52 protein-coding genes and 1 pseudogene (2 of these 53 only partly in view) are annotated in these 57132 nt (G+C 63.1%); 26 read left to right on the top strand and 27 right to left on the bottom strand.

The window, feature by feature from the left end; translation table 11 throughout:
- The 3 genes from NKK50_RS12345 to NKK50_RS12335 all read left to right on the top strand — a co-directional run.
- Positions 1-146 carry the 3' portion of an acetone carboxylase subunit gamma gene (locus tag NKK50_RS12345; RefSeq protein WP_023725869.1) on the top strand. It extends 340 nt beyond the left edge of the window, so 146 of the gene's 486 nt are visible here — the last part of the coding sequence; the start codon falls outside the window, past its left edge; the stop codon is at positions 144-146.
- A gap of 96 nt (positions 147-242) precedes the next feature.
- Positions 243-1070 (top strand): SDR family NAD(P)-dependent oxidoreductase, encoded by an 828-nt coding sequence (locus NKK50_RS12340; RefSeq protein WP_352543486.1) that lies wholly within the window; start codon positions 243-245, stop codon positions 1068-1070.
- A gap of 290 nt (positions 1071-1360) precedes the next feature.
- Entirely contained in the window at positions 1361-2644 is a 1284-nt protein-coding gene (locus NKK50_RS12335) for an O-antigen ligase family protein (protein WP_023689977.1), read from the top strand.
- A gap of 10 nt (positions 2645-2654) precedes the next feature.
- Here NKK50_RS12335 and NKK50_RS12330 read toward each other — a convergent pair whose 3' ends face one another.
- The 3 genes from NKK50_RS12330 to NKK50_RS12320 all read right to left on the bottom strand — a co-directional run bounded on the left by NKK50_RS12330 (position 2655) and on the right by NKK50_RS12320 (position 5981).
- On the bottom strand, positions 2655-3746 hold the full coding sequence (locus tag NKK50_RS12330) for an acyltransferase family protein (RefSeq protein WP_352543485.1): 1092 nt from the start codon (positions 3744-3746) through the stop codon (positions 2655-2657).
- Between the two features lie 116 nt (positions 3747-3862).
- Positions 3863-5086 carry a polysaccharide biosynthesis/export family protein gene (locus tag NKK50_RS12325; RefSeq protein WP_352543521.1) on the bottom strand — a complete coding sequence of 408 codons (1224 nt, stop codon included), beginning with the start codon at positions 5084-5086 and terminating at the stop codon, positions 3863-3865.
- A gap of 217 nt (positions 5087-5303) precedes the next feature.
- The gene (locus NKK50_RS12320; RefSeq protein ID WP_023668816.1) at positions 5304-5981 is read right to left on the bottom strand and encodes a sugar transferase; all 678 of its coding nucleotides are present in this window, start codon (positions 5979-5981) and stop codon (positions 5304-5306) included.
- A 607-nt stretch (positions 5982-6588) separates the two neighbouring features.
- Here NKK50_RS12320 and NKK50_RS12315 point away from each other — a divergent pair.
- Entirely contained in the window at positions 6589-6861 is a 273-nt protein-coding gene (locus tag NKK50_RS12315) for an exopolysaccharide production repressor protein (RefSeq protein ID WP_023711266.1), read from the top strand.
- Positions 6862-6908: 47 nt separating this feature from the next.
- Here NKK50_RS12315 and NKK50_RS12310 read toward each other — a convergent pair whose 3' ends face one another.
- The 6 genes from NKK50_RS12310 to NKK50_RS12285 all read right to left on the bottom strand — a co-directional run bounded on the left by NKK50_RS12310 (position 6909) and on the right by NKK50_RS12285 (position 12622).
- Positions 6909-8744 (bottom strand): ABC transporter ATP-binding protein, encoded by a 1836-nt coding sequence (locus NKK50_RS12310; protein ID WP_352543484.1) that lies wholly within the window; start codon positions 8742-8744, stop codon positions 6909-6911.
- A gap of 6 nt (positions 8745-8750) precedes the next feature.
- A complete protein-coding gene (locus tag NKK50_RS12305) occupies positions 8751-9719 on the bottom strand; it encodes a phosphoenolpyruvate carboxykinase (ATP) (RefSeq protein WP_023819505.1) in 969 nt (322 codons plus the stop codon).
- Positions 9719-11635: a lasso peptide isopeptide bond-forming cyclase gene (locus NKK50_RS12300; RefSeq protein WP_352543483.1), complete on the bottom strand. Its 1917-nt coding sequence runs from the start codon at positions 11633-11635 to the stop codon at positions 9719-9721. Before NKK50_RS12300 ends, NKK50_RS12305 begins: the two co-directional genes overlap by 1 nt.
- Positions 11636-11638: 3 nt before the next feature.
- Positions 11639-12013, bottom strand: coding sequence for a lasso peptide biosynthesis B2 protein (locus NKK50_RS12295; protein ID WP_245261015.1), 375 nt, complete (start codon positions 12011-12013; stop codon positions 11639-11641).
- A 25-nt stretch (positions 12014-12038) separates the two neighbouring features.
- Complete coding sequence (locus NKK50_RS12290) at positions 12039-12308, bottom strand: PqqD family protein (RefSeq protein WP_245259933.1); 270 nt, start codon at positions 12306-12308, stop codon at positions 12039-12041.
- Positions 12309-12469: 161 nt separating this feature from the next.
- A complete protein-coding gene (locus NKK50_RS12285) occupies positions 12470-12622 on the bottom strand; it encodes a lasso RiPP family leader peptide-containing protein (protein ID WP_023684233.1) in 153 nt (50 codons plus the stop codon).
- Between the two features lie 484 nt (positions 12623-13106).
- Between NKK50_RS12285 and NKK50_RS12280 the strand changes: the two genes are divergently transcribed.
- The 9 genes from NKK50_RS12280 (at position 13107) to NKK50_RS12240 (ending at position 23754) form a co-directional block, all read left to right on the top strand.
- Positions 13107-14231 (top strand): nucleotidyltransferase family protein, encoded by a 1125-nt coding sequence (locus NKK50_RS12280; protein WP_352543482.1) that lies wholly within the window; start codon positions 13107-13109, stop codon positions 14229-14231.
- A gap of 142 nt (positions 14232-14373) precedes the next feature.
- Positions 14374-15396 (top strand): glycosyltransferase family 2 protein, encoded by a 1023-nt coding sequence (locus tag NKK50_RS12275; protein WP_023668808.1) that lies wholly within the window; start codon positions 14374-14376, stop codon positions 15394-15396.
- A gap of 127 nt (positions 15397-15523) precedes the next feature.
- Positions 15524-15919: a cytochrome P450 family protein gene (locus NKK50_RS12270; RefSeq protein ID WP_023668807.1), complete on the top strand. Its 396-nt coding sequence runs from the start codon at positions 15524-15526 to the stop codon at positions 15917-15919.
- A 121-nt stretch (positions 15920-16040) separates the two neighbouring features.
- Positions 16041-16940 (top strand): endo-1,3-1,4-beta-glycanase ExoK, encoded by a 900-nt coding sequence (exoK, locus tag NKK50_RS12265; protein WP_023668806.1) that lies wholly within the window; start codon positions 16041-16043, stop codon positions 16938-16940.
- 55 nt (positions 16941-16995) lie between these two features.
- The gene (locus NKK50_RS12260) at positions 16996-18327 is read left to right on the top strand and encodes a UDP-glucose dehydrogenase family protein (protein WP_023668805.1); all 1332 of its coding nucleotides are present in this window, start codon (positions 16996-16998) and stop codon (positions 18325-18327) included.
- A gap of 31 nt (positions 18328-18358) precedes the next feature.
- Positions 18359-19438, top strand: a complete 1080-nt coding sequence (locus NKK50_RS12255; RefSeq protein ID WP_352543481.1) for a glycosyltransferase — start codon at positions 18359-18361, stop codon at positions 19436-19438.
- Positions 19439-19661: 223 nt separating this feature from the next.
- Positions 19662-20903: a glycosyltransferase gene (locus NKK50_RS12250; protein ID WP_023736210.1), complete on the top strand. Its 1242-nt coding sequence runs from the start codon at positions 19662-19664 to the stop codon at positions 20901-20903.
- Between the two features lie 221 nt (positions 20904-21124).
- Entirely contained in the window at positions 21125-22294 is a 1170-nt protein-coding gene (locus NKK50_RS12245) for a glycosyltransferase (protein ID WP_023736209.1), read from the top strand.
- Complete coding sequence (locus NKK50_RS12240) at positions 22291-23754, top strand: lipopolysaccharide biosynthesis protein (protein ID WP_023834382.1); 1464 nt, start codon at positions 22291-22293, stop codon at positions 23752-23754. The genes NKK50_RS12245 and NKK50_RS12240 overlap by 4 nt, the downstream gene beginning before the upstream one ends.
- Positions 23755-23979: 225 nt before the next feature.
- Here the strand turns inward: NKK50_RS12240 and NKK50_RS12235 are convergent.
- A pseudogene (locus NKK50_RS12235) lies at positions 23980-25029 on the bottom strand (polysaccharide pyruvyl transferase family protein); the annotation flags it as partial.
- A gap of 294 nt (positions 25030-25323) precedes the next feature.
- On the opposite strand from NKK50_RS12235, the gene NKK50_RS12230 reads away from it, so the two are divergent.
- The 6 genes from NKK50_RS12230 (at position 25324) to NKK50_RS12205 (ending at position 32958) form a co-directional block, all read left to right on the top strand.
- Entirely contained in the window at positions 25324-26496 is a 1173-nt protein-coding gene (locus NKK50_RS12230; protein WP_023684222.1) for a glycosyltransferase, read from the top strand.
- A 44-nt stretch (positions 26497-26540) separates the two neighbouring features.
- A complete protein-coding gene (locus tag NKK50_RS12225) occupies positions 26541-27536 on the top strand; it encodes a glycosyltransferase family 2 protein (protein ID WP_352543480.1) in 996 nt (331 codons plus the stop codon).
- The gene (locus tag NKK50_RS12220) at positions 27536-28480 is read left to right on the top strand and encodes a glycosyltransferase family 2 protein (RefSeq protein ID WP_196813586.1); all 945 of its coding nucleotides are present in this window, start codon (positions 27536-27538) and stop codon (positions 28478-28480) included. The genes NKK50_RS12225 and NKK50_RS12220 overlap by 1 nt, the downstream gene beginning before the upstream one ends.
- Positions 28470-29417 (top strand): glycosyltransferase family 2 protein, encoded by a 948-nt coding sequence (locus tag NKK50_RS12215; protein WP_352543479.1) that lies wholly within the window; start codon positions 28470-28472, stop codon positions 29415-29417. The genes NKK50_RS12220 and NKK50_RS12215 overlap by 11 nt, the downstream gene beginning before the upstream one ends.
- Before the next feature lie 75 nt (positions 29418-29492).
- Positions 29493-30389 (top strand): UTP--glucose-1-phosphate uridylyltransferase GalU, encoded by an 897-nt coding sequence (galU, locus tag NKK50_RS12210; protein WP_023668795.1) that lies wholly within the window; start codon positions 29493-29495, stop codon positions 30387-30389.
- Positions 30390-30579: 190 nt separating this feature from the next.
- On the top strand, positions 30580-32958 hold the full coding sequence (locus NKK50_RS12205; RefSeq protein WP_023689994.1) for a polysaccharide biosynthesis tyrosine autokinase: 2379 nt from the start codon (positions 30580-30582) through the stop codon (positions 32956-32958).
- Between the two features lie 89 nt (positions 32959-33047).
- Here NKK50_RS12205 and NKK50_RS12200 read toward each other — a convergent pair whose 3' ends face one another.
- Positions 33048-33755 (bottom strand): metallophosphoesterase family protein, encoded by a 708-nt coding sequence (locus NKK50_RS12200; protein WP_352543478.1) that lies wholly within the window; start codon positions 33753-33755, stop codon positions 33048-33050.
- Positions 33756-33820: 65 nt separating this feature from the next.
- Positions 33821-35728: a propionyl-CoA synthetase gene (locus NKK50_RS12195; protein ID WP_352543477.1), complete on the bottom strand. Its 1908-nt coding sequence runs from the start codon at positions 35726-35728 to the stop codon at positions 33821-33823.
- Positions 35729-35946: 218 nt separating this feature from the next.
- Here NKK50_RS12195 and NKK50_RS12190 point away from each other — a divergent pair, with 218 nt between their 5' ends.
- The 4 genes from NKK50_RS12190 (at position 35947) to NKK50_RS12175 (ending at position 39002) form a co-directional block, all read left to right on the top strand.
- Positions 35947-36744, top strand: a complete 798-nt coding sequence (locus NKK50_RS12190) for a DUF2259 domain-containing protein (RefSeq protein WP_245265548.1) — start codon at positions 35947-35949, stop codon at positions 36742-36744.
- A gap of 544 nt (positions 36745-37288) precedes the next feature.
- Positions 37289-37576, top strand: a complete 288-nt coding sequence (locus NKK50_RS12185) for a PqqD family protein (RefSeq protein WP_023684213.1) — start codon at positions 37289-37291, stop codon at positions 37574-37576.
- Complete coding sequence (locus tag NKK50_RS12180; protein ID WP_023668789.1) at positions 37576-38010, top strand: lasso peptide biosynthesis B2 protein; 435 nt, start codon at positions 37576-37578, stop codon at positions 38008-38010. The genes NKK50_RS12185 and NKK50_RS12180 overlap by 1 nt, the downstream gene beginning before the upstream one ends.
- Complete coding sequence (locus NKK50_RS12175; RefSeq protein ID WP_023696978.1) at positions 38007-39002, top strand: phosphoenolpyruvate carboxykinase (ATP); 996 nt, start codon at positions 38007-38009, stop codon at positions 39000-39002. Before NKK50_RS12180 ends, NKK50_RS12175 begins: the two co-directional genes overlap by 4 nt.
- Before the next feature lie 17 nt (positions 39003-39019).
- Here NKK50_RS12175 and NKK50_RS12170 read toward each other — a convergent pair whose 3' ends face one another.
- From NKK50_RS12170 to NKK50_RS12100, 15 genes are all read right to left on the bottom strand, one after another.
- Entirely contained in the window at positions 39020-40045 is a 1026-nt protein-coding gene (locus NKK50_RS12170; RefSeq protein WP_023696979.1) for a nucleotidyltransferase family protein, read from the bottom strand.
- A gap of 447 nt (positions 40046-40492) precedes the next feature.
- A complete protein-coding gene (gene dhaK, locus NKK50_RS12165) occupies positions 40493-41479 on the bottom strand; it encodes a dihydroxyacetone kinase subunit DhaK (protein ID WP_023736199.1) in 987 nt (328 codons plus the stop codon).
- Positions 41480-41501: 22 nt separating this feature from the next.
- Entirely contained in the window at positions 41502-41927 is a 426-nt protein-coding gene (locus NKK50_RS12160) for a hypothetical protein (RefSeq protein ID WP_023668784.1), read from the bottom strand.
- A 10-nt stretch (positions 41928-41937) separates the two neighbouring features.
- On the bottom strand, positions 41938-43524 hold the full coding sequence (gene ptsP / locus NKK50_RS12155) for a phosphoenolpyruvate--protein phosphotransferase (protein ID WP_023745213.1): 1587 nt from the start codon (positions 43522-43524) through the stop codon (positions 41938-41940).
- Entirely contained in the window at positions 43508-43810 is a 303-nt protein-coding gene (locus NKK50_RS12150) for an HPr family phosphocarrier protein (RefSeq protein WP_023684207.1), read from the bottom strand. The genes ptsP and NKK50_RS12150 overlap by 17 nt, the downstream gene beginning before the upstream one ends.
- Before the next feature lie 21 nt (positions 43811-43831).
- Positions 43832-44221: a dihydroxyacetone kinase phosphoryl donor subunit DhaM gene (gene dhaM, locus NKK50_RS12145; RefSeq protein WP_023690004.1), complete on the bottom strand. Its 390-nt coding sequence runs from the start codon at positions 44219-44221 to the stop codon at positions 43832-43834.
- Complete coding sequence (gene dhaL / locus NKK50_RS12140; RefSeq protein WP_352543476.1) at positions 44218-44820, bottom strand: dihydroxyacetone kinase subunit DhaL; 603 nt, start codon at positions 44818-44820, stop codon at positions 44218-44220. The genes dhaM and dhaL overlap by 4 nt, the downstream gene beginning before the upstream one ends.
- A 70-nt stretch (positions 44821-44890) precedes the next feature.
- Complete coding sequence (locus tag NKK50_RS12135; protein WP_352543475.1) at positions 44891-46534, bottom strand: dihydroxyacetone kinase subunit DhaK; 1644 nt, start codon at positions 46532-46534, stop codon at positions 44891-44893.
- A gap of 60 nt (positions 46535-46594) precedes the next feature.
- Complete coding sequence (locus tag NKK50_RS12130; RefSeq protein ID WP_352543474.1) at positions 46595-47608, bottom strand: ABC transporter ATP-binding protein; 1014 nt, start codon at positions 47606-47608, stop codon at positions 46595-46597.
- The gene (locus NKK50_RS12125; protein WP_352543473.1) at positions 47601-48713 is read right to left on the bottom strand and encodes an ABC transporter ATP-binding protein; all 1113 of its coding nucleotides are present in this window, start codon (positions 48711-48713) and stop codon (positions 47601-47603) included. Before NKK50_RS12125 ends, NKK50_RS12130 begins: the two co-directional genes overlap by 8 nt.
- A gap of 2 nt (positions 48714-48715) precedes the next feature.
- Positions 48716-48919 (bottom strand): hypothetical protein, encoded by a 204-nt coding sequence (locus tag NKK50_RS12120; protein WP_023694181.1) that lies wholly within the window; start codon positions 48917-48919, stop codon positions 48716-48718.
- A gap of 214 nt (positions 48920-49133) precedes the next feature.
- The gene (locus tag NKK50_RS12115) at positions 49134-50084 is read right to left on the bottom strand and encodes a carbohydrate ABC transporter permease (RefSeq protein WP_023711245.1); all 951 of its coding nucleotides are present in this window, start codon (positions 50082-50084) and stop codon (positions 49134-49136) included.
- Complete coding sequence (locus NKK50_RS12110) at positions 50081-51028, bottom strand: carbohydrate ABC transporter permease (RefSeq protein WP_352543520.1); 948 nt, start codon at positions 51026-51028, stop codon at positions 50081-50083. Before NKK50_RS12110 ends, NKK50_RS12115 begins: the two co-directional genes overlap by 4 nt.
- 229 nt (positions 51029-51257) lie before the next feature.
- Positions 51258-52589, bottom strand: a complete 1332-nt coding sequence (locus tag NKK50_RS12105) for an ABC transporter substrate-binding protein (protein WP_023684201.1) — start codon at positions 52587-52589, stop codon at positions 51258-51260.
- Between the two features lie 254 nt (positions 52590-52843).
- Positions 52844-53542, bottom strand: a complete 699-nt coding sequence (locus NKK50_RS12100; protein WP_352543472.1) for a PIG-L deacetylase family protein — start codon at positions 53540-53542, stop codon at positions 52844-52846.
- 26 nt (positions 53543-53568) lie between these two features.
- On the opposite strand from NKK50_RS12100, the gene NKK50_RS12095 reads away from it, so the two are divergent.
- The 3 genes in view from NKK50_RS12095 to NKK50_RS12085 are tightly spaced (at most 40 nt apart) and all read left to right on the top strand, a layout consistent with a single transcriptional unit that may run on beyond the window.
- A complete protein-coding gene (locus NKK50_RS12095; protein WP_023725843.1) occupies positions 53569-54459 on the top strand; it encodes a DMT family transporter in 891 nt (296 codons plus the stop codon).
- Between the two features lie 40 nt (positions 54460-54499).
- On the top strand, positions 54500-56962 hold the full coding sequence (gene hrpB / locus NKK50_RS12090; protein ID WP_352543471.1) for an ATP-dependent helicase HrpB: 2463 nt from the start codon (positions 54500-54502) through the stop codon (positions 56960-56962).
- Between the two features lie 32 nt (positions 56963-56994).
- Positions 56995-57132: the beginning of an ActS/PrrB/RegB family redox-sensitive histidine kinase gene (locus NKK50_RS12085; protein ID WP_023834377.1), read on the top strand. 1188 nt of this gene lie beyond the right edge of the window; 138 of the gene's 1326 nt are visible here — the first part of the coding sequence; its start codon is at positions 56995-56997; its stop codon lies off the right edge, out of view.

The raw sequence follows: 57132 nt of genomic DNA, 5'->3' as shown, positions 1-57132 counted from the left end.
AATGGATGGAAATCCGCGAATTCATCTGCCCGCAATGCGGCACCATGCACGAGGTCGAGGCGGCGGCTCCGGGCTACCCCATCGTGCACGACTTCGAACCCGATCTCGAAGGCTTCTATCGCGAGTGGCTGGGCAAACCGCTTTAACGACGTGGTGACCAGCGCTGCAGGCAAGGTAGCGCTCGTCACCGGGCTGGGTCTAAGACTATGGCATCAAACGTCGGCATCGGAGATTCACTGCCCATGACAGACCTTTCCGGCCGCAGCGCGATCGTCACCGGCGGGTTTTCCGGCATGGGCTTCGCCATTGCGACGGCGTTGGCGCAGGCCGGCGCAAATGTAGCGGTCGGCTCCTACATCGCCCCCGCCGGCGCCGACAGAACCGACGCCGCCTACTATCCCGGCGCCGATGAAATCGAGCGCGTGCGGTTGGCCCTGTCGGCACACGGCACCAGGGTTTATGCCGCCCACCTCGATGTCCGCGATAGCGAGGTGACCAACCGGTTTGCGGCTGACGCGCAGGCCGCCATCGGCCCGGGAGACATACTGGTCAATGCCGCGGGCACCACCGCCGAACAGCCGGTCTGCGGCCATTCCGACGCACTGTGGGACAAGATCGTCGACACCAATCTGAGCGGAGCGTTCCGCGTCACCCGAGCTGTGCTGCCCGGCATGATCGCGCGCGGCTGGGGCCGTATCGTCAACATCGGCTCGACAGCGGCTTCCGTCGGCTGGAAGGACAACCCGGCCTACTGCGCCTCGAAGGCCGGGCTGCTCGGCCTTACCCGCTGCGTGGCGCTGGAAGGCGCCCCGCACGGTGTCACCTGCGTCATGATCAGCCCCACCTGGGTCGAGACCGAACTGATGCGCCGCAACGTGACGCAGGTCGTCGAGCGTGAGGGCAAGGGCAGAACCGCCGAGGAAGCGATGGCCGAGATCGCCAAGGGCAATCCCCAGCAGCGCATGCTGCAGCCGCAGGAAATCGCGGCACTAGCCGTGTTCCTGTGCTCGGATCTGGCCAAGGGCATCACCATGGAAAACATTCAGGTCACCGGCGGAGCGCTGTGGTAGCGGCCACAGTTTTGAATTTTCGAACGAGCGAGCCGCATTAACGCCATTTGTCGGTTGCATGGTCGTTTTGGCCCTGCCCGCGGCAACTTTACCCCTCGCGGCAAATTTACCATTGAGTGACGGGCAATAGAGGTTATATTGCACTGCACAATGGATGCCCGTTGTGCGGGTTCCGGTAAGGGCCGTTTCGGCAGTCGCGCCTGCAGCAAGGGCGGACCTGACGCAGAAAAGCCGACCATGGGCGCTTCAGCCCAGCCGAAAGGCGGCAGCATGAGAAATCCGGTACGGATATGAAGATCCCGAAATCCATTCTGATCGATCCGGACAACAACAAGGCCTATGCCGCCTTCGCCGTTGCGGTGTCGGTGTTTGCCTTCGCCTACTCCACCAATTTCGGCCAGATCCTGATCCTCGCCTACTATTTGGTATGGCTGCCGCTGCTGTTCGTTGATTACCGGCGTTTCGCCCGCGATCTCTCCAGCGCCTGGCTGCCGCTGCTGTTTGCGGCCTATGTCTGCCTGTCGCTGTTCTGGTCGCAAGCGGCCGGCACCAGCGCGCGGGCGGGGCTGCAATATTTCTCCCACATGCTGTGCGCCTACATCGCGGCGCGCACCATCAGCACGCGCACGCTGGTGCTGGGCTCGCTGATCGGCATCTTCATCGTGCTGCTGTATTCGCTGAAGGTTGGCGCCTATGCGCTCGACACTATCGACGGCACCACCAATTTCGTCGGCGCCTTCGGCTCCAAGAACCAGATCGGCTTCTTCGCCTCGCTTGGCATCTTCTTCTGCTTCGCTTTTCTGGCCTTCTACCGGCGCAACTGGATGAGCTTCGTCTGGACCGCGCCGATCATCCTGCTGTCGGTCTATATGCTGGCGATCGCCCACTCGGCGACGTCGGTCGCTTCGCTTCCGGCGGTGATCGGTGTCGTTGCCTTGCTTGCCATGAGCAAGGTTCTGTCACGCCGCTACCGCCGCGTGCTGTTCGTCGTCGGCGCTACCGCGCTGGTCGGCGGTGTGATGGCTGCGCTGAACCTTGGCCTGCTCGATGTCGTGCTCGGCATCTTCGGCAAGGATTCGACGCTGACCGGCCGCACCTATCTCTGGGAACAGGGCTGGGCCGCCGCGCAGCAGCGTCCGGTGCTCGGTTATGGCTATGCCGCCTACTGGATCCAGGGTTTTGCCGATCCGGAACGGCTCTGGGCCGAGTTCTACATCTCCACCCGCACCGGCTTCCATTTCCACAACACCTATATCGAGACGCTGGTCGAGCTCGGCTTCATCGGCGTGACGATGCTGGCGCTGATCATCCTGCGCTCCTTCTGGGGCCATGTTTCGAAGGTGGTGTTCGGTGACTGGAGCGCCGATTCAGTGGTGCTCGCCGGCGCGGTCGGCATGATGCTGATCCGCTCCTTCTTCGAGGTCGAGATCCTCGGCCCCTATTTCATGGCCTCGTTCATCGTCTATTACGGCCTGTTCAAGCTGCGCCCGGTGCCGCTCGCCAGGGCAAGGCGGGCCTATGTTCCGGTGCCGGACGAGAACACCGCCAACGGCCGCATGCCGGCGCGCGTCTGACTTGCTTATCTCAGGCGACGGCGCGCTTGCGCAGCATCAGCCGCTGCAGGAAGCGGCGCAACGGCTCGTCATAGAGGCGCGTGGCGATGTCGGCGATGACGATGACGGAAACCGCCATGACGATGCCGAACCAGGGATGATGCGCGAACGGGTCGATCGCTGCGGCCTTGCCCGCCCCGGCGATGATCATCAGCAGCGGCGTGTGGATGATGTAGATCGGGTAGGAAATCCGCCCCAGCCAGCCATAGAGGCCTGACAGGCGCGGCGCCGTCGGCGCAATAGTGCCGACCACCACCAGCGCCGGGAAAACAAAGACGACGCAGGCGAGATCGTAGGCGACGCGCGCGCCGCCGACCGGCGCGATGGCAAAGACAACGAGCGTCAGTGCGATCGCGGCCTCTATCCACCAGCCGCGCCGCAGAAAGCCGAGCCCGCTTTGATAGCGTGTCATGGACCGGCAAAGCAGCACGCCCAGGAAGAACGAGAAACAGACGCGCGGCAGGCCGCTGATGATGGTCGAGCCGGTCATGCCGAAGTCGAGGGTGCCGGCCACGATCGAAGCGATGACCAGCAGCACCAGACTGACGGCGATGAGCGTGCTCAGCACGCGTTTCGTCAGCAGGAAGAAGACGGCGACATAGGCTATGTTGACGATCAGCTCGAAGAACAGCGACCACGACGCGGGGTTGAGCGGAAAGATCGTGTGATAGGCATCGCTGACCAGCGGGATGAAGAACATGCCGGTCGTCAGCATGGTGCCGATCTCGGAGATCGGCATGTATTCCGCCGGAATCAGCCGGTTCTTGACGACGAGATAGAAGAAACCGAGCAGCGTGCCGGCGAGGTAGAGCGGGTAGAGGCGTATCAGGCGGATCGCCACGAAGGTGCCGACGCCCATGCCGTTTTCGATCTTGCGGTCATAGGCATGCGCGATGACGAAGCCGCTGAGCAGGAAGAACAGGTCGACGGCCAAATAGCTCGACGGCAGCACCTTGCCGGCGACCAGGAACGGCGAGAAGTGGTAGAGCATGACGCTGATCGCCGCGACGCCGCGGATGGCATCGAGATTGAGGTAGACGTGGCGCGGTGCGGCGGGCTGCATGGAATGCCTTCAAGCGGTCGAAAAACGGAAGTTCCCGCCCGCACCCTGGCGCGAACGAGCCGAACTTGTTCATCCCGCCCCTCCGTCGTTCCGGTCTAGCTGAGCGAGACAGGAACTTACTGGCTGGCCGTCGGCGCCAGCTTCACCTTGATGACGTCGCCCGGCAGCACCGGTGTATCTTCCTTGGCGTCTATCTCGCTGGTCTTGCCGTCGGTCACGCGCACCAGCGAATAGATGAGCGCCGGCTCTTCATTGTTGTTTGTGATGGCGGCGGTCGTGGCCGGGTCCGATGCCTGGGCCATCAGGCCCTGTTGCATGTTGACCCTGAGTGCGGCTTCGTTGAGGTCTGCTTCGACCTGCTGCCGGTCGGCGGCAAGTCTCGAGTTCAACGTGTTCTGGGCATCGATGGCATCCTGCGTCGCCTTGCTGACCGACTGCTTGGCGGTGAGGATCGCCGTCTCATAGTCCAGGATCTTGCCCTGCAGATCGGTGACCGACTGTTGCGAGGAAAGCAGGCGTGCGTTGGCGACCAGGCCCTTTTGCGCCAGCGGACCGATACTGTCCGCCTGCTGCTGCGCCAGGTCGACCTGTTTTTGCTGGTTGACAATCTTTTTCTGCAGCGCCTCGATTTCGGACTGCAGGACCCCTTTCAGATCGTCAAGCGCCTGCAGCTTCAGCTTCAACGCTTTCTGGTCGGAGATCAGGATCTGCATTTCGTCGGCGACGATTGTCGCCAGGCGCGGGTCGCCCTCGACTTCCTTAGGCGCCTCGAAACTCTCCTTGCCGGCGAGATCGGCATCGATGCGGGCACGCTTGACGATCAATCGCACGCGCTGGTCGTCATAAATGTCGAAATTGCCCTTGGCGGTGATCAGATCCTTGCCGAGCTGGGTGCCGAAATCGGCGTTGCGCCGGATGCCGCCGGCGATGCTGATCGCCTTGAGCACGGTCAGCTCCGGCACATAGGGAAACTGGCCAGGCGTCTGGATCTCGCCCGAGATGTAGAACGGCCGGAACTGCACCATTTCCACCGAGGCTTCCGGCTTGTCCGACAAGGCAAGCTTGCGCTGCAGGGCGACGCTGATCGCGGCCGCAACCTCCGACGTGGTCTTGCCGGCGGCCGGCAGTTCGCCGACGAACGGCACCGACAAATTGCCGGCTGGACCGACCGAATATTCGCCGTTTACCGCCGACCAGTCACGGAACGTGCCTTCCACCGTCTGCCACTCGGCGACGCGGATGTTGAGCTTGTCCTGCGAGCCGAGCCGGTACTCGTCGGCCATGGCTGGAACCGCGAGCGACAGAGCGAGGCACGTGGCGACGAGCCATGCCGGCCGCATCGGGCCGGCAAGGCAAAAATGCGCTGATATGTCTGTTTTCAACTGACGTTTCCGATCCGTTTTGGCCCCATCCGCCCGATAGGCCTGCTGCCGAGTGCCTCCTTCGGAACCTGGCAGAACACTATGGCTGCAATGCGAGACCGGCCCATCGCCGAATAGCTTTGGACCGGATTGGCTTCGGGCCGTGCCGGCCCGATTGCTGACCAGTTGCGGTCGGTCAGTAGGAACCGCGCGACATCCACACCGCGGGCACGGTCTTGAGGATGATGCGAACGTCTTCGAACAGCGACCAGTTCTCGACATAGTGACGGTCGAACGCGACGCGACTGTCATAGGAGACATCGTTGCGTCCGCTGACCTGCCAGAGCCCGGTCAGGCCCGGCCGCGACTTCAAATAATAGACCGCGGCGCTGCCGTAGATCTCAAGCTCGTCGCGCACCACCGGGCGAGGCCCGACAAGGCTCATGTCGCCCTGCAGGATGTTGATGATCTGCGGCAGCTCGTCGAGGCTGAGCTTGCGCAGAACGGCGCCGACGCGGGTGACGCGCGGATCGTTCTTCAGCTTGCGGGTCGCGATCCATTCGGCGTTGGCTTCCGGATTGGCCGCGAGATAGGCGGCCAGCACACGTTCGCCGTCTTCGACCATGGTGCGGAACTTGAGGCAGGGGAAAATCCGCCCACCGCGTCCGATGCGCTTGTGGCCGTAGAAGATCGAGCCGCCGTCGGAAAGCTTGACCAGAAGGGCCACCATCAGGAACAGCGGGCTAAGCGCCACCAGGCCGACAAGTGAACCGAAAATATCGAAACTGCGCTTCAGCAGCCCGCCGATGGGTGGCGGAAAATCTACGCCGACATGCGAAAATGCCGCATTGGCCGACTTGGCAACGTCCCTCATGCAAAAGCTCCATACGTTGAACGGATGGTTTATGCCACGATACCAAAAAAATGCTGCAGCGCAACACACAATTTCCCATATGGCTGAAATAGTCACGTCAGGAATTGACTAAATAATAAACCCTCCTTGCCCAAATTTTGCCCTTTATGGCGGGTTTGTGACGAATAATTAGCAACCGTAGGAAATGTAATGCCTTTTTTCGGCGGGTTTTGGGCAAATCGTCCTTTGCCGCAGAGGGAACGGCTTTAACTGATTTTCGAATCACTGGCTTTGCTAAATTAAACAAGTAAAATACTAATTAACATTGTAGATTCTACTGTAGTATAAAGCGCATGACGATTTAGGCCACCACCCCTGCGTGTGCATCGCAGCATGGCGGAGTCCAAGCCGCCGCCAAGCCGAAAATTATTGCTGGTTGCCCTTGCCGTCAGTTTCGCGCCTTAATAGAGTCGCAAATTATTCCTGATAGAGTCTGGATGGGTTGGGAAGGCCGGAAGCAACCGGCCGAAAAAGAGCAGCTAAATAAGCTCGCATGGCGAATGGGGAGATACTCGGGTGGGTAAGTCATCGCTTTTGCATGCTCGGGCCGGTTGACGGGCCGCCGAACATGTCATTACCAAAATTCGTCATTGGAATGGTTTTCGCCCTCGCGATCGTGGTCGCGTGGTCCTATGTCGACGGCGCGACGGTCACCACAACGGTGCTTCGCGTCATCGGCTGCGCTGTCCTCATCCAAGTCGGTTATTTCCTGTTGGTGTATGTTATGATCGCCAGGAGCGCGCCGACATCGGCCGACAGGGCTCGCGACGCCGAAAGAAGCCTCGGCGCCGACAAGGCGGTTGAAGGCGAGAAGCTCTCGGCGAGGCGCAGCGTGCATTGAGCAGTCTGAAGCCGCAAGGTCGGCCTCGGATCATCTTGCTGCCGGACTCAGCCTGCTTCGGCCGGCTCGGGTTCCGATTGCTCGCCTGAAAGCATTTTCGACAGGCGGCTGCCGGCCTTCGCTTTCAACCTCTGATATTGCCCGACTTCGACGATTCGTCCGTTTTCGACTGCAACCACCCAGTCGGCGAAGGCGATCATCGATGGCCTGTGCGCAATGGTCAGGATCGTCATCGATCCGCGCAAGCCGTCGATCGACTTGGCGATCAGGGATTGGTTCTGCCAGTCGAGCGCGCTGGTCGCCTCGTCGAGAATGAGCAGCGAAGGTTTGCGCAGCAGCGCGCGCGCCAGCGCGATGCGCTGGCGTTCGCCGCCCGAGAGCCGGACGCCGCGGTCGCCGACCACCGTGTCGAGCCGCAACTCCAGCCGCTCGACGAAGTCGGCGCCATGCGCAGCGCGCAGTGCAGTCCACAGCTCCGCGTCAGTGGCTTGCGGCGCGGCAAGGCGCAGATTGGCGGCGATCGTATTGTGCAGCAGGAACACGTCTTGCGGCACATACGCCACCTGGTCGCGCCAGCGCCGGCGGTTGGCCGCGCCGATCTCGACGCCATCGGCCAGGATTTTGCCCTCGCTCGGTTCGAGCAGGCCAAGCAGCATGTCGGCAAGCGTGCTCTTGCCCGAGCCTGACGGACCGATCAGCGCCGTTACCTTGCCGGCGGGAAGGCCAAACGTCACATCGCTCACCACCGGCTTGCCGCCGGCCTCATAGGCAAAGGAGACGTTGCGGATGTTGAGCCCGACATCGAGCGACAGCTTGGCATCCGATTCGAGGTTTGCCGGCTCGCGTTCGGCATCGAAACGCGCCTGCATGTCGCGCATCGAGGCATAGGCCGGCAGGTTGATCAGCACCTGCTGCGCCTGCATCTGCATGTCCATGAAACGCGGCGCGATGCGCATGAACACCAGAAGCAGGACAACGATCTCGGCCAGCGAGAGGTTGAAGCGGACCAAAGCGACATAGATGAACAGGCTCAGACCAATGACGCTGGCGACCTGGAACAGAGCGGTGCCGATGGTGCTGTTGCGCACATAGTTGATGTTGTCGGCCTTCATCTTCTCCAGCGTCGCGCGAAGCTGCGCGTAATAGGTCGCCTCGACATTCAGGCTCTTGGCCACCTTGATGCCGCCGAGGAACTCCGAGACCGTTCGGTACTGCTCCTGGCGATTGCTGGTCAAAACCCGGCCGAAGGCGCTGGCTCGTGCCCGAAACGGCTGCAGTGCCAGGAAGGTGACGATGCCGACGACAATGGCAAACGCCGTCATTACTGTCGAAATGAACAGCGAGACAACGAGATAACCCGCCAGAAGCACGGCGATCTGCACCAGCATCAGCAGCGAGAACGCCGCCGACTGCACGCGGTCGATATCGCCGGTCAGCGCATGGTCGAGATCGGAGCTGCGCATGCGCGCGAATATCCCCCACCGCGCCTTGCCGATGCTCTCGAACAGGTTCATGCGCAGGCGATTGATGAAGTCGAGCAGCAGCCGCGCCATGTAGACGGATTTATAGCGGTTGAACGCTGCCTGCAGCGCGACAAGCCCGACCAGCAGGCAAAGCACCGTGGTCAATTGCAGCGTTCCGTCCGGAGCCAGCCAGCGCACCCAGTCGCGGTCAGGCAACCTGACCGCGAAATTCTGCTCGGGTCGCCCGACCAGATGCAGCAGCGGCACCAGAAGCAGGATCGAGATGCCTTCGGTCAGGCTTCCCAGGATCAGGAACAGCAATGCCGTGAAGGTCCTGCGCCCGCCGATCCGGGCCATGGCGGCGCCGAAGCCGGCGACATCGCGGTAAAACGAAAAGCGTAGGATCTGCGATGCGGCCATGTCAGCTCACCGCGGTCCTTTGTCGGCCGCCAGATCGTTTTCGATCAGGGCGACAGCTTCGCCGATACGGTCGAGCCCGGTCGGCACTTCGAGGCGACAGACGCCGATCTGGCTGGCCAGGGCGGCGCATTGGCGAAGATGTGTCGTGGCAAAATCGCCGACCAGGGCTGGACGGCCGAAACGCGTCACATAGGAAAATTTGATGATTGCCGGCAGGGCGCCGATGCCTGGCAGCGGCGTGATCGCTGCCTTGTCGCCGCGCTCGAGGATATAGATCCGGGTCGCCGGCACCGCGTCTGCCGCAAATCCGGCGTGCAGGCGATGCTGCATCTTGTCGATCGCCGCATGCACCTGCGGGCGTATTTCTGCCTGGCGGATGGGAAACGCGGCGGCGGCATCGGCGGCGAGCTTCAACTGCGGAAAACCCGGAACGATCATCGGCCGGTCCGTGAGATCGAGCGCCACGACATCGTCGGTCAGCAATCGATGCCCGGCACGGATCATCGCGCTCGCCGTCGTCGATTTGCCGGCGCCCTTGTCGCCCATGAAGACAGCGCTCTTGCCGCCGACCGCAATGGCGCTGGCGTGCAGGATGAGCAGGCCGCGCTGGTGCAGGAGCAGTGCCATGACCGGACCGAGCAGCGGAAACGCCAGCAGCGCATCGTCGACATCGGGCGCCGGCTCCACCTCGATGCGGCAGGCATCGGTGATCAGGAAGGCGCCGACCGTCTGCCATGCCAAATATTGCTGCCGCGGCTCGAAACGGAAAGCAGTTCCGGTCTCGGGCGAGGGTTTTGGCAGGTCGATCGGGCCGACCGTGATCAGCACATCGACGCAAGCTGGTTCGCTCGGCTCTAGCTCAGGCAGTTCGACCTGCGAAGCGATCGTCAGCCCATAGGCTTTGTAGAAGTGCTGTGCGCGAGCAGCAATTGCATGGCGGTCATCAGCGGCAAGAGGCATGTTGGCCGGCATCATCAGTGGCTCCCGCGCTGTTGCACCTGCCGCAGCCACAACGATAGCGAAATCGAACGCCATACATACTGGACATCGGGCAAGGTCGCGGCCTCGGGTTGGCTGGAAATGCGGCCATAGGCGGCGGTCACCTCAGGCAGGTTGACGTAAGGGGCAATCCGCGCCGCATCTTTCACCAGCACCTTGTCCAGGAGATCGCGGTGATTGCCCAGCATGCCTTTGACCAAATTGGAGGTGAAATCGATCTTGTCGCGCCGCCACTGCACCGCCGGGGGCAAAATTCCTTCCATGGCACGGCGCAACACCGAGCGGCCAAAGCCCTGGTTCAGCTTTTCCGCGCCGGGCAGTGCCAGGCAGAACTCAACCAGCGGCTTGTCCCAGAAGGGGTAGCGCGGCTCGACGCCGAAATTCGCCGCCGCCTTGTCGAGAACCTCGAAGGCGTGCGGCACCATGCCGTTCGACAGCAGCCAGCGATGGGTCAAGGTCTCGCTGGCGCTGACCGCGGGCGGCATATAGCCGGCCCTGCGGAACCGTTCGACGAGGTCGGTACGCATCGCCAGGTCCGGATTGATCAGGGCGCGCCAGCTCGTCGCCGGCCGCCCAGTGGGATGGCGCCGCAATTTGCCAAGCACGCGGTTCGCGAACCGCTTGATTCTCGCGATGCGCCAGGCCGGCCCGTAAAGGGTAAGGAACTGGTAGTAGAGGCCGAGCATGCCATCGCCATAGGTGTTGGAGGCGCTGCGCAGCTCGCGCCACAGCTCCATCCATTTGCCGGCATAGGCGAGTTCGTGCAGATGGCCGTGGCCCTGCGAAACCACCTCGTCGCCGCCATGGCCGTCCAGCAGCACCTTCATGCCCTTGGCGCCGGCCGTCCTGTAGATGTCGCGGGTCAGCGACAGGCCGGGGGCCAGGAACGTTTCTTCCTGCTCCTCCAGAATGCGTTCGAATTCCGCGAAGGGCGCGTAGTTGCCGACGGAAATCAAAGTGCCGTCGACCTGCTCCTGTCCAAGCACTGCCTCGATGAAAGGCCGCTCGTCCATCGGCGAACCCTTTTCGAACACCAGCGAGAAGGTCGGCAGCCTCGGCTTGCGCTGCGCGGCATTCTGAAGGCCCGCCACGCAGGCGATCGACGAGGAATCGAGGCCTCCGCTCAGCATCGCCCCGACCGCAGGCGTGCCGCGCATGCGGTTGCGGACCGATTGCGAAAACAAATGCCGGAATTCCTCGGCCGTATCCGATCGCATCGGCCTTGGCGAGGGTTCGATCTGCCAGTAGCGACGCAACACCACCTGGTTCCCGGTCACCGTCAGGCTATGGCGCGCGGGCAGGCGGAAGATATCGGCATAGGCAGTCGATTGCGGATTATCGGGCAGCCCGGCGAGGAAGCCGGAAATCTGGTGTTCGCTGATGCGCATGTCGACGCCGCCGACATCGAGGATCGGCCCGATCTCCGAGGCAAAGACGAAGCGCCGGTCGCTCGAATGATAGTAGAACGGTTTGACGCCGAAATGGTCGCGCACGCAAAACAGCTGCCGGCGCTCGCCATCCCAGATGGCAAAGGCGAAGTCGCCTTGCAGATGCTCGGGGCAGGCTTCGCCCCAGCGCAGATAGGCGCGCATCAACAGCACGGCGTCGGCAACCGAACTGTCCCTGATGCCAAGCCTGGCCAGCAATTCGTCGCGATTGTCCAGCCGGCAGTCCGCGGTGATCGCGAGCTTGCCGCCGGCCATGGTCAGCGGGCCGGGGCCGGCTTCATCGGTGGTGTTGAGCCAGGCGTGGCCAAGAACGACGCCCTCGTCCATCCACCACGAACTGCCGTCAGGCGCGCGATGTTGCATGCGGGTAAGCATGCGCTGGATGTCGGCCGCGGCGGCCTGCCTGCCTTCCTGCCTAAGCAGAATTCCGGCGACGCCGCTCATCGCTCACTGGCCGTGGTCGACGAGATGGTTAAACCTGCCAAGCGAGCCGCCGAGCACGATATGGTCGCCGCTGACCAGCCAGGCATGCGCCTTCAACTCGGTGCCGGTGTCGCGCTCGATGCCGATGCGGATTTTTGAGGCGTTGCCCTGGCGAGCAAGCAAATACTGGCCGGAAAGCGCTTGGGTCAGACAGCTTGCGCCAGGCACCAGGCGGGCAGCCGCAGCCACGCCCCAGGCGACACGCCTGAGATCGCCGATGTCGGCTGGTTCGCGCGCGTCGAGCCGGGTCACCATGCGGCGCACTTTGTTGTAGGAAAGCAGCGTCAGCCCCAGCCGCACCGCCACGACCACCGCAAGGCAGTGGGCGAGAAAGAGCATCTCCGGCCCGCTCAGTGAGAAAGCTCTAGACAAGTTCCTCATCATGGAGCCTCGCAAGCCCGGCGTCCGCCAAGCCCTTCAACAATCCATCGACATCGGCCTTGCAGCGTTCCGGATCGACATTGTAGCGATCCAGCACGGCGCTGCGGATTTCGGAAATCGGCCGCGGCTCCTGGATCAGCTCCCAGATATAGGCGCCGACGCTGTTCAGGCTGTAATAGATGTTGGACCTCATATCGAGCAGCGCCAGGCCGTTGCCGAATTCGCAGGCCACGGCATCCTTGCTCGCGCTCATCCGATCATGGTCCGTGGGGTTCCAGTCCATCCTAAACCTCGCTCACAACCAACGCTTCGACAATTCCGGACAAAGACGCGAGAGCCGGGGTTTGACCCCCGACTCTCCTTAGTGCGCTCTGTTTGCAGAGTCCGGACTTTGTCACCCCAACGAGAGAATACTCAGGAGAAGGTGAGTTCGCCGACCGGCGTATGTGCCGGAAACGAGGCGTCGAGTGCCGTAGTACCGCTACCGCCTTGCGTGATGGTCTCGATCGAGCCGTGGACCGTCAGGCTAGGGGTTTCGTACTCATGCTTTTCAACATTCTGTTCCAATTTACTCTCCACTTGTGGACTGGAAGCGGCCTGTCGATTGCCGGCAGCGAGCTATTGCTGCACCGCAATAGCTGCATGGCAGCATTTATGAGTCAAGCCTGATTTACCAGCCGTTAATCAATTCTCGGTTGCGACTCCCTTCAATGGTGATCAAAGCGCTTTGCATTTTCACATCCAGGAGAATTCAGCAGAGTGTCCGAGGCCATGAACTAAGTATCTGATTTAGTTACGTTAAATTTTCCTTCGAATGCTCCTCACTTGGGCGCTGGCGCATTCCCACAAAATTGTTGCTGACGTACCCGCCACAAGCCCCGATCAGGCGGCGCCTTGCATCTCGTTGTAGGACTGTGTTGCGAAACGTTCAGGTTGCAGGAAAATTGGCGCCAAAGGAAAAACTGGACGCGGCGCATGAATTTGGCGATGCTTTGCTTCGCACTTGCAATATAACGCGCCTGGCGAATTTTTTGCGGAGATGCTGCAGCAGATGGCCTTGCAGGAAGGGACCTTCGAAAGGTTGCGCGCCGCTGGCTGCGCCGACGAAGTGGCCTATGTGCAGGCGTGCCTGCGGCTGTTCTTCGCCTCCGGGGCGAGCCCCAGCACCGCGCCTGCACCGGCCATCTCCGTTGCCGATGTTTGCGACATCGCCAGGCTGAACAAGGTCGCCACCTTCATGCTGAAGGCGCTGTCGCGCCCACCGGCGGGCGAGACGCCGCCGGGATTGCTCGAGTGGCTCGACACTTATCGCCGGCGCACGATTGCGATGAACTCGTCCGGCATCATGGATTCGATGGCCATCGACAAGGCGCTGCGCGGCAGCGGCATCGATTTCGTGTTCCTGAAGGGGCCCCTCCAGCAGCAACTGCTCTATGGCGACCATTTCATGAAGCCGTCCGGAGATGTCGACATATTGGTGTCGCCGGCCGGCTTCTTTAGAGCTCGCGATGCGCTGCGCTCGATCGGCTACGAGGTCGCCGGCAAGTCCCGCTCCGTCTGGTGGGTGCGCTTTCTGGGCGAGCAGCACATGGTTCGCAGCCAGGGTCGGAAATTGTCCACCGTCGATCTCCATTACCGGCTCCAGCAGCCGGGATCGCCCAGCCCGCGCGATACGGAAGGGTTCCTGCGCCGCAAGCGCGCGCTTGCGATCGCCGGCTCCAGCGTGCCGTTCATCTCGGCCTCCGACACTTTGCTTCTGTCCTGCATCAGTGTCGCAAAGGCGCTGTTCAACCGCGAGCCATGCGCGGGCTATGTCTGCGATATCCGGGCCGCTGCCAGTCGGCTGAGCGAGGCCGAGCAGCAGACTGTGCTCGACTACGCGGCCGAGCAGGGGCTGGCTGACACCCTGCTGCTGGGCCTGCGCGCCGCCGATGTGCTGCTTGGTGGCGCCGGCACGCTGCTGTCGGATCGGGCCACCGGGATCCTGTCACGCATCGGCAATGAAGACCTGTTCCACATGGTCATCGCGCCGTGGCTGTCGTCGCTCAGATGGCCGCAACGGCGCACCGTTTTGTGGGAATTGTGCGGCCGCGAACCTGTCCGCTATCTGACCGAGGCCGGCTGGGCCGCGTCAGCCGACCTCAGCCGGCGGATTTTCGAGCGGGAAAGCCGGTGACGATGAGGGTCGTCATGCAGCAGGCAGATAACGTTCCGTCCCGATCCGCTGGGGATGGATCGGGGGATGGATCGGGGTCCGGCGCCGCGCGCCGGGAGGGCGAGGGGCCTCGCGACACTTTATGCAATCGAAAGGCCACCCTATGTCCATGACAGAATCCCGGGTCTGCGTGATCATCGCGGCGCGCAACGGGGCCCGGACCATTCCCGCAGCCATCGCCTCGGCGCTGCGCGAGCCGGAGGTGGCGGAAGTCGTCGTCGTCGACGACGCCTCCACCGATGACACCGCAAAGGTGGCCAGCGCTGCCGATGATGGCAGCGGCCGGCTTTCGGTCATCCGGCTCGACGCCAATCGCGGCCCGTCCTTCGCCCGCAATACCGCCATTGCCGGGTCGAAATCACCTTTCATCAGCATTCTCGACGCCGACGATTTCTTCCTTCAGGGACGGTTTCGCCAGCTGTTTGCCAGCGCCGACTGGGATTTCGCCGCCGACAACATCATGCTGATCCGTGACGATACGGCGACCGATGTCTCGAAGATCGTCGCCCCGTCCTTTTCGGCGGACCCGGAATTCCTCGACTTCGAGCGATTCATCGAGGGCAACATCTCCAGACGGCGTGTCCAGCGCGGCGAACTCGGCTTTCTCAAGCCGGTGATATCAAGAGCTTTCCTCGACAGGCATGGGCTGCGTTACGACGAGAACCTGCGTCTCGGCGAAGATTACGAACTCTACGCTCGCGCCTTTGCCCTTGGCGCACGCTTCAAGGTCATCCGTTCCTGCGGCTATGGCGCGATCGTGCGCGCCGATTCGTTGAGCGGGCGCCACAAGACACAGGATCTGAAGCGCCTCGCCGATGCGGATCTGGCACTGCTCGAGATCGACAGCCTGCCGGAAGGCTCCAAGGCCCTGCTGCGCAAGCACGAGCGGCATGTGCGTGACAAATACCGGCTGCGCAATTTCCTCGATGTGAAGGCCGAGCGCGGCATGGCGTCTGCCGCCGCCTATGCGCTGGCCAGCCAGTCGAACTTCATTCCCATCGTTGTCGGCGTGGCCGCCGACAAGCTCGATGCGTTGTTTCGCCACGCCGGTCTGTCCCCGCGGCAGCAGCCGGTGCCGCCTTTGCGCTTCCTCATGGCCGCTACCAACACGGCGGCGCAAAAGTAGGCTCCGCCAAGTCCGGGACGGCGGCCGCAAGGCTGAAAAAATTGCCTTTCTGAAACTCGGAGGTTGCCTACACGCCCCGACGATGGCACTGTATGTTGCGGTGCAGCAATTTTGGAAGGCCAACCGGATGGCTTCAATTTTCGGCTTCAGGTCCAGGGACCCAGCGCGCGACAAGCAGACCGATCTGGCGCGTTTCGACCGTCTGGCAAAGCTGTTGGATCAGATCACGGCCGAGATTGCGGCCGAGAAGACCGGGTTGGAGGCCCGCTACCGGTCGAAGTCCACCAACGCGGCCTTCCTGGTCGAGTCGATGGAGAACGGCTCGGCGTCGGCACGCAAGCTGTCGGAAGTCGGCGAGCTGACGAAGTCCATCCTGAACTGCGAACAGCGCATCGCCGAGCTGGTGCGCCAGACGAGCCGGATGAAGGAACTGCGTCATTCACTCGACGCGATCGTCGGCGAGGATGGCCAGAGTTCTGATTCGCACGGGGAATATGTCAAACCCGCAGGTCGCTTCGGCTGAACACGGTCACACGAGACACAGAAGAGAAAGTTCGGGGACGGAGGATCGGGATCGGCCCGTTAGCAATGTGGGCCAATCGGTGACTTTGGGTTGGGGCGGAACAGCACAAAGGTGAATTGATATGAACGCAGATCCGAAGACGACGCCCATGGCGGCAATCGATGCCATGATTTCGACGCGGCCAAATCGGCCAATGCGTCTTGTAAACCCAACGCGTCTTCTATCCGTTGGTGCGCTTCTGTTGGCGGCAGCCGCAGCTCTGCTCGGCGCCGCCCACCCCTCCCGCGCCCAGGACGCCTCCCCGGAGATGCAAAGCGCACCGTCCTTCGTCGACGATTTCAAGAGTTTCGATCGTTCGCGCTGGTATGTCTCCGACGGTTGGTCGAACGGCAATCACCAGAACTGCACCTGGTCGAAAAGCCTGGTAAAATTTTCCGACAACATGCTGACGCTCGGCTTCGAAAAGCGCAAACTGAAGGACCGCGAGTTCGCCTGCGCCGAGATCCAGACCAAGCAGCGCTTCGGCTATGGGACCTATGAAGCACGGATGAAGACCGACACCGGATCCGGTCTCAACGCCGCTTTCTTCACCTATATCGGCCCTGCCGACAAACAGCCCTGGTATGAGATCGACTTCGAGGTGCTGACCAAGGATACATCCAAGGTGCAGGTCAACAGCTACATCGCCGGCAAGCCCAAGAACGAGAAGCTGGCCGAGGTCGAAGGCGGCGCCGACAAGGGCTTCAACGACTATGCCTTTATCTGGGAAAAGGACCGGCTGCGCTGGTACGTCAACGGCAAGCTGGTCCAGGAAGTGACCAATCCCGAGCAATTGCCGACCCACTCGCAGAAGATATTCTTCAGCCTCTGGGGCAGCGACACGCTGAAAAACTGGATGGGCGCCTTTTCCGACCCCGGCCGCCAGGTGACGATGCAGGTGCAGCGCGTCGCCTTCACCGCGCTCGGCCAGCCGTGCCAGTTTCCGGAATCGCTGGCATGCAGTGTAAGCAGCATAAAGTAGATCTGAACCGGCCCGGCTATATAAGGCCAAAGGGCGTGAACAGGAATTAACCCGAATGAATTTGACGGTCTTTGGAATTGGCTATGTCGGTCTCGTGCAGGCCGCGGTGCTGGCGGAGGTCGGGCACCAGGTGGTGTGCGTCGATGTCGATGAAAAGAAGGTCGAGCGGCTCAACCAGGGCCTGGTGCCGATTTTCGAACCGGGACTGGAGGCACTGGTCAAGGAGAACCACGCCGCCGGCCGCATCAAGTTCACCACCGATGCCGCCGCCGGCGTCAAGCATGGCGAGATCCAGATGATTGCGGTCGGCACGCCACCCGGCGAAGATGGTTCGGCCGACCTCAAATATGTGCTGGCGGTGGCCGAGACCATCGGCCGCGAGATGGACGGTCCCAAGATCGTCGTCGGCAAGTCGACCGTGCCGGTCGGCACCTGCGAAAAGGTGAAGGCCAAAATCGCCGCGACGCTGAAGGCGCGCGGGCGCCAGGACCTGGCTTTCGACGTCGCTTCCAATCCTGAGTTCCTCAAGGAGGGTTCCGCCGTCGCCGACTGCATGAAGCCTGACCGCATCATTGTCGGCACCAACAGCGAGGGCACCGAGGCGGTGATGCGGGAGCTCTACGCGCCGTTCAACCGCAACCACGAGAAGATGATCGTGATGGACGTGCGCAGCGCCGAATTCACGAAGTACGCCGCCAACTGCATGCTGGCGACCAAGATCTCCTTCATGAACGAAATGGCCAATTTGGCCGAGCAGCTCGGCGCCGACATCGAGGAGGTACGCAAGGGCATCGGCTCGGATCCGCGCATCGGCTACCACTTCATCTATCCCGGCCTCGGCTATGGCGGTTCGTGCTTTCCCAAGGATGTCCGCGCGCTGATCAAGACCGCCGAAGGTGTCAAGTTCGACGCCAAGCTGCTGCGCGCCGTGGAGGAGCGCAACAATGCCCAGAAGTCGGTGCTGTTCGACAAGGTGCACCGTTATTTCAAGGGCAGTCTCAAGGGCAAGACCTTCGCGCTCTGGGGCCTCGCCTTCAAGCCCAACACCGACGACATGCGCGAGGCGCCGGCGCGCGTCCTGATGGAGGCGCTGTGGCAGGCCGGCGCCAATGTGCAGGCCTACGACCCCGAGGCGATGCAGGAATGCCAGGCCATCTACGGCCTGCGCGACGACCTTTTGTTGTGCGGCACCAAGGAGGCGGCACTGCGCGGCGCCGACGCGTTGCTGATCGCCACCGAATGGAAGAGTTTCCGCGCCCCGTCCTTCGACGCGGTGAAGGATGCCCTGACCACGCCGGTCATCTTCGATGGCCGTAACCTCTATGATCCCAAGGTCATCGCCCGTCACGGCATCGAGTATTTCTCGATCGGCAGGATGGCGGCGTGAAGGCAGGGCGGCACAACGCGGAGCCAGGTTCATGAAAGTTCTGTTTGCAGGCGGCACCGGCTACACGCCGCAATTCAGCGGGGGCGTCCAGTCGAGCACCCACCACCTGGTCGAGCAATTGCGCGAAAACGGTCACGAGGCATCCGTTCTGGCAGCGCTGTTCGGCGACGGCATGTTCGGCTTCAGGGCGCGCGCCAAGATGAAGCTCCTTCGTCAGCGCGCGGTCATCGACAATTTCCCGGGCTATCCGGTTGTACGGGCGTGGTTCCCCTGGGAAGCGGCCGACTTCGCCGTCAAAAAGTTGAGGCCGGATGTCGCGGTCGTGCAGTGCCACAATTCGGTGCCGATCGGCAGAGAGCTGCAGAGGCTTGGCGTGCCGCTGACCGTCTATCTGAGGAATGTCGAATTCGACGAATTGGCCGGCGATCTGCGTGAGCTCCATTCGGCGGTCTATATCGCCAACTCCGAGTTCACCGCGCGCGCCTATAAGGCAAAATTCGATATCGATTCGACGGTTATTCCGCCGACCATCAATCCCGCGTTCTACAGCACACCGACGACCGGTGAATTTGTCACGCTCATCAATCCATATGAGGAAAAAGGCTTCGATCTTGCGGTGCGCATTGCCGCCTCCTGTCCCGAGATCCCGTTCCTGTTCGTCGAAAGCTGGAAGCTCGACGACGATCATCGAGCCCGGATCGAAGCAACAATCTCTCCCCTCCAGAACGTCAAGCTGGAAAGCCGCACCAGCGACATGAAGACGGTCTACGGCCGCACGAAAATCCTGCTTGCGCCCAGCAAATGGGAAGAAGCCTGGGGCCGGGTGGCCTCGGAAGCGCATTGTAGTGGCATTCCCGTGGTCGGCTCGCGGCGCGGCGGTCTGCCGGAAGCGATCGGCGCCGGCGGCGTGGTACTGGACTACGACGCCCCGCTCGCCGACTGGGTCGCAACGATCAGGCGGCTGTGGAGCGATGAGGCCGAGTACAAGCGGCTGTCAGCGACAGCACGTCAGTTTTCGGAGCGGCGGCAGATGAACCCCGACAGCCAGTTCGCAACGTTCATGGGCGTTCTCGACCGCGCAAGACGTGTCGGTTTGGAGCGCGCAGCCTAAACGCGTCGTGTTGCATTTCAGCTGAGACGCTGCACGACCGTGGTCGCGCAAAGTTCCCGTTAGCCAGGTCCAGGCGTCGTGCGCCCGTGCGGATCACTTTTAATTGCTGCAGTGCAATATTTTGTGGCACTGCAGCAATCAACGTGTATTCTGCCTGTCTACATTAGGGCTTGTGCGATATGGACCGCTTGGTCCGAGCAAGCCCCAACCTTATGGGCGGGTCATGCGCGTGGGCTTTGTCGTCGGCGAATTCCCTCTGCTTTCGGAAACCTTCGTCGTGGACCAGATGGCTGGGCTGCTGGCGCGGGGCTTTCAGGTCGAAGTGGTCTGCGAAAAGATGCAAGGTGACCACCGAATTGACCGGCAAAGCGAGCCGATGGCGACGCTGCTCGCCAGAACCCGACATTGGTGGCGATGGGCCGCTGTAATCAGCAAATTTGTACAGCGTCTGCCGCCGCGTCTGCGATACAAGGCCTCGACCGTTCTCGACATCGCCTTTGCACGCCGCCTGAACCGCTGCGACGTGATTGTCGCCCACTTCGGACAGAACGGCGAGAGAGCAGCCGCACTGAAGAAATGGAAGGTGCTCAAACCACCGATCATAACCATCTTTCACGGCGCGGACGTGGCGATCCCGGCGCGGCAGGCAGTGCTCGCGACACAATATGCCGGGCTGACCAAGCATGGGACCCTGAACCTGCCCGTCAACGATTACTTCCGCACGATGCTGCTGGAAGCCGGCCTGTCCCAGGCGAGCACGACGGTCCACCATATGGGAATTGACACCCGCGAAATCGGCTATCGCTGGGAATCGTGGGAAGGCACCCAACTGGTCGTGACGACGGTTTGCCGCCTGGTCGAAAAGAAAGGCGTCGAGTTCGCCTTGCGAGCCCTGGCCTCCCTCAAGGCCTCCCAGCCGCAGCTAGACTGGCGTTACGACATTGTTGGCGACGGTCCTCTGCGGATGAATCTGGAGAAGCTGGCCGTAGAGCTGGGCTTGGCTGGTCGCGTAACATTCCTCGGCAGCCTCCCTCACGCAGAGGTGAAAAGACGGCTTCGCATGGCGCATCTCTTTTTGCTGCCAAGTATCACTGCCAGCGACGGGGATATGGAAGGCATTCCGGTCGCGCTCATGGAGGCCATGGCCGCCGGATTGATTGCGGTCAGCACGTATCATTCGGGAATCCCGGAGCTCATCAAGGATGGGGAGACGGGGTTGCTTGCGCCCGAGCGAGATATTTCAGCGCTTGCCGGCAAGCTTACCTGGGCCGCGGAGCACCCGACCGAATGCGAGCGTATCGCGCTTGCCGCACGCCGCAAAGTCGAGGAGGACTTCAACGCAGATGTTCTGAATGAACGTTTTGCGCAGATCGTTACCCAACTGGCCACATCGAGCCCTGCGCATGCACCCACCGGTCATGTCGGCGTTTCCGAGGGCTTGGCGGATCCTTCATCTGCCGGCTGACACTGCTCCTCTGCGTTTGATCGGCAGGCACGCCAAGCTGAGGGAAATCTTGCTACACTGCACCAAAAATGTTGCAGTGCAGCAAGACCTGTACTAACGTTCCTGCGGGTGGGCCAACAGCGGTAGAGTTCCATGCTGCATGTCTTGTGCTTCCGCCACCCTGTCTTCGGCCCGGCTTTTGTCAAAGGGACACCGGCTCCCCGGACGAGCGCATCCTGCCGATGAAGATCTGCTTTGTAGTCGACAAGTTTCCCTCATTGTCCGAAACCTTTGTTCTCGACCAGATAGCCGGATGCCTTGAGCGCGGCATGGAAGTCGGCGTCGTCTGCAACGAGACGTCCTTCGGCAGGGACAGCAACATCGATGATCCGCGCTGGCAGGCGTTGCCAGGAAAGGTCGTATGCTGGTGGGGTGGCCTGGGTCGCTATCGCCCGCTGCTCAGGAAGTGGTCCGGCAGGTTCTGGGACAAGCTCTCGACCGCCATCGACATTGCTCATGCGCGAAAACTGCAGGGCGCCGACGTCATCGTTGCCCATTTCGGCAACAACGGCATGCGCGTGGCCCGCGCGATCAAGCGCGGGAGGATTTCCGCTCCCCTGGTGACGATATTTCACGGCCGTGATGTCGGCGAACCGCTGCATGACAATACGCTCGCGCGCTACAAGATTGTGTTCGAAAAGGGCGTTCTTCAACTGCCGGTGAATGCGTTTTTCCGCGATGCCTTGATTGAGGTCGGTGCATCGCCGGAGCAGGTTGTGGTTCACCATATGGGGGTGCGGCCGAGTGACATCGACTATCGGTGGCGTTCATGGGAGCAGGCTACGCTCTCCTTCATCTCGGTCTGCCGCCTGACTGAAAAGAAGGGCATCGAATATGCGCTTCGCGCGCTTGCTGGCCTGCCGCGGCGAGACTGGATCTACTCGGTGATCGGCGGCGGAGAACTTCTCGAGCAGCTGAAGGGGATCGCCGCAGAGCTTGGCATTGCCGACAGGGTGAATTTTCTTGGGCCCCGGCCGCACAGCGAAGTCAAACAGCGTCTGCGCGATGCGCATGTGTTCCTGCTGCCCAGCGTCGGCGCCCGCGATGGCGATCTGGAAGGCATTCCGGTTTCCCTGATGGAAGCGATGGCCGCCGGCCTGACGGTGGTCAGCACGTATCATTCCGGGATCCCTGAACTGATCGATGATCACAAGACGGGTTTTCTCGTGGCTGAGCGGGACGTTGCGGCGCTGACCGGAAAGCTTGCCTGGATCGCCGAGAATCCGAAGCCGTGTGAAGAGATCGCTCTCGCAGCGCGCAAGAAGATCGAGGCCGAGTTCAACTCCGATCTGCTGAACCAACATTTCGTGGAAATCGCCATGCGGCTTGGCGAAACGAGGTCGCTTGCATGAACGCCAATCCGCCCCCCCAGTTCGGTCGTGTCGCCCTGCGCGGCGGGCTGGTAACCATCGGCGCCCAGGGCTTCAAGATGGCGATCCAGTTTCTCTCCGTCATCGTGCTGGCCCGTCTGCTCGTCCCCGAGGATTTCGGTCTGGTGGCTTCCGTCGGGCCGATCGTGGCCTTCGTCGGGCTGCTTCAGAATCTGGGCCTGCAGCAGGCTGTGGTTCAGCGCAAGGACATCAGCAACCAGCAGCTCAACCAGGTGTTCTGGATCAGCGCGCTCGTCGGGCTGGGTAGTGCCGTGGTAGTGGCCGGCCTGGCGCCTGCCATCGCCGCGTTCTATGGCGATCAACGTATGTCCGGCATCACCCTTGGCTCCGCCCTGCCGCTGCTTCTCGGCAGTCTCGCCGCAGTGCCGCTGGCGTTGATGAACCGGCACCTGCAGTTCGGCCAGCTCGCACTGAACGACGTGATAAGCGCCGCCGCCGGACTTCTGGCCGCCGCGATCGCGGCCTATGCGGGGTTGGGCTACTGGTCGCTGGTCATCGGCCCGGCGGTTTCGGCAGCTATCGCCCTGGCTGCCGCCTGGCTGGTGGCGCGTTGGACGCCTTTGCGGCCGGACCTGAAGGTCGATGCCGATATATTGTCGTTCGGCGCCAACCTGACCGGCTTCAACCTCGCCAACTTCTTCTCGCGCAATCTCGACAACATTCTCATCGGAAAATATTCCGGGGCGATCGAACTCGGCTATTACGACCGCGCCTACAAGCTCCTGTTGTTCCCGCTTCAGAACATCAACCAGCCGCTTACACGGGTCATGGTGCCGCTGCTCAGCCGCATCCACGATGACAAGGCCCGCTTTCGCGATATCTATGTGCGCACCAACTGGATGCTGGCGGCCGTTACCATGCCGGGCATCGCGGCGCTGACGCTGACCTCCAATCAGATCGTCGGACTTCTCTTCGGCGCGGGCTGGGCACCGGTCGCACCGATCTTTGCCTGGCTGGGCATCGCCAGCCTGGTCCAGTCCGTTTCAAGCACGACGGGATGGATATTCATCTGTCAGGGCAAGACGAAGACCATGTTCCATTGGGGCATCTATTCGTCGCTGACGACCGTCGCTGCCTTCGTCGTTGGCCTGCACTGGGGCGCCGTCGGCGTTGCCGCGGCCTATGCCATCAGCGGTTACGTGCTGCGCGTTCCCGTGCTGGCGCTACTGGTCCATCGCGTCGGTCCGGTGACCGCCGCCGACTTCCTGCTCATGCAGGGGCTTTTCATCGCCTCGTCCCTGCTTGCCTGGTTCCTGTACCTGTGGTTGCCGGCGTCTCTAACGGGCCGGTCAGACCTGCTCGCGGTCTTTTTGGCGCTTGCCCTCAACTACGGCATCGGTCTCGTTTTCATGCTTGCCGTCCCGCAGTCGCGACGCGCTTTGTTCACCACCCTGTCCAACGCCGCGCGCAATATCCGCTGAGCGGCCGGCGATCAGCGGCGCCAGCAGGTTTGTGGCCGACATTGCCGAAGCATGTTCTTCGAGCACGGCCTGAAGGCTTGTCTTGCGATAGCGGTCGAGATTTCCCGCAAATCGGCCGAGCTTTTCGCGCGCCTCTTCGGGCGTCACGGTGTCGATGTCGAGCAGCACATCGTCGACACCGATTCGCTTGGCCACTTCCTTGGTTTTGAACTCGTAGGCGATCGGCAGCACCGGCGTGCCGACGCAAAGCGACATGATCATCATATGCATGCGCGTCGCGACGACGAAGTCGAAGCCCTTCACCAGCGCCATCAACTGGTCCGGCGTGTGGAACGAAGCGTCCACTGTCACGTGGCTGGCGATCTCAGGATCGAGCTCGGCAACGATGGCCTGTGCGGTCTTGGAATCGTCATGGGCATATTCCGGCACGCCCTGACACGTGGAGACGAAGGTCACCTCCTTGCCAAGGTCCCTGACAAGAATTGTGGCGATCTCGCGGACCGAATCCAGATAGCGGCGCATGCCGCCCTCACCGTCGCTGACGTAGTTCCAGTGGCGGACCGAAATAGCGACGCGGCCCGTCGACGCCGGCGGCTGGCTGGAAGCGAGACGCTTGCGGATCCTGTCGGTATCGGCCAAGGCGAATACGGCATCGGCCACCACGTGGCACTTGCCGAGATCCTTCACCAAGTCCCGGATATGGGTCCGCGACCGTTCGTCGCGCAACAGGATGAGCGGACTGCGGTCAAAGATCGGGCCAAGCTCCTGGCGGTTGTAACTTTTGTCGAACGGACCGAGGGATTGCGTGAAGAAGACCGGATCTTTGCCAAATACGGCATCGAGCCTGAACTGATTGAGGCGTCGTTCGAGATTGTAGTTCTCGACGAGATAGGTTCCCCCTGTGGTGACCACCATGTCCGCGTCGGCGTAGATATCGAGACCGCGCCGGTCGCGATGGCTGAAAAAATTGCCTAGCGCGCTGCTGCCAAACCAGCGCAGGGCCTGGAGAACGAGCCGATTGTAGATCGGCTTGAACCGGTCCCTCAGCCCGCTGCCATTCTTGTATCGGAACAGGGATTCCGACAGCAGCTTATGGAATTCGAGGTCGGGATAATCCGTCTTCGGATAGAGTCGTTCCGCAACCTCGGGCTGGCTGTCGAAGACGGCAAACCGCACGTCGCCTTGCACGATCGTCTTGAGAATGTGGCGGATCGCCAGCAGAATCGCCGCATCCCCGGTATTCAGGCAGACTGTGTTTTCAACGACGATCTTCATGGGATACCTCATTTCGTCAGCAGATTCCGCGGCGTGGCCTGCGGTGCCTAGGACGGGCATGGTGACCGAAAATACCCACGCCAGGACGATCCCGATGCGGCTCGCGTCACAATCCATCGCTGCATCGGGCTGGGTGACCAGCCAGAGCGGCGCTCAAGCCCGACGGAGGGTAACGCATCAATTTTGCAGTGCAACAAAAAAGGTGCACTTATGCTACGGCGCACCAAAAATGTTGCGATGCAGCAAAAGCTGGGTTAGCATTCCCGTGGGTGGGCCAACAGCGGTCGAGTTTTCATGCTGCATGTCTTGTACCTTGTGCACGATGTTTCCGACCCGGCGGTGCGCCGGCGGATCATAATGCTCAAGGCAGGCGGCGCGCGGGTCACGTTGGCCGGCTTCCGTCGGACCACAAATGCTGTTCCCGACGTCGAGGGGCTGCAGCCGGTCGACCTCGGCGCGACGCGTGACGGCCGATTCGGCCAGCGTCTGGCGGCGGTCGCCAAGGCGGCGCTGTCGATAGGCTCAAAGCTTGCGGCGATGCCGAAGCCCGACCTCATCATCGCGCGCAATCTGGAAATGCTGGCGCTGGCCAGGCGCGCCAAGGCCGCCTTTCGCGGCGGCGTGCCGATCGTCTACGAATGCCTCGACATCCATCGCCTGGTGCTGCGCAATGACATGCTGGGCAAAGCACTGCGCACAGCGGAGCGTTATCTCGCCCGCGACGTGAAGCTTCTGGTGACGAGCTCACCGGCCTTCATCGCCAATTATTTCAAGCCGTTCGGGCAGGTCGCCGCACCGGTGGAACTGGTCGAAAACAAATACTTCGAAACCGCGCCGATCGCCTTGGATGACAGGTCAAAGGCCGAAAACCCTGCAGCACCCCCGTGGCGCATCGGCTGGTTCGGCGCGCTGCGCTGCCGCCGCTCGCTGGAGCTGCTGGCCGACTTCACGCGCCGTCAGGGCGGGCGCTTCGAGGTCGTCCTCCGGGGCCGTCCGGCACTCTCGGAATTCCCGGATTTCCACGCTTTTGTCGAGGCCGAACCCTATCTCTCCTTTCGTGGCCCCTACCGCAACCCGGAAGACATGGCCGCGATCTACGGCGAAGTGCATTTTTCCTGGGCGATCGATTTCTTCGAGGAAGGGCAGAATTCGGAATGGCTGCTGCCCAACCGCCTCTATGAGGGCTGCCGCTTCGGCGCCGTGCCGATCTCGATGGGCAATACCGAGACCGGGCGCTTTCTCGACCAGCAGGACATTGGCGTCCTGCTTTCCGATGCCACGCCCGAAATCCTGGAAACCGCGCTCGGCCGCATGGACCAGGAGCACTTCGGCAAGGCCAAGGCGCGTGTGCTGGCCCGCAACCCACGAACCTGGAGCTACGACCGCAGCGACTGCCGCGCCTTTGTCGACAGGCTGCGCGGTCTGGCGGCGGTCCCAGGTCCCTTCGTCACCGAAGCGCTGGCTTAGCGATGGCTGATGATGGGAAAAGTACAGAGCATGGGAAGGCGCCGATGACGCAAACCGAAGCGCTGCCGCCAAGCCTGATCGTCATTCCGTGCCTGAATGAGGCAGCCCATATCGGCGCGCTGCTCGAGCAGCTCAGGCCGGCAGCGCTAAGGCTCGGCGCCCGCATCGTCGTTGCCGATGGCGGCAGCACCGACGGCACTTTGGCCATTGTCGAAGCGGTTGCGGCCAAGGACCCTCAGGTCGTCCTCCTGCACAACCCAAAACGTATCCAGAGCGCGGCGATCAACCTCGCCGTTGCCTGCCTCGGTGACGGCGCCGAATATCTGATCCGCATCGATGCCCATGGCGGCTATCCCGCCGATTATTGCGACCGGCTGGTCGAGGAGGCGCTCGCCACTTCAGCCGATTCGGTCGTCGTCTCGATGCTGACCAGCGGCAGCGGCGCGGTGCAGAAAGCGGTCGCGGCGGCGCAGAATTCCAAGCTCGGCACCGGCGGCTCCAAGCACCGGCACCTTTCCGCCGGCGAATGGGTGGACCATGGCCATCACGCGCTGATCCGGATCTCGGCCTTCACCGCGGTCGGCGGCTATGACGAGACCTTCAGCCACAATGAGGATGCCGAACTCGACTACCGGCTGCGCCAGGCTGGCTACTGCATCTGGATGAGCGGCAAGACCCAGATGGTCTACTATCCGCGTTCGTCGCTGAAGGGCCTGTATTTTCAATATCTCGGCTATGGCCGCGGCCGCGCCAAGAATGTGCTCAAGCACCGCATGATCCCGAAAGCTCGGCAGATGATCCCGCTGCTGGTGGCGCCGGTCGTCCTTCTCGCGGTATTTTCCTTTATCCACTGGCTGGCGGCGGTGCCGCTGCTGGTCTGGACTTCGGTCTGTCTGGGCTACGGCGCTGTGACCGCCATCAGCCAGCGCAGTCCCAACAATGTGCTGGCGGGCATTTCGGCGATGGTCATGCATTTCGGCTGGTCGCTCGGGTTTTGGCTGCAACTGCTCGGCTCGCGATCGCAGCGCGGGGTGGCATGATGGTCGCCGACAGCCGCCGAATCGACATCTGCGTCTGCACGTTCCGGCGGCCGGAACTGGCCGACACGCTGCGGTCGCTCGCTGCCATGGATATGCCTGCCGGTTTCGGCATCGGCGTCATCGTCGCCGACAATGACGACGAGCCGACCGCCGAGCCGCTGGTGACCGCGCTGGCGAGCGAATTGAAGCTCGTGGCCCGCTACCGGCACGCTCCGGCGCGCAACATCTCGGTTGCCCGCAACGCCTGTCTTGATGCCAGCACGGCCGATTTTGTCGCCTTCATCGACGACGATGAAACCGCTTCCCGGCAATGGCTGGCCGAACTGATTGCTATCGCGGAGACAAGGGGCGCCGAGGCCGTGCTCGGTCCGGTGCGGGCGCTCTACCGCCCGGATGCGCCGGACTGGATGCGCAAGGGCGATTTCCATTCGACCTTGCCGGTCTGGGTGCAGGGCGAAATCCGCACCGGCTACACCTGCAACGTCCTTTTGAGGATGAGCGCCGACAGCTTGCGCGACCGTCGTTTCAGCCTGGCGCGCGGCCAGAGCGGCGGCGAGGACACCGAATTCTTCAACCGCATGGTCAAGGCAGGCGGTCGCATCGCCTTTGCGCCGGAGGCGTGGGTCGAGGAAGTCGTGCCGCGTTCGCGAGCCGCTTTCGACTGGCTGCGCCGCCGCCGCTTCCGCTTCGGCCAGACGCACGGCCACCTCATCGGCCATGACGCAGGCGTGATAGAGCGTGCGAAGGCTGTCGGCCTTGCCTCGGCCAAGGCCGTCTATTGCTTCGGCATGGCGGCGTTGACCGCGATTAGCCCGGTCCGCCGCAACCGCAGCGTGCTGCGCGGCATCATGCATGTCGGCGTCGTCAGCGGCCTGGTCGGTATCAGCGAAATTCGCCAATACGGACTGTCTTCCCCGCAGCAAGGAGGCAAGCGTGCAGCCTGACGTCTCCTTTGTCATCGCAGCCTACAATGCCGCGGCCACGCTCGACCGGGCGATCGCAAGCGCCATGGCCCAGCGCGATGTCAGCGTCGAAATCATCGTCGCCGATGACCAGTCGCGCGACAACACGCCCGACGTCGCAAGAGCCTATCCAAAAGATGTCGTCAAAGTGGTTGCGCTGCCGGCAAATCGTGGCCCTGGCGGCGCCAGGAATGCCGGGCTCGAACTGGCTTCCGGCCGCTGGGTCGCGGTGCTCGATTCCGACGATGCCGTCCTGCCCGGGCGGCTTTCTGCCATGATCGCGCGGGCCGAAAGCGCGGGCGCTGTGATCGCCGTCGACAACCTCCAGGTGGTGCGCGAGGACGGCATTGCCGAAGCGACGATGTTTCCCGCCGAATATCTGGAGGGCCTGCGTGAAATCACGCTCGCCGACTACATCGCTGGCAACATCGTTTTCGAATCCACGTTCAACCTTGGCTATCTCAAGCCGATCTTCCAGCGCCGTTTCCTGATCGAAAACGGGCTTCGCTATGATGAAAGTCTGAGCATAGGCGAGGATTACATCCTGCTCGCCAACGCGCTGGCCAAGGGCGGAAAATGCGTCGTCGAGCCGACGACCGGCTATATCTACCACATCCGCACGGGCTCGATCTCGCGCGTGCTCGAGCTTCACCATATCGAGGCGATGCGCAAGGCCGACGCGGTCTTCGCCGAGACCAATTCCATGGACGCTGCTGCTGCGGCCGCCTTCGCCAAACGCGCCCGCAGCCTGCGCAAGGCGGCATCGTTCCTGTCGCTGGTCCAGCACATCAAGGCGCGTTCGCCGTTGAAAGCGATACGCACCGCGCTAAGTGATCCGGCGGCTGTCAGGCACATGTCGATGCCGATCGCCGTCCGCCTCAAAAGGGTGGCGGCGCAGTTTGCTGTCGGCGCGGAGTAAGGAGGGCGAGTACATGAAGACGTTTGTTCGTGGCCTGCAACAGGCTGAAATCGATCTGCTCAGAAGGAATTTGCGATGAAGAAAATCAGGAAGGCAGTCATCCCTGTGGCGGGGCTTGGAACACGGTTCCTGCCGGCAACCAAGTCGATTCCGAAGGAGATGCTGCCCGTGGTCGACCGGCCGGTCGTCCAATATGCGGTGGACGAGGCCTTCGAAGCCGGCATCGAGCACATCGTGTTCGTCACCGGCCGCAACAAGGCTGTCATCGAGGACTACTTCGACCTGCACCCCGAACTGATTGGAACGCTCGAACAAACCGGCAAGAAGACCCAGCTGGAGGCGCTCGAAAGCATGCTGCCCGTGGCCGGCGCCACCAGCTTCATCCGCCAGCAGTCGCCACATGGTCTCGGCCATGCGGTGTGGTGCGCACGCGAAGTCATCGGCGACGAGCCCTTCGCCCTGCTGCTCCCCGATATGGTGTCGTTCGGTCGCCGAGGTTGCCTGGCTGAAACAGTCGATCTCTATCAGCAGACCGGCGGCAATGTGATCGCCGTCGAGCGCTGTGATCCCAGCGAGACCAGCAAATACGGCATCGTCGGGCGCGGCGCCGAGACAGGCAGCGGCTTCGAGGTGACGGCCATGGTCGAAAAGCCGGCGCCGGCCAATGCGCCGTCGAACTATTACATCAACGGCCGCTACATCCTGCAGCCCGAGATCTTCTCGCTGCTGGGCAACCAGCAGCGCGGCGCCGGCAACGAAATCCAGCTTACCGATGCCATGGTGCGGCTGGCGAAAAGCCAGTCTTTCTTTGCCCAGCCTTTCAATGGCCGCATGTTCGACTGCGGCTCCAAGGAAGGCTTCATAGAGGCGACCATCGCCTTCGCGCTGGCGCGCGACGACATGAAGGGACCTGTGCTGGAAATGCTGCAGGCGTTCGTGCGGTCGCATGAGCGTCAGGAAGTGGCCGCATAATGCCCATCTTTCGAGGGCATATGCGTTTGGACGATGGCGCGGCTCATGCCTGCACGCCTGGCCGCTCAGGCCCGGCGCCGGATGGCATGAAGCTTGCGTTGCATATCTTGCCCCCGATCTCCGCAGCTTCGGACGAGGTGGGACCTGACCCGTCTCGCTCCGGCGCCTGTAACCTAGAATTGGATCGAAGATGAATTATGCCAGCTTTCCTCTCGACAAGAGGATGCCATTGCCCAACCCCGATCAGGAAAAGGGTGAAGACTTCATCGACGTCGAGCGCCTGCTTGGCATGGCGGCGCGTCAGGTCAAGGTGGTGGCGGTCTGCGCCATCATCGGCCTGTTCCTGGGGTTGCTCTATCTGCAGACCACGCCCAAGCAATACATGTCGGTCGCCAGCGTGCTGATCGACGAAGGCCTGAACAAGGTCATCGACGACATCTCGGCTGCATCCGTCACCATGCAGACCGACGCCGCCCTGCTCAGCCAGATCGAAATCATCACCTCGGCGCGGCTGGCCTCGGTGGTGGTCGACAAGCTGAAACTCGACCAGAACGCAGAGTTCATGAACCCGCCGCAATCGGCGCTGGTCAAGGGCATCGGCTTCGTGCGCGGCGTGATCGGCTATTTCCGCTCAAGTTCCGCCGAGCAGATTCCCGGCATGGAAAACGTCGATGAGGCGACACGCCAGGCCATGATGCAGACGGCGCGCCACGACTATGCCGTGCTGAAGCTGCAGAGCGAGGTGCTGGCGCAGCGCAACGGCCGCTCCTATGTGCTCGCCATCGGTTACCAGTCGACCAATCCGGCGCTCGCCACCGCCATCACCAAGGCCTATGCCGACGCCTATCTCGCCGACCAGCTCAATGCCAGCTTCGACGCCACCGAGCGCGCTGCGGTCTGGCTGCAGGGCCGGCTGACCGAGCTTCGTCAGAACTCACAGGCGGCCGCTATGGCGGTCGAGAAATTCAGGGCCGAGCATGGTCTGGCCGCCAACAGCGACGGCCAGCTGATCAGCGACAAGCAGATTGCCGATCTGACCGCGCAACTGATCGTCGCGCAGGCCGATACGGCGCGCGCCAGCGCCCGCTATCAGCAATACAAGACCATCGTCGAAAGCGGCTCGGACAATGCCTTCAACGATTCCGCCATCTCAAGCGATCAGCCGGCAAGCTCCGTCATTGCAACGCTCAAGACCCGCTACCTCGCAGTGGCCAAGCGGCTGCAGGACGTGACGGCCAATTTCGGCGCCGACCATCCGCAGGCGGTGGCGCTGGCCAAGGAAAAGGCCGACCTGTCGACCCAGATTTTCGGCGAGTTGAAGCAACTGACCGAAAGCTATCGCAATGAATATGAAGTCGCGCTTTCACGCGAGACCTCACTGAGGCAGAAGATCGCCGACGCGGCCGGCAAGAGCTCCATCGACAACCAGAGCCAGGTCAAACTGCGCGAACTCGACCAGCAGGCGCAGGCGCTGACCACGCTCTACCAGACCTTCCTTAGCCGCTACGAGGAGGCCTCGCAGCAGCAATCCTTCCCGGTCGGCAAGGTCCGCATCATCTCGGATGCCTCAACGCCGCTTTCCGCCTCAAGCCCGCGCACCTCCAGGGTGCTGGCGCTGTCGCTGGTGCTTGGCGTGCTGCTTGGCGCCGGCTTCGGTGGCCTGAATGAGTTCAACGAGCGCTTCTTCAGGACCGGCGAGGACATTCGCGATCGCGTCGGCCTCAAATTCCTCGGCTATTTGCCGATGATCGGCGGCAGGCTCGGCAAGGACGCCGACGGCGGTGCGGCGGATGCCAAAGGCGCCAACACATTGTCGGCGGCCGAGAAACGGGCGCGCATGCGGGTCAGCGTCGATGCGCCGGCATCGATGTTCTCCGAAACGCTGCGCAACGCCAAGATCGCCTTCGACGTCGTCATGGAAGGGCAAGGCAGCCGGGTCATAGGCGTGGTCTCGGTCCTGCCCGGCGAGGGCAAGTCTACGGTCGCCGCCAATCTCGCCGGATTGCTGGCCGCCAACGGCTCGAAGACGCTTTTGATCGACGCCGATCTGCGCAATCCTGGCCTCAGCCGCAACCTCGGCATGGAGGCCGAGCAGGGGCTGATGGAGGCCGTGGTCAACGGCCAGACCTGGCAGTCGGTCGGCAAAGTCGACCGCCAGACCAAGCTGGCGATCATCCCGGCCGTGCTGCGTGGGCAGTTCTCGCATACCAGCGAGCTGCTGTCGTCGGCCGGCATGCGGCGCTTCATCGACAACGCCAAGGAGACGTTCGAGTACATCATCGTCGACCTGCCGCCGCTCGGCCCCGTGGTCGACGCCAAGGCGTTTGCGCCGCTGGTCGACGGCTTCGTGCTGGTTGCCGAATGGGGCCGCACGCCGCGCGCCATGGTGCGCTCGCTGCTGGAGCAGGAACCCTACGTCGCAAGCAAGGTCGTCGGCGCCGTGCTCAACAAGGTCGATCTGAAGAAGCTGCCGAAATACGGCTCGCTCGGCGGCTCGGAAAAGTTCTTCGACCGCTATTCGACCTACTATCTGGAGAAATCGGACGTGCGGGCCAAGACCGCCGCCTGAACGGAGCGCGATCCTGAAAAGGAGCGTGATCCGGAAAAGCGGATCCGGTTTTCGGAAAGGATCACGCTCAAACGAAGAAGCACGGCAGGTCAGGAAAAGATCAGCTTGCCGAATTTACCCGCGATCCTGAGCGCTGTCAGCCGTCCGCTCTGAAAGGCGCCGGTGTCGATGCCGAGCCTTCGCCCGTCAAGCCTGGGGATATCGACCGGCGTGTGCCCATGCACCACAAGGCGGTCGAGCAGATGGCCGGCGTTGAAGAACTCGTCGCGGATGTTGAGCAGATCCTGCTCATCCTGTGCGACCAGGTCGATACCCGGCCTGATACCGGCATGGACGAAGACGAATTTATCCGAGCAGAGCAAGACCGGCAGGCTGCGCAGGAAATCGATATGGCTGGCCGGGATGACTTCCTTCACGCGCCGGTCGACCGCGTCGCTTGATGCATAGAGGCTGGCAAGCCGCGCCGGATCGACGCCATAGGAAAACAGCGTCTCGCGGCCGCCGACCGCCAGCCAGCGGTCCCGCGACAGATAGCCGTCGAGATAGTTCAGCATCGCCACCTCGTGGTTTCCCGCCAAGCAGACGCGCAGGAACCCTGTTGGCGGCAGCGCCAAGAGATGGTCGAGCACGCGCGCCGATTGCGGCCCGCGATCGATATAGTCGCCGAGCATGACGATAATCTTGCGGCCGCGAAATTGCAGCGCGTCGAGCTGGATCTTCTGCTCCAGCGACAGCAATTCCTTGTAGCAGCCATGCACGTCGCCGATCGCGTAGACGACGGTGTCGTCCGAATCCATTTCCAGGCGCTCGCGCGGCGCCGGCCGGGGAGGTCTGGACCGCTGAAACAACGCCACTGGGGCCGTCAGACCCCGATGCCGCGGGCTTTGAGCGCCGCGGTGATCTCGTCAAGAATAGCGGGATCGTCGATGGTCGCCGGCATCGTCCATTCTTCCTTGTCGGCGATCTTTTGCATGGTGCCGCGCAGGATCTTGCCGGAGCGCGTCTTGGGCAGGCGCTTGATCGTCACCACCGTCTTGAAGGCGGCGACCGGGCCGATCCGTTCGCGCACCAGCCCCACCACTTCGCCTTCGATAGCAGCAGTATCGCGCGACACACCGGCATTGAGCACGACGAAGCCGAGCGGAACTTGGCCCTTCATCACATCGGCGACGCCGATGACGGCGCATTCGGCAACATCGGGATGCGCTGAAAGCACCTCCTCCATGGCCCCGGTCGACAGCCGGTGTCCGGCGACATTGATGATGTCGTCTGTGCGCGCCATGACATAGAGGTAGCCGTCCTCGTCGATCATGCCGGCATCGGCCGTCTTGTAGAAGCCGGGAAATTCCTCGAGATAGGCTTGCCGGAAACGCTCGTCGGCATTCCACAGCGTCGGCAGGCAGCCGGCCGGCAGCGGCAGTTTCACCACCACATTGCCAAGTGTGCCGCGCGGCACTTCATGGCCGGCATCGTCGAGCACGCGAATGTCGTAGCCCGGCATCGGCACGCCGGGCGAGCCGTATTTCACCGGCAGCAGGCCGAGGCCCGCCGGGTTGATGGTCATCGGCGCGCCGGTCTCGGTCTGCCACCAATGATCGACCACCGGCACGTTGAGTTTCTGCTCCGCCCATTTGATGGTTTCCGGGTCTGCGCGTTCGCCGGCCAGGAACAGAGTGCGGAATTTCGACAGATCGTATTTCGGCACGAATTCGCCCTTGGGGTCCTGCCCCTTGATGGCGCGGAAGGCCGTCGGCGCGGTGAACAGCGCGACCACGCCGTGTTCTGCGATCACCCGCCAATAGGTGCCGGCGTCGGGTGTGCCGATCGGCTTGCCCTCGAACAGCACGCTTGTCGCACCATGCAGCAGCGGTCCGTAAACGATGTAGGAATGGCCGACCACCCAGCCGACATCGGAGGCCGCCCAGAATACTTCGCCCGGTCTGACGCCGAACTCGTTTTCCATCGTCCATTTGAGCGCGACCATGTGGCCGCCATTGTCGCGCACGATGCCCTTAGGCTGGCCGGTCGTGCCGGAGGTGTAGATGATGTAGAGCGGGTCGGTGGCGAGCACCGGAACGCAATCGACGTTGGCGCCCGCGGCGCGCTCGCGGGCAACGGCGTCGGCAAAATCGATATCGTAATGCTCCCTCAGATCGCAGCGCAGCTGGTCGCGCTGCAGGATCAGGCAGGCGTCCGGCTTGTGGCGGGACATTTCGATCGCCTTGTCGAGCAGCGGCTTGTAGGCCACGACACGTCCAGGCTCCAGGCCGCAGGACGCGGAGATGACCAGCTTCGGCTTGGCGTCGTCGATGCGGGTGGCGAGCTCGTGCGAGGCAAAGCCGCCGAACACCACCGAATGCACCGCGCCGATGCGGGCACAGGCAAGCATCGCGACCGCCGCTTCGGCCACCATCGGCATGTAGATGATGACGCGGTCGCCTTTGTGAATGCCGCGGTTCTTGAGCACCGAAGTCAGCGCTACCACTTCGCGCTTCAATTCGGCATAGGTGAATTTCTTGACCGTGCCGGTGATCGCGCTGTCGTAGATAAGTGCGATCTGGTCGGCGCGGCCGCTTGCGACATGGCGATCGAGAGCGTTGAAGCAGGTGTTGCAGCTGGCGCCGTTGAACCAGCGCCCGTAAACGCCGGCCTTGGCATCGAAGACGCTGGTCCACGGCGAATACCAGTCGATCGCCTCGGCGGCAGCGGCCCAGAATTTTTCCGGGTCGCGTTTCCAGCCGTCATAGACCTCGTGGTAGCGTGACGCCATTCATCCCTCCTCGGGAAAACTCTCTATCTTGCAATAGCCTATGCGGGTTTTCCCGGCCACGTCTTTCCCCAAATGCCATGTCTTTCCCGAAATTTGGGGCTTGGCCGATCTCGCCTTGGCCATAAATTGCAGGCACCATGGCCGGGTTTGAAATCGGGGCAGGGCGCGCAATGACGGTACGATACGGGGTTGGATCTGCCGTTGGAGCAGCGCTGCTGTTGACGATCGTTTCCGCCGCCCAGGCCGGCGATGCCGCCGCGCGGCGCATCATCGGCTTTTCCCCCGACGGCAGATATTTCGCCTTCGAGCAATATGGCGAGCTCGACGCTGCCGTTTCCGGCTGGTCGCAGATCGACATCATCGACACAAGCACAGACGAGTTCGTCGGCGGCAAGCCGATCCTTGTCCTCGACGAATCGGAAGAGGCGACCACGACGGTGGAGCAGGCACGGGCGCAGGCCGCAAAGCAGGCCGCGCCAATCCTGGCTAAATACGGCATCGCCGAGCGCGGCACGCGCACGGCCTCCGACAGGTTCACCTTCCCGGACGACACGGTCGAGTACAACGACATTTCCCGCCTCGAGCAGGCCGCGCAGAAATGGCTGTCGCCGTTCTATGGCGAAACACAGATTTCGACCATCCAGCTCGATGAGATTTTGGCCGACAGCAAGGAGGATTGCTCGGCAAGCTTTGATGACGCCAAGGAAGGCGACCAGCCTCTTCAGGGGGACAAGACACTTCAAGGCGACAAGACACTTCAAGGGGACAAGACGGGCAAGGCGCGCGGCTTCCGCCTGTCGCTGCAGGGGCAGGACGGCAAGGCGTTCAAGGTGCTGCACGAGGATGAGGCCGTGCCGGGCTCGCGCAACTGCCCGACTTCCTACAGCCTGTCGGAATCCTACGAATACACCCCGCCCGGCAGGCCCGCGGTACTGGCGGTGCTGGTGCAGCGCTTCAGCCAGGGCTTCGAAGGACGCGACCGCCGCTTCATCGCCGTAACCGGCCAGGCACGCTAAGCCGCGGCCCGTCTTGTGGCAGGCAGAAAAAGCTCATGCGCCCGGAGAAAGCAGGGCGTTCGTGTCGGATATCAGTCTTAAAGCGGCAAGGCCGCCAGCATCAGCCCGACGCCACCCGCAATCAATATGGCGGCTGCCAACGCTTTTCGATGACGTTCGAACGCGGTCGGCGCCCGCTCCCAATTGTAACGCATACCCAATGCTCTCCCAAAACCCCGCGACTGCATAGCTTACTTTAGGTAGGAAAAGCAAGACCTTGACCCTGCGAGATAGCCGGCTTGACGGTTTGCGGCGGTGATTACCAGCTGCAATCACCGACTATTTCTGGGGTGCTTCCCTGTTTTAAGACCCTGAATAATGTGGAAGCTACCACAGCTCAGGATTGGATGTCTCCGCCGTCTTCGGTTGCGTGTGTCGTGAGGATTTTGGCGTTGCCGGATTGCCACAGAACGGTCGGGCCTGCCTGTTCTCCCTCTCGCCCGCGCAATGGACAGACCCGCATCGCCGCGCTATCTGCTCTCCAGGAAAATGGTGGAGGGGCTCCATGGCCCAAATCGGTTCTGAAATGGTTCTGCGGCTGGCGGACGACGCCTCGGTCCAGCATGTCGGCGATGGCGCCGTCGTGCTCTTGGCGCGCAGCGGCCAGCTTTACACCTGCAACGGCACCACCGAAGCCTTTCTCGACAAGGTGGACGGCGCCCGCAGCCTCGACCAGATCGTCGTCCTGTTGTCCGACGAGTTCGAGGTCGACAAGGGCACGCTCGACCAGGACATGGCGGCGCTGGCCGCCGAACTGGTGAGCGAAGGCATTCTCGCCGACCCGGCTCCCTGATGGTGGACGGCGTTCTCCTGCGCGCTTTGTTTCGTGTCCATTTATGGGCAAGCGCGCGGCTGATGCCGACCCTGATCGGCCGCCGCAGCTTCGAATCGGTGCTGAAATGGGCGCCGCTCAGCGCACCCACCCCTTATCGCGGCCTGTCGTCAGCCTACATCGTCGCTGCCGTCAACCGGACTGTCCGGCACCCCTGGCTGATGCGCGACCGCAGATGCCTGCGCGAGGGCCTGCTCGCCCACCGCTTCCTGCGCTTTGCCGGCTTCGATCCGGATCTGCGCTTCGGCGTCGATCCGAAGTCGATGCAGGCGCCGCGTATGTCTGCCCATTGCTGGGTCTGTCTCGATGGCCGCCCAGTGGTCTCGGACAGCCTCCCCGGCATGGTCCAGATCTATCGCCATCACGCCGATGCCGGAAAGGCACACGCTGCTTGACCGGTCCGGCGACCACCTTCTGCTACGATCTCCAGGGCCAGGTCATCAGCATATCGGCCTCGCGGGCCGATCTCTGGCCGAGCTTCGACCTCATGCTCGGCACGTTGCGCGTGAGCGGGCCGGCCGAGCCCGATTTCCGCGTCGACATCGTCGAGACGCGGGAGTTACCGGAATCGCCTGCCGGAAAACTCGCTTTCGACGGCGAGGTGCCGGAGGACGGCCATTGCCGGCTGATCGACGATGGCGGCACGGTTCATCTGGTCTTTCCCGGCCTGCAGACCGTCTCGATCAATGCCGATGGAGGCTGGGCCGAGATACGAGTCCATCCCGATGCCAAGGTCAAATGGACGGTGCTGATGATGGTGCTGGATGCAGCACTTGATGCCGGCGACCAGCACATGCTGCACACCGCCGGCCTGACATTGCCCGGCCGCGAGGCGCTCGTGCTGATCCATGCGCCGAGCGGCACCGGCAAGTCGACGACGTCGCTGGCGCTGGCGTCGCAAGGTTTCGGCCTGTGCTCGGATGACGCCATGATCCTCAAGGTTTTGGCCGGTGGCGGCATCACGGCCTGGGGCTTGCCGCGCAAGGTGAAGGTCCACCGCCACACCGTGGCAATGCTGCCCTTCGTGGCCCCTTGCCTTGGCGACAAATGGGACGCCAATGGCGAGCAGGCCGTCTCGCTGGAACGTCTCGCCGAGATCATCCGCATCGAGGAAACTGTCGGCAGACCGGTTGCGGCACTGTTTCATCTCGCCCGCTCGGCGGACGCGCAAACCCGGCTCGTGCCCATGACCAGGACAGACGCCATGGTGGCGCTTGCCACCGACAATGTCAGGACCGGCATGACCGGCCTTTTGCCGGCGCAGAAGCGCCGCATGGCAACCATCGCAACGCTGGTAAAGGCCGTCCCGACATTTACGCTGGAAGTCGGCGAAAAACCGGCCGAGGCGTCACCGTTGATCCGCGCCGCGCTGCCGGCGCCGGACTGACGGCCGGCGCGGCAAGTTCAGGCAAAACGTGACTTTGGCCTGGCGAGCCGCTGGATCCAGCGGAAGGCGTCGCGGCGCAGGCGCGAATGCATCTTGTCCCTGGAATTGACGCCGAGCAGCGTATCGCCGGTGATCAGCCATTTGGCCAAAAATATCGAGAGGTCGGGCTTGATGCGGTCGGCCAGTTCGATCGCGCGCGGTGCATCAAACAGCCGCCCCGTCACATTGAGAACCGTCGCCAGTTCGAGCTCGATGCCGCTGATGCGCGCCGCCTCGAAAAGCCGGTCTTCATCCGCGGGCGACCGCAGCGCGCGCACGCCCTGCAGCACATCGACGCAAAGCTGCAGCCGGTGGAATTTGTGCCCGCCGGCGGCGTGGACAATGGCGATGGTCAGCAGCGCGGCCGGCGTGTCGGCCTCGCTGCCGTCGATGATCTGCAATTCGCGAAAGCCCAGCGACAGCCGCCGCCGCATGCCGGAATCATGCACCAGGTTGCCGTGCAGTTCGATCAGCAGGCTGGTATTCTCCTTCTCCAGCCACTTGAACTCCTGCAGATCCTGCGACTGCGCCTCGCCGCTCCAGAGCTCGAAGCCGCATCCGGCAATCACCGTGTTGGCTTCAATGATGCTGGCCGGCTCGACCAGAATGTCGATGTCGGTGAACGGCCGGTCAGCGGCGTGGCGGTAAAGTTTGCGTGCGAAGACCGGACCCTTGACGATGCGGGCCGGAACATTTTTCGCCGCCAATGCCTTCATGATGCGGTCGCCATGATATTGCAGCAGCATCGATTGGCCGGTCGCCAGCGTCGAGCGATCACGCAGTTCCGACAGCTTTTGCCGCAAGGCTGCGTCCGCAGGCAGTTGGGCGTCGCCGATCTCGCTGAGCTTGCGCAGCATGATCGGCAGCACGCCGTGGAACTCGGCATTGGCGAGCAGTGCCAGCAAGCTTTCGGCAGCAACGTCACGGCCAACGGCAACCGTCGCCTCCGGGTCGGCGAAGGTCAGCAGCAGTTTTTCATCGGCAGGCGCAAGAGATGGCAGCATCAACCCGGATTGCGTTCGCCCACATCAGCAATTCCCGTCCGGAATTGCGTCAAACAACCAACTCAGAGGAGCGTATGTTGCAGAAAAGCATGCATGAAGCCAGCGTGTGGTGGCAGAACCAGCTCATGAATTGACTTTCCACGGTTTCGGTCCATTCTTTTGCACTGGACTGAAAAGGGTGTTTGGAATGGCCAAGAAAAAGTATGAAGCGCCCGTGCTGCGCAAGGCAGGAAAGTTGTCCAGCGTGGTGGCCGGGCCGTCGCTGCCGATACCGCGATAAGACTTCTACGGCTTCGGTTTGGATGAAGCCGGAGCGGTCGGCCGCAAGGCAAGCCGCGCTGCAGGCGGGCAATCTGTCGGCGTGACTGCGGGTAACGGTCCGTCCGGTCCCGCAGGCTAAGGCAAGTTCATAAGCCGCCTGTTCGGGATATGGGCAAGGCCCCTCCGTTACAGTCCCCAGCGCAGCGCGGCTGTTTGCACCGGCGCGTCCCACATTGACGTTGCCTCGTCATCCAGCATGGTCAGCGTGATCGAGCAGCCGGCCATGTCGAGCGATGTCACGTAGGACCCGACCAGCGAGCGGGTCACCGTCACGCCCTGTTTTTCGAAGATGTTTCGGGCGCTGTTGTACATCAGATAGAGCTCCATCAGCGGCGTGCCGCCAAAGCCGTTGATGAACAACAGTGCCGGGCCTTTCGCCCTGTCGCCGAGATCGCCCAGGATCGCGGCGCAAATCTCTTCGGCGATCGCATCGGCGCTTTTCAACGTGTCGCGACGCCGGCCGGGCTCGCCATGAATGCCGACGCCGAATTCCATCTCGCCATCACCAATCTCGAAGGTCGGCCTGCCGGCCGCCGGCACCGTGCAACTGGTCAGCGCCACGCCCATCGAACGCGTCGCGCTGTTGATGCGACCGCCGAGCGCCTTGAGATCCGCCAGCGCCATGCCTTGCTCGGCGGCGGCGCCGACGATCTTCTCCACCACCAGCGTGCCGGCGACGCCGCGCCGGCCGGTCGTAAAGGACGAATTCTCGACGGCGACGTCATCATTGATCACCACCTGCAGGACGCCGTCGGCCATTTCGCCGGCCATGTCGAAATTCATCACGTCGCCTTCATAGTTCTTGACGATGAACAGGCAGCCGGCGCCGGTATCGACGGCGGCGGCCGCCGCCAGTATCTGGTCCGGCGTTGGCGAGGTGAAGACCTGGCCGGGGCAGGCGGCGTCCAGCATGCCGTGACCGACAAAGCCGGCATGCAACGGCTCGTGGCCGGAACCGCCGCCCGAGATCAGCGCCACCTTCCCCGGCTTCATCACCTTGCGGCGAATGAATTTGTGCTCCTCGCCCAGCACCAGGATGTCGGCATGAGCTGCAACGAAGCCGTTGAGGCTTTCGGTCAGCACCGTGTCGACGGAATTCATAAACTTCTTCATGTGTCCTCCCGACACAACACGATCAGCCGCCACTCCTGCCGGTGATGCTGGTGATCTTCTGGATGAATTCGTTGATCGCCTTGTCGAGCGCTGCATTCTGCTTGTCGTCGCCGAAATCGGGCACGATCAGCGAGACATGCCGGGTCTTGCGCATGCCTGCCGCAACCGACATCTTGCCGGGATGCGCCAGATGATAGGCAGCCAGAAACTGATCGCGCTCGGCCGGACTGAAATGGCAGACCGAAAAAATAGCCGGCAGATGTTTTGACGGGATCGGGGTCGAATAGGCCGCGCTGGAAATCTGGGTGACGAAGCTGCGGTGCTTGCCAAGCGCGTCGGCAAGGCGTTGTCGCATACCCGACGGTCGCTGGTCGATGACCTGCGACAGGATCGTCTTGTAGGCGCGGATCGCCTCTTCGGAGCCGGCTTCTGGTGTCTTGTCGGCCATCTCAGTCATCCTAGACCGATGCATCCGAGATGGCCGCCTTGGCCATGGCGAGTTGGGCGGGAGCCACCGAGAGATCCCGCAGGCCGGCCTCGAGCAGTGCCGGGATCGATGCCGGATCGCCGCCGGCATCGCCGCACAGGCTGACTGGGATTTTCGCGCGCAGGCCAAAAGCGGCAACCGAGCCGATCAGCCGCAACACGGCGGGATGGCGGACAGAATTAAGATGCGCCACGGCTGCGTTATCGCGGGCAGCCGCCATTACATATTGGGTCAGATCGTTCGAACCGATCGAGAAGAAGGCGACATCGGCGAACGCCTCCGGCGCGATCGCCACCGAAGGCACCTCGACCATGATGCCGAGCGGCGGCATTTTTTGCGCGATGCCGCGCGCGGCAAGCCCGGCCTGCTCCTCCACGAACAGAGCGGCGGCGCGTTGGTATTCCTCCGCGACGGCGATCATCGGAAACATCACCTTCAGATTGCCGTGCACCGCCGCGCGCAGCAGCGCCCGGATCTGTACGCGAAACACCTCCGGCCTTGCCAGCGACAGCCTGATGCCACGCAGCCCGAGGAACGGGTTGCTCTCCTCGACGGTGAAGCCCGGCACCGGCTTGTCGCCGCCGGCGTCGACGGTACGGATGGTTACCGGCTTGTCGCCTGCCCATTCCAGCACCTTGCGATAGGCCTGGTATTGCGTCTCCTCGTCCGGCGGCGCCTTGCCGAACAGGAATTCGGTGCGCATCAGCCCGACCCCGTCGCAGGTCGAAATGTCGATGCCGTCGACCTCGGACGGATCGGCGATGTTGACCTGCACGCGCACTGTCGTCCCGGCCCGGGTTACCGCCGGTTTCGCGAGATAGACTCCGGCCTTATCTCGATGTGCCACAAACGAGGACGAGGACCGGTGGAACGCTTCGATCTCGGTCGTGGTCGGCGAAAGCACGATACCGCCATGCTCCGCATCGAGCAGAGCCAGACCGACGGGATTAGCCGGCGAAGCGCCAAGCCCCACCACCATCGGCACGCCGCGCGAGCGCGCCAGCATGGCGACGTGGCTGGCGGCGCTGCCGGCCCTCAGCGCGATGCCGCCGCCGGTGCTCCAGTCGGTCTCGAGAAAGCGCGTCGGCGCGATGTCCTCGCCATAGAGAATGGCGCCGGCTGGTGGAGCGCTCTCCTGCTCCTCGGTAAGGGCGCGCAGCACGCGGTCGCGGATATCGCTGATATCGGCGGCGCGAGCCCGGAAATAGTCCTGGTCTGACGTTTCGTAGCCGGAGATTTCGGCGTCCAGCGCCTGTCGCCAGGCCATGTCAGCCGGCATGCCGGACGCGATCGCGGCAAAAGCCGGGCCGGTCAGTGCCTCGTCCCCAAGCATGGCGAGCTGGAATTCGAGAATGCCGGCGGCCTCGTCATCGGCGGTTTCGATCAGGGTCGCGAGCCGGTCCGTCGCGCTGGCGATAGCTGCTTCCAATGCGGCCTTCTCGTCCGCGGCGCTCGCCTTGCCCGTGTAGTGCGCGGTGCCGTTGTCGAGGTTGAACAACGGCCCCTCGGCATAGCCGGCCGAGGCCGAAATGCCTTGCAGCCTAAGCGGTTCGGGCATGGCCCGCATCCTCGTCGAAACCGCGTCGCACCAGCTCGGCCAGCGCTCTCACGGCATCATCGGCGCCGTCGCCTGTGGCCCGGATGTGCAGCATGGTGCCTTTCGGCGCCCTGGCCGCCATCACCTTGACGATGCTCTTGGCGTCGAACCATGGGCCGTTGGCGGCAAGCGCAATCTCCACCTCGGCGGCAAAGCTCTTGGCAAGCTTGGTGAACTTCACCGAAGGGCGCGCGTGCAGACCTACCTCGTGGGTGATCAGGACGGTGGCCTCGGCAAATGCGGACATCAGGTCAAAATTCCCGTTCGCTCACGACGGCGACAATTCATGCGCCGTCGCCACCACTTCCTTCAGCGAGGCCCCGCCGGACGCCTCCGTCGCAGCCATCACCGCGCCTTCGACGATCGGCGCGTTGCAGACGACGATCTTCTGCGCCCGCGGCTCGCCGATCATTTCCACCGCCATTTCCGAATTGGTCTCGGCGCCGCCGAGATCGACCAGTATGGCGACGCCCGCCTCCGACCACGCCTTGTCGATGGCGCCCATGATCGCTTCGACGCTGGTGCCGAGCCCGCCATGGCCGTTTCCGCCGCACCATGCAAGCGGCACTTCGTCGCCCACCATCTGCCGCACCATGTCGGCCGTGCCTTCGGCAACCAGCGGCGAATGCGAGACGATGACGATGCCGACATTGCTCATGCTTGGCCCTCGACGGTTTCGGCGACGGTCCGCACCAGCAGCGCCACAGAGCGTCCGCCGGCATCCATATGACCGATTGAGCGGTCGCCGAGGAATGAGGCGCGACCGCGTGTTGCCTTCATCGGCACGGTCGCTTCGGCAGCCGCGTCGGCGACATCTGCGATTTCCATGGCCGTCTTTCCTTTGACCAATGCGTGATGCACGGGTTGCAGCACATCGAGCATGGTCTTTTGACCAACCTGGGATTTGCCTCTAGCGGCCACCGCCTCGATTGCCTTGCCGAAAGCAGCCGTCAGCTTGGGGCGATCCGGCTCTCCTGAAATCTCCTTGCCCAGCGCCAGGAGCAATGTACCGAACAGCGGCCCGGACGCACCGCCAACCGTCATCACCAGCTTGGTGCCGATCGCCTTCAGCGCCTCGGGCAGCGGCTTTGCAGCGAACGCCCCGGCATCGGCGCGCACAGCCTCGAAGCCGCGCTTCATGTTCAGCCCATGGTCACCGTCGCCGATCGCCTGGTCGAGCGCGGTCAACTCTTCCGAGTGAGCGGCGATCGTGTCCGCGGCGGCGGTGATCAGCCTGGCAAGGTCGAACGCTGCCATGTCCAGATTCCCGGTTTCGATCCTGCCGGCAGTATCGCAAGAGTTTTCATTCGACAATCGAGGCATGCCGTCAGGCCGCTGCATGCAGCGCGGCGGCGGCCGCGAACACTTCGGCCACGGCATGGGCGCCAGGGTCGACTACGCCTTGCAATTTGGCGCCGACATAGGCGGAGCGTCCGGCCTTCGCCTTCTCCATGGCCGCGGTCGCCTCGGCGCCGTGCCGTGCCGCTGTAGCCGCGGCATCCAGCCCCTTGGCATCGAGCGCCTTCAGCCCCGGCTCCAAGGCATCGACCATGGTGCGGTCGCCGACCCTGGCGCCGCCATAGAAGGTCATCCGGTCAAGCCCGGCAAGCAGCGCCTTGGACAGGGTTGCTCCGCCGTTCGAAGCCTGAGCCGCCGCCGTGAAGAAGATCGACAGCAAGACGCCTGAGGAGCCGCCCATTGCGACGCCCAGACTATCGCCTATAGCCGCAAGCGTGGCGGCAGGGTCGGCCAGCGGCAGCGCATCGAGCCGTTCCAGCACGCTGCGCGCGCCGGTCGCAACCGTCGAACCGGTATCGCCATCGCCCGCCTTGGCGTCGAGCCCGTTCAGTGTCTCTTCGAGCGCGATCAGCCGTTCGCAGACCGTGATGATCAAACGCCTGGTGCCGGAATCCTGGCTGGCCCTTTGGGCTGCGCTGTTTCCAGCCGCTTTCGCCATAGGCACGATAGCCGGCGCGACGACGGTTTTGGCCGGCATCCAGGCATGTGGGCCGACAGGCGCCAGCAAGGCTGCCTCGCGCGCCGCATCGAGCTTGATCAGCGACAGCGAAAAACCGTTCATGTTGAGCGCCGTCATCAGCGGTCCGGGGCCGATCGCAAGCTTCACGGTCTTGGCCAGCGGCGAGGCCAGCACGGCATTGGCGACCAGCGACATTTCGAGCGGCGGCACCGAGCCGAGATTGTTGATGAGCAACGCGTGGCTGGCGTTCGGGTCGAGCCGCACCGCCAGCCGCTCCGCCATGATCGCCACAAGTCTGTCGGCGCTCTGCACGGCGATGCGCTCGACGCCCGGCTCGCCATGGATGCCGAGGCCGAGTTCGCCGTCATTTTCGCCGAACCGCTCTTCATGTGGCTGGCCGGGGATCGAGCAGGACGACAGCGACATGCCGAGCGAGATGATGTCCTTCGCCGCCACGCGAGCGGCTGTAGCAACGGCTGCCAGGTCCTGACCGGTCTCCGACAAATGGCCGGCGATCTTATGTACGAACAAGGTGCCGGCGACGCCGCGCGGCTGGTTGATATCCGGCAGGGCGATGTCGTCGGCGACGATCGCCATCTCGACGCGAAACCCTTCGGCGCGCGCTTTCTCGGCCGCCAGGCCGAAATTGAGCCGGTCGCCGGTGTAGTTCTTGACGATCAGCAGGCAGCCGGCCGGGCCGGTCACCGCGCGGATGGCGGCCAGCACCGCCTCGACGCTGGGCGAGGCGAAGATCTCGCCCGAAACCGCCGCCGTCAGCATGCCCTTGCCGACAAAGCCGGCATGGGACGGTTCGTGTCCGGCGCCGCCACCGGAGACGACGGCAACTTTCGCCTTGTCCCAGTCGGCGCGCAGCACGACCTTGATCTCGGGATAACCGTCGAGGCGCGCGAGATCGCCGGAACCGATGGTCCGCAACAGGCCATCCAGCGCCTCGGTGACGATCGTTTCCCTGCGGTTGAAAAAGTGCTTCATCGAGTTCGTCCCGTATTCGCAATCGTCAGTCAGAAGCCGGCGTCTAGACCGCCGAAATCTTCACATCAGCCTTTGTCCGTCGGCGCCGAAATACAGCGGCGAGCGGTAGCGGATCACCACTTTGTCGCCCTCGGCCAGATCCGTATCGGGGTCGGTGAGCGTCACCAGTTTCTTCGGGCCGACCGTAACATGCAGATGGTTCTGGTCCCCGAGATGTTCGACCCAGTCGACGACGCCGTCGGCATGGCCGTTTGCGGTCTTCTCGATCGACAGATGCTCGGTGCGCGCGCCGATGGTCTTGGTTCCGGTCGGCGCCCCACCATCAGGCAGCAGCCCGGCCGGCAGCAGGTTGATCGCCGGCTGGCCGAGGCGGGCCGCGACATGAAGGTTTGCCGGCTCCGAATAGATTGTGCGCGGCGTGCCGATCTGCACCAGCACGCCGTCATTGAGGATGCCGATGCGATCGGCCATGGTCATCGCCTCGATCTGGTCGTGCGTGACATAGAGCATGGTGGCGCCGAGTTCGGCCTGGATGCGCTTGAGTTCGAGCCTGAGATCGGCGCGCAATTTGGCATCCAGCGACGACAGCGGTTCGTCCATCAGATAGATCGACGGTTTGCGCACCAACGCTCGGCCGATGGCGACGCGCTGCATCTCGCCGCCCGACAGCTTGGTCGAGCGGTTGGCGAGCTTGTGGTGGATGCGCACCATCTTTGCCACCTCTTCGACGCGGCGGCGAATCTGGTCCTCCGGTACTTTCCGCGCCGGTGAGCGCAGCGGGAAGGCGAGGTTGTCGTAGACTGACAGATGCGGGTAGAGCGAATATTGCTGGAAGACGAAAGCGGTGTCGCGCTCGGCCGGCGACAGCGTCGTCGCATCGTGGCCGCCAATATCGATCCTGCCGCCATCCGGCCGCTCCAGTCCGGCGATCAATCTCAGCGTCGTCGTCTTGCCGGCGCCGGTCGGGCCGAGCAGCACGACGAATTCGCCATCGGCGATGTTAAGGTCGAGGCCATCGACGGCGACATGGTCGCCGAAGCTTTTTGTCACGCCCTTGATGTGCACGTCAGCCATGCTGCGCTCTCCCTTGAGAGGCGGTATCGTGAACAGCGGTGCGCACGGCGCGGCCCGAGCCCTTGTCGAACAGCGACAACCGCGCGCTGTTCAGCGTCAGGCCGACATGGTCGCCGGCAGCAAGCCGGATTTCGGCCGGTACCCGCGCCTTGATGATCCCGCCCGCCGTTTCCACGGCCACGATCTGCGTCGTGCCGAGATATTCGGTGCCATAGATGGCGCCGCGTAGTTTCGAGGCGTCGTCGAAGCGAATGTGCTCGGGGCGGATGCCGAGCGCCATGTCGGCCGGCGCGATATCCTCGCGCACTTCCGGCACCGCCACCTTGGCGCCTTGCACTACGATCTCCTTCGCCCCCTTCGCCAATCCGCCGCCAAAGCCCAGAAAGTTCATTGGCGGCGAGCCAATGAAATCGGCGACGAACATGGTTGCCGGGCGGTCGTAGATTTCGCGCGGGCTGCCGAACTGTTCGATGACGCCATGGTTCATGACGGCGATCTTGTCGGCCATCGACATCGCTTCCATCTGGTCGTGCGTGACATAGACGGTGGTGGCGTGGATGCGGTTGTGCAGCTCGCGCAGCTCATGCACCATCAGATCGCGGAATTCGGTGTCGAGCGTGCCGAGCGGCTCGTCCATCAGGAAGCATTTTGGCCGTCGCACGATGGCGCGACCGAGCGCCACGCGCTGGCGGTCGCCGCCGGCAAGGCCCGAGACCGATTTGTTGAGCAGATGGTCGATGCGCAGCAGCTTCGCCGTTTCCTCGACACGGCTTCGAATCTCGGCCGAGGGCATGCCTTGCGCGAGAAGCGGGAAGCCAATGTTCTTGCGCACATTCATATGCGGATAGAGCGCGAACAGCTGGAACACGAAGGCGATGTCCCGCTCCCGCGCCCGGCGCATGGTGACATCCTCGCCGCCGAGCAGGATCTGGCCGCCCGTAGGCAGTTCCAGCCCGGCGATCATGCGCAGCGTCGTCGTCTTGCCGCAGCCCGACGGGCCAAGCATGACGAAGAACTCGCCATCCTCGACGATGAAGCTGGAATCCTGCACGGCGACGAAATCGCCGAAGGCCTTTCTCAAATGATGGACGCGGATTTCGGCCATGATTATTCCGGGAATTTCGAGACGATGATGAACATCACTGTGCCGGCGAGCATGGTGATGAAGGAGTAGGTGTAGAGCGCGAGCGCGAAAGGCTGGAACAGCATCAGGAAGCCGACGGCGATGAGCGCCGTCGCAATGTTTTCCATGAGGCCGCGCCGGGCCCAGCGAGGCCAGGATGACTTTTTGGAGATGGCTGGGCGCGTCATGCGTAGCTGCCTTCCTTCTGCCCGGCAACGGGGCGAGACGGTTGCCAGGTGGTTCCCCCACTCCGTCGCTGCTTCGCAGCGCCACCTCTCCCCCCTCCGGAGGGAGAGGAAGGCAGCCTGCCTGAATGAAGTTCGCGTCCTTCCTCTACCCCGTCGATCGGGGAAGAGGTGTCGAGCGAAGCTCGACGGAGTGGGGGTTGACCTGGCACACCAATCATTTGCGCACCGCCCCAAAAGTGATGCCGCGCAGCAATTGTTTGCGAAGCAGGATGGTGAAGACCAGGATCGGCACCAGGAAGATCGTCGTGCCGGCCGCCACCGCCGGCCAGTCCTGGCCGCCTTCGCCGATGATAGTCGGGATGAAGGGCGGTGCGGTTTGCGCCGTGCCGGAGGTGAGTAGTGCCGCGAAGGCATACTCGTTCCAGGCGAAGATCAGGCAGAAGATGGCGGTCGCGGCGATGCCGGTGGTCGCCTGCGGCAGCACGGTGCGCCAGAAGGCCTGCAGCCTGGTATAGCCGTCGATCATCGCCGCTTCCTCATACTCGCGCGGGATCTCGTCGATGAAGCCTTTCAGCAGCCACACCGCGAGTGACACGTTGACCGCGGTGTAGAGCAGGATCATGCCCAGCGCGGTATCGGACAGGCCGAGCTCGCGGTACATCAGGTAGATGGGAATCGCGACCGCGATCGGCGGCATGAAGCGCGTCGACAGGATGAAGAACAGAAGGTCGTCGGCCAGCGGCACCTTGAAGCGCGAGAAACCATAGGCAGACAGCGTGCCGAGGAAGACCGCGCAGAAGGTCGAGCCGAAGGCGATTATCAGCGAATTGACGAAGCGCGGCAGGAAATTGGACGGGCCGGCAATCACCATGTTGCGCTTGCGCGAGGTCTCGTCGCAGAAACCGGTCGCGGGTCCGAGCGAGTTGATATACTCGGGCGTTTGCCTGGTGCGCGTCGTGAACAGGTTGCAATAGCCCTCGATGCTCGGCTGGAACAGAATCTTGGGCGGATAGGCGATCGAATCCGGCGGCGTCTTGAAGCTGGTGGCGAAGATCCACAGCAGCGGCACGATCGAGATCAGCGCGTAGAGCACGATGATCGTGCCGGCGATCCGCTTTGAATTGGCCGAGGGGGCGACGACGGAGTGGGCGGTGGTCAGGCTCATCTCTGCTTCACCTTGTTCAGCGCCTTGACGTAGATGTTGGCCAGCCCAAACACCGCGACGAACAGGATGATGGCGAAGGCCGAGGAATATCCGGTGCGCCAGCTCTCGAACGCCTGCCGTTTCAGCGTGATGGAAGCGACCTCGGTGGTCGAGCCCGGCCCGCCACCGGTCAGCAGGTTGACCATGTCGAACATTTTGAAGTTCTCGATGCCGCGAAACAGCACCGCCAGCATGATGAAGGGCAGCGCCATCGGCAGCGTGATCGACCAGAACTGCCGCCAGTTGGACGCGCGGTCGACCTCGGCGGCTTCATAGATGTATTCGGGGATGGAGCGCAGGCCGGCGAGACAGATCAGCATGACATAGGGCGTCCACATCCAGGTGTCGACGATGATGATCGACCACGGCGCCAGCGACACGTTGGACAGCATCTGGATGTCGGTCGGTGGTATCCGGGTGACGAACGAGATGGCGTAGGCGAACAGGCCGATCTGCGGCTCGTAGAGGAAACGCCAGAAATTGCCGACCACCGCCGGCGACAGCATCATCGGCACCAGGATGATGGTCGTCCAGAAGGCGTTGCCGCGAAACTTCCTGTCGATCAGCCAAGCCAGCGTGAAACCGATCAGCGTCTGCAGCAGGATCGTCCAGAACACGAAATGCGCCGTCGTCTGCATGGCGATCCAGATGTCCTGGTCGCCGAGGATGCGCTGGTAATTGGCGAACCCGAGGTTCTTCACCACCTCGTTAGGGCGGTTCGCGCGGAAGTTGGTGAAGGACAGGTAGATCGCCCAGAACAGCGGGAAGATGTTGATGGCAAAGAGCAACAGGATCGTCGGCGAGATGAACAGCCAGGCGAGGCCCTTGTCGCTGATCCCCCGGACCTTGCGGGCCAACGGCTCCGGGGTCGCCCGGGCAACGTTCTCCGCAGTCCGATTGAGCATGGTGAGTCCTGCTTCGGTCACGTCAAGTCTCGACACTGGAATTTATCTGAACTGCGTCCCGTGCCAAGGGCGGCACGGGACCAAGAGCATGAAGCCGAAAAGTGTGAAGCGGTTTTCGGACGACATCATGCTCTCTCTCTTTTTAGCCCTGAGGCGGATGATTTCTGATCGATTCGGCCTGAAAATCATCCGCCTCTGGGGTCAGGCTCGGGAGGAGCCGTTGGTCCGGTTACATCTTGCCGTCGTCCTGGAACACTTGCGTCCAGTCCTTGACTAGGCCGTCAAGCGCGTCCTTGGCCGAACCCTGGCCGGCAACGACATAGTCGTGGAAGCGCTTCTGCGACGCCTGCAGCAGCGGTGCGTAGCTCGGCTCGGCCCAGAAGTCCTTCACGATCGCCATCGAGTCGAGGAAGGTCTGCGCATAAGGCTGGCTGGACGGGAAGGCCGGGTCCTTGACCACCGCGTTCAGGCAGGAATAGCCGCCGAGCGACCACCATTTGGCCTGCACATCCTTGTTGGCGAACCACTTGATGTATTTCAGCGCCGATTCCTGCTTGTCGGAATAGGACACGACCGAAATGCCCTGGCCGCCAAGCTGCGCAAACTGGGCGCCGCCGGGACCCTTCGGATTGACGAAGTAGCCGATCTTGTCACCGCCGACATTCTCGTCCTTCTGCAGGCCGGGCCAGGTGAAGGCGAAGTTCATGTGCATGGCCACCTGACCGGATTTGAAGGCGTCGACGCCTTCGCCCATATAGCTGTTCGAGGCACCCGGAGGCGTGCAGCAATCGTAGAGCGACTTGTAGAACTCCAGGCCTTTGACCGCGTCTGGCGAATTGACGAAGCCTTCCATCTCGTAGGGCTTCTTGGGGTTTTCATACTGGAAGCCGTAGCTGTAGAGCACGTCCATGGCGCCCATGGTGATGCCTTCCGAGCCACGCTCGGTGTAGATCGAAGCGCCATAGACGGTCTTGCCGTCGATCTCGCGCTTCTGGAAGAACTCGGCGACCTGCTTCAGTTGGTCGAAGGTGGTCGGCGGGCCGAGATCCCAGCCATACTTTTCCTTGAATTCCTTTTGCAGTTCCGGCTTGGAGAACCAGTCCTTGCGGTAGGTCCAGCCGACGACGTCGCCCATGGCCGGCAGCGCCCAGTAATTCGGCGTGTTCTTCGGCCATTCGGAATAGCCGACGACTGTTGCCGGCACAAAGTCGTCCATGCTGATCTTCTCCTTGTCGAAGAAGTCGTTCAGCTTGACGTAGTGGCCGTTCTCGGCCGAGCCGCCGATCCACTGGCTGTCGCCGATGATCAGGTCGCACAGTTTGCCGTGCGAGTTGAGCTCGTTGAGGAAGCGGTCGGCATAGTTGGTCCACGGCACGAATTCGAATTTCATGCCGATGCCGGTTTCCTTGGTAAAATCCTTGGACAGTTCGACCAGCGCGTTTGCCGGATCCCAGGCGGCCCAGCAAAGCGTCAGGTCTTCAGCGTGCGCCGCGTTCGAGACGGCTGTCGACGCGGTAATCGCCGAGGCCAGCCCCAACGCCAGTTTCAAGCTCGATTTCATGCCTTCCTCCCATTTGCGAAACGCGCCCGGATGGCCGTTTCAAGAACCCCTCAACCCTCGCTCCTCCGAGGGGCTAAACACGGCGCGCTATGCGTCGCCAGGGCGGCGCGGTGCGCCGCAGATGTTTAGTAATTTGTTTAGTGATGCAATTTTTACTAAACAAGGCAAGCGAATTCGTCGCTGCGCCGCAACATGGCGAAACGGCGATTGAAATCGTTGGGAAATGATTGCCGGACGGCTCGCCCGGAAGTTGCTTAGCCGGGGTCGCCTATAATTTTCGTCTGCGGCGTCACCGGCCGAACAGGGGGCGCGGGCGGCAGCAGCGCGCGGATGTCGGCGAAGGGAAATGTCGGCTCGAATCGGAAGGCCTCGGCCAGGGAGCCGGGAACGCTGTTGCATTGCCCGGCGCGAAACTCATTCTGGACGCGCGCTCTGTCGACATATTGCTCCGGCCACTGCGACTGGTGCGCTCGGATCGCCTGCGTCTTGATATCGCCGTAGGCGGAAATGTCGACGTAATGCGTCGGCGCAAAGCCGGTGCCGCCCATCGTGTCGGCATGCAGCACGGGGACGCCGAACGAGGCCGCGATGCGCACGCCGTCCGACAAAGCACGATGGTCGGCGTGATAGTCGTTGGGGGCATGCGTGATCACCAGATCCGCCGCGGTCTCGCGTATCAGCGCTTTCAGCGAAGCGATCAGTGCCGCATCGGCCACCAGTTCGCTGTCGGGGAAGTCGAGAAAGCGAAGGGTTGCGCCGAGCAGCGCCGCTGCGGCCGCCGCCTCGTCGCGGCGGACACGAGCCAGAACGCTCGGGTCGCCCATGCCGCCCCTGGCGCCATCCGTGGCCACGGCAAAAGTCAGTTCTGCGCCTTGCGTGGCATAGGCAGCCAGCGTACCGAACATGAATATCTCGATGTCGTCGGGATGCGCGCCGAGCGCCAATACCTTCACTGCACTCTCCCCGGAAATGGAAAAACGTGACGAACGGAATCCTGCTCGCCCTCATCGCCTATGCAAGCTATTCGTGCAGCGATGCCGTTATCAAGAGCCTTGGCGGACAGTTCACCGTCTTCGAGATCGGCTTCTTCATCACGCTGTTTGCCGGCTGCTTCCTGTTTTTCAGCCGCCCAGTCGATGAGCGCTGGCGCGATTTCTGGCGCACCGGGCGGCCATGGGCGGTGCAGGCCCGCGCCTGGGCCGGCATCGCCTCGGGCGTGCTCAGCGTCTACGCCTTCACCACCATTCCGCTGGCCGAGACCTATGCACTGATCTTCCTGGCGCCGCTTTGCGTTACCATTCTCTCGACCGTCATCCTGAAGGAAAAGGTCGGCCCATGGCGCTGGCTGGCGGTGGTTGCCGGCTTTGCAGGTGTCATGCTGGTGGTGCGGCCAGGTTTTCGCGAGTTGCATCTCGGACACCTTGCCGCCTTCACGGTGGCCTTCCTCGCCGCGGCGAGCGTCATCCTGATGCGGTCGCTCGCCCAGCAGGAAAAGCGCACCACCATGCTCGGCGTGCTCATCGGTTACGGGCTGCTGTTCAACGGGGCCGGCACCATCGCCACATCGTTCACCCTCCCCAACGCCATGCAGCTGCTGTGGTTGGTGCTGGGCGGCGCCTTTACCGCCGGCGGCCAATTGCTGCAGCTGCTGGCCGCCAAATACGCACCGGCCAACCGCATGGCGCCGACGCATTATTCGCAGATCGTCTGGGCGGTCATCCTCGGCGCGCTGTTCTTCCAGGAGTATCCGGACTGGATATCGCTGGTCGGCCTTGCCGTCGTCGGCGCGTCCGGCCTGCTCACCATGGTGCGCGAGGAGGTGCGGCTGGGCACGGTGCGCTGGAACCCGTTTTCACGCACAAGGCTTTGAGCCGTTGCACGGTTGTGGTGACCGCTGATATGCGGACGCAATGACGACGAGATCCTTGCCGGAGCTTCCGGTATCCGCCGTGCTGCCGGCCCTGAGCCAGGCGCTCGGCTCCGGCAACAGCGCCGTCCTGGTGGCGCCGCCCGGCGCCGGCAAGACGACGCTGGTGCCGCTGGCGCTGCTCGATGCGCCCTGGCTGGTCGCCGGCAAGATCGTCCTGCTCGAACCGCGCCGGCTCGCCGCCCGCGCCGCCGCCCGCCGCATGGCCGAATTGCTTGATGAAGAGCCCGGCGCCACCGTCGGCTATGCCATGCGCATGGAAAACCGCACATCGGCCCGGACAAAAATCCTGGTCGTCACCGAAGGCGTCCTGGCGCGCATGATCCTAGACGATCCGGAGCTGCCCGGCGTCTCGGCGGTGATTTTCGACGAATTCCACGAGCGCTCGCTCGACGGCGATTTCGGCCTGGCGCTGGTGCTCGACGTGCAGGGCGCGCTGCGGCCGGATTTGCGGCTGCTGGTGATGTCGGCAACGCTCGATGGCGCGCGCGTCGCGAAACTCCTGTCCGGCGCCCCGGTGATCGAAAGCCAAGGCCGTGCGTTCCCCGTCGATGTCAGATACGACGAGCGGCCGGCCGGCGTCCCCATCGAAGACGCCATGGCCAAGGCGATCCGCTCCGCTCTTGCCGGCGAGAGCGGCAGCGTGCTCGCCTTCCTGCCCGGCCAGCGCGAGATCGAGCGCACGGCCGAGCGGCTGCAGGGCCGCCTCGGCGCCGACACCGACATCGTGCCGCTCTACGGCCAGCTCGACAACAGGGCGCAGGATGCAGCCATCAAACCGGCGCTGCCGGGCCGCCGCAAGGTGGTGCTGGCGACGTCGATCGCCGAGACCTCGATCACCATCGACGGCGTGCGCGTCGTCATCGATTCCGGCCTGTCGCGGCTGCCGCGCTACGAGCCGGCAAGCGGTCTGACCCGGCTGGAGACGGTGCGCGTTTCCAGGGCGTCCGCCGATCAGCGCGCCGGCCGTGCCGGGCGTACACAGCCAGGCGTCGCCATCCGCCTCTGGCGGGCCGAGCAGACGGCGGCCCTTCCCGCCTTCACCCCACCCGAGATTCTCGAAGCCGACCTGTCCGGCCTGCTGCTCGATTGCGCCGCCTTCGGCGTCGCCGATCCCGCAAGCCTGTCCTTCCTCGATCCGCCGCCCATTCCCGCGCTCAACGAGGCGCAGGCCCTGCTCCTGGCGCTGCACGCCATCGACGCGGCCGGCCGGCTGACGGAGGCGGGCGGCGCGATGCGCAAGCTGGCGCTGCCCGTGCGCCTCGCACACATGGTCGCTGAAGCCGCTGGCGGCGGCCACGCGCTCGAAGCTGCGATGCTAGCCGTCCTGCTCACCGAGCGTGGTCTCGGCGGCGACGGCGCCGACCTCGAACGGCGCCTGATGCGCTTCCGCACGGAAAAGTCGCCGCGCGCCGTTGCGGCAAGGCAGCTTGCCGAGCGATTGGCGAAGCAGGCGGGCGGCTCCAAGAGCAGCGAAGCCGCTTCTGCCGGTCTTCTCCTCATGCACGCCTGGCCGGACCGTGTCGCCAGAGCGCGGGGCGAGCGCGGGCGTTTCGTGCTCGCCAACGGCTCCGGCGCCATGCTCGACGCCGCCGATCCGCTGGCCGGCGAGACCTGGCTGGTCGTCGCCGATCTGCAAGGCAAGGCGCAAAATGCCCGCATCACGGCGGCGGCAGCCGTTGACGAGGCCGATATCCGCGCCGCACTCTCCGACAGGATCGAGACGCGCCGCGAGACAAGCTTCGACCGCGAGCGGCGCGCGGTGCGCGTGCGCGAGACCGCCAGGCTCGGCGCCATCACTTTGTCGGAGCGCATGCTGCCCGCACCAACTGGAACAGACGCCGACCGCGCCATAACAGATGCCTTGCGCGAGCACGGCCTGTCGCTGCTGGAATGGGGCAAGGACGGCGAGACGCTGCGCCAGCGCCTAGGCTGGCTGCATCGCGGCCTCGGTGCGCCTTGGCCCGATGTTTCGGAAGCCGCCCTGCTCGAACGCCTCGACGACTGGCTGCTGCCGTTCCTGTCGGGCAAGGCGTCCTTCGCCGCCATCGATCCCGGCGTGCTGTCGTCGGGCCTGATGGCGCTGGTGCCGCATGATTTGCAGCGCAAGATCGGCACACTGGCGCCGACCCATTTCGACGCGCCGTCCGGCAGCCATGTGCCGATCCGCTATGACGGCGAATGGCCGGTGCTGGCCATCCGCGTGCAGGAACTGTTCGGCCTTGACCGCCATCCGGCAATCGCCAACGGCACCGTACAGCTGACGCTCGAGCTGTTGTCACCGGCGCACCGGCCGATCCAGACGACGCGCGACCTGCCCGGCTTCTGGCGCGGCTCCTGGGCCGATGTGCGCACCGATATGCGCGGCCGTTATCCCCGCCATGTCTGGCCGGAAAATCCGCTGCTCGCTGCGGCGACGGCCCGCGCCAAACCGCGAGGGACCTAGCGCTCGTCCTTTCCCGGTTATAATCCTTGGCTATGATCAACATCCTGCACGCCCCAGACTTCCAGCAAAGCCAGCGGCTGCGCCTCAACACGCTGATCCGGCTGCGCTGGCTGGCCATCGTCGGCCAGAGCCTGACGGTGCTGGTCGTCGCCTATGGGCTCAAATTCCCG

Origin of the sequence: Mesorhizobium sp. M0001 (assembly GCF_040324255.1) — a bacterium.
Taxonomy (GTDB): domain Bacteria; phylum Pseudomonadota; class Alphaproteobacteria; order Rhizobiales; family Rhizobiaceae; genus Mesorhizobium.
The sequence above is the reverse complement of the archived record's forward strand: the minus strand, read 5'-3'. Positions and strand labels throughout refer to the sequence as shown.

Coding starts and splice junctions, on each gene's coding strand:
- dhaK (WP_023736199.1), bottom strand. CDS start 41,479: ATGAAGAAGTTTATGAATTCCGTCGACACGGTGCTGACCGAAAGCCTC.
- NKK50_RS12160 (WP_023668784.1), bottom strand. CDS start 41,927: ATGGCCGACAAGACACCAGAAGCCGGCTCCGAAGAGGCGATCCGCGCC.
- NKK50_RS12315 (WP_023711266.1), top strand. CDS start 6,589: ATGTCATTACCAAAATTCGTCATTGGAATGGTTTTCGCCCTCGCGATC.
- NKK50_RS12295 (WP_245261015.1), bottom strand. CDS start 12,013: ATGCTCTTTCTCGCCCACTGCCTTGCGGTGGTCGTGGCGGTGCGGCTG.
- NKK50_RS12150 (WP_023684207.1), bottom strand. CDS start 43,810: ATGTCCGCATTTGCCGAGGCCACCGTCCTGATCACCCACGAGGTAGGT.
- NKK50_RS12220 (WP_196813586.1), top strand. CDS start 27,536: ATGGTCGCCGACAGCCGCCGAATCGACATCTGCGTCTGCACGTTCCGG.
- NKK50_RS12260 (WP_023668805.1), top strand. CDS start 16,996: ATGAATTTGACGGTCTTTGGAATTGGCTATGTCGGTCTCGTGCAGGCC.
- NKK50_RS12255 (WP_352543481.1), top strand. CDS start 18,359: ATGAAAGTTCTGTTTGCAGGCGGCACCGGCTACACGCCGCAATTCAGC.
- ptsP (WP_023745213.1), bottom strand. CDS start 43,524: ATGCCCGAACCGCTTAGGCTGCAAGGCATTTCGGCCTCGGCCGGCTAT.
- NKK50_RS12170 (WP_023696979.1), bottom strand. CDS start 40,045: ATGCTGCCATCTCTTGCGCCTGCCGATGAAAAACTGCTGCTGACCTTC.
- NKK50_RS12105 (WP_023684201.1), bottom strand. CDS start 52,589: ATGAAATCGAGCTTGAAACTGGCGTTGGGGCTGGCCTCGGCGATTACC.
- dhaM (WP_023690004.1), bottom strand. CDS start 44,221: ATGAGCAATGTCGGCATCGTCATCGTCTCGCATTCGCCGCTGGTTGCC.
- exoK (WP_023668806.1), top strand. CDS start 16,041: ATGAACGCAGATCCGAAGACGACGCCCATGGCGGCAATCGATGCCATG.
- NKK50_RS12310 (WP_352543484.1), bottom strand. CDS start 8,744: ATGGCCGCATCGCAGATCCTACGCTTTTCGTTTTACCGCGATGTCGCC.
- NKK50_RS12270 (WP_023668807.1), top strand. CDS start 15,524: ATGGCTTCAATTTTCGGCTTCAGGTCCAGGGACCCAGCGCGCGACAAG.
- galU (WP_023668795.1), top strand. CDS start 29,493: ATGAAGAAAATCAGGAAGGCAGTCATCCCTGTGGCGGGGCTTGGAACA.
- NKK50_RS12275 (WP_023668808.1), top strand. CDS start 14,374: ATGTCCATGACAGAATCCCGGGTCTGCGTGATCATCGCGGCGCGCAAC.
- NKK50_RS12195 (WP_352543477.1), bottom strand. CDS start 35,728: ATGGCGTCACGCTACCACGAGGTCTATGACGGCTGGAAACGCGACCCG.
- NKK50_RS12290 (WP_245259933.1), bottom strand. CDS start 12,308: ATGAGCGCGAGCAAGGATGCCGTGGCCTGCGAATTCGGCAACGGCCTG.
- NKK50_RS12110 (WP_352543520.1), bottom strand. CDS start 51,028: ATGCTCAATCGGACTGCGGAGAACGTTGCCCGGGCGACCCCGGAGCCG.
- NKK50_RS12280 (WP_352543482.1), top strand. CDS start 13,107: ATGGCCTTGCAGGAAGGGACCTTCGAAAGGTTGCGCGCCGCTGGCTGC.
- NKK50_RS12240 (WP_023834382.1), top strand. CDS start 22,291: ATGAACGCCAATCCGCCCCCCCAGTTCGGTCGTGTCGCCCTGCGCGGC.
- NKK50_RS12225 (WP_352543480.1), top strand. CDS start 26,541: ATGACGCAAACCGAAGCGCTGCCGCCAAGCCTGATCGTCATTCCGTGC.
- NKK50_RS12330 (WP_352543485.1), bottom strand. CDS start 3,746: ATGCAGCCCGCCGCACCGCGCCACGTCTACCTCAATCTCGATGCCATC.
- NKK50_RS12205 (WP_023689994.1), top strand. CDS start 30,580: ATGAATTATGCCAGCTTTCCTCTCGACAAGAGGATGCCATTGCCCAAC.
- NKK50_RS12250 (WP_023736210.1), top strand. CDS start 19,662: ATGCGCGTGGGCTTTGTCGTCGGCGAATTCCCTCTGCTTTCGGAAACC.
- NKK50_RS12325 (WP_352543521.1), bottom strand. CDS start 5,086: ATGCGGCCGGCATGGCTCGTCGCCACGTGCCTCGCTCTGTCGCTCGCG.
- NKK50_RS12300 (WP_352543483.1), bottom strand. CDS start 11,635: ATGAGCGGCGTCGCCGGAATTCTGCTTAGGCAGGAAGGCAGGCAGGCC.
- hrpB (WP_352543471.1), top strand. CDS start 54,500: ATGACGACGAGATCCTTGCCGGAGCTTCCGGTATCCGCCGTGCTGCCG.
- NKK50_RS12335 (WP_023689977.1), top strand. CDS start 1,361: ATGAAGATCCCGAAATCCATTCTGATCGATCCGGACAACAACAAGGCC.
- NKK50_RS12245 (WP_023736209.1), top strand. CDS start 21,125: ATGAAGATCTGCTTTGTAGTCGACAAGTTTCCCTCATTGTCCGAAACC.
- NKK50_RS12320 (WP_023668816.1), bottom strand. CDS start 5,981: ATGAGGGACGTTGCCAAGTCGGCCAATGCGGCATTTTCGCATGTCGGC.
- NKK50_RS12340 (WP_352543486.1), top strand. CDS start 243: ATGACAGACCTTTCCGGCCGCAGCGCGATCGTCACCGGCGGGTTTTCC.
- NKK50_RS12135 (WP_352543475.1), bottom strand. CDS start 46,534: ATGAAGCACTTTTTCAACCGCAGGGAAACGATCGTCACCGAGGCGCTG.
- NKK50_RS12200 (WP_352543478.1), bottom strand. CDS start 33,755: ATGGATTCGGACGACACCGTCGTCTACGCGATCGGCGACGTGCATGGC.
- NKK50_RS12120 (WP_023694181.1), bottom strand. CDS start 48,919: ATGACGCGCCCAGCCATCTCCAAAAAGTCATCCTGGCCTCGCTGGGCC.
- NKK50_RS12115 (WP_023711245.1), bottom strand. CDS start 50,084: ATGAGCCTGACCACCGCCCACTCCGTCGTCGCCCCCTCGGCCAATTCA.
- dhaL (WP_352543476.1), bottom strand. CDS start 44,820: ATGGCAGCGTTCGACCTTGCCAGGCTGATCACCGCCGCCGCGGACACG.
- NKK50_RS12230 (WP_023684222.1), top strand. CDS start 25,324: ATGCTGCATGTCTTGTACCTTGTGCACGATGTTTCCGACCCGGCGGTG.
- NKK50_RS12305 (WP_023819505.1), bottom strand. CDS start 9,719: ATGATGCCGGCCAACATGCCTCTTGCCGCTGATGACCGCCATGCAATT.
- NKK50_RS12125 (WP_352543473.1), bottom strand. CDS start 48,713: ATGGCCGAAATCCGCGTCCATCATTTGAGAAAGGCCTTCGGCGATTTC.
- NKK50_RS12185 (WP_023684213.1), top strand. CDS start 37,289: ATGGCCCAAATCGGTTCTGAAATGGTTCTGCGGCTGGCGGACGACGCC.
- NKK50_RS12130 (WP_352543474.1), bottom strand. CDS start 47,608: ATGGCTGACGTGCACATCAAGGGCGTGACAAAAAGCTTCGGCGACCAT.
- NKK50_RS12180 (WP_023668789.1), top strand. CDS start 37,576: ATGGTGGACGGCGTTCTCCTGCGCGCTTTGTTTCGTGTCCATTTATGG.